Here is a 55,539-nt window from a genome sequence, read left to right as displayed (position 1 = left end):
AGGGCGAAGCGGACGCAGCAAGCAGGGGTCCCCAGGGGTCTGCCGGCAGCGGCCGGCATCAACGGGGCGTGATTGTAATGAGAGCCGTTAGCTGTTGCAAATGAGAATGATTGCCAAAATGTCGCAGGCCGGCCCGGCAAGGCTCAGACTTCGCTCCAGCGCCGCAAAAGGTTGTGGTACACGCCGGTCAGCTGCAGGATCGCCTCGGCGTCGCCGCCGGTCTGCCGCAGGCGCTCGATCGAGCCGTCCATTTCCCACAGCAGGCGGCGCTGCACGTCGTCGCGGACCATGCTCTGCACCCAGAAGAACGACGCCACGCGCGCGCCGCGGGTGACGGGGCGCACTTGATGCAGGCTGCTGGACGGGTAGACGACCAGGTCGCCGGCCGGCAGCTTCACTTCGTGCTCGCCGTAGGTGTCGCTGATGATCAGCTCGCCGCCTTCGTACTCCTCGGGCGTGGACAGGAACAGGGTGCAGGAGATGTCCGAGCGCAGCTGCTCGCCATTGGCCAGGTTCATCACCGCACCATCGACGTGGTAGCCATAGGCGCCGCCACCGCTGTAGCGGTTGAAGCGCGGCGGCAGGTACTTCAGCGGCAGCGCGGCGCTGAAGAACAGCGGGTGCCGGGCCAGCGCGACGAGGATGATCTCGCCCAGTTCGCGGCGCAGCGGGGAAGCCTCGGGCAGCTGCTGGTTGTGCTTGGCCTGTGCGCCCAGATGGCCGACGGTCTCGCGGCCATCGGTCCAGTCGGCGGCATCCAGTCGGCGGCGGAAGTCGGCCACCTGGTCGGCGCTGAGAATGTCGGGGATGTGCAGCAGCATGCGGGGCTCCTCAGAGGGACGGCGGTGCGACCAGGGCGCGCACCTGGGGATGCGGCGACGCGGCCAGTTCCGGCACGATGTGCGCCATGAACGCCGGGCTGCCGTGCGCCAGGGCGAGCCGCAGCCAGTGCACGGCCTGCTCGACCTGGCCGGCCTGCAGCAGGATCGAGGCGTAGTTGGCCTGGCCGCGGAAATCACCGGCCTCGGCCGCGCGCTGGTACCAGGCGAGCGCCGCCTGCGGATCAGCCGCGGTATCCAGCCCGTCTTCGAGATGGCGGGCCAGCAGGTTCATCGATTTGGCATGGCCCAGGTGCGCGGCACGGGTGTACAGGGCCAGTGCCTGCGCGCGGTCCTGGGGCACGCCGCGGCCGGTGGCCAGCAGGTTGGCCAGGTTGTACAGGCCCCAGTCCAGCCCGGTGTCGGCCGCGCGCCGGTACCACACCGCGGCCAGCGTGGGGTCGGGCGTGGTGCCCTGGCCCAGCTCATGGCAGCGGCCGAGCATGTTCATCGCCATCGGCGCGCCGTTGTTGGCGGCGGTTTCGTACCAGAGCAGCGCAGCCGAGGCGTCCTGCGCGGTGCCTTTACCTTCCATGTGCATCTGCGCGAGCAGCAGTTGTGCATCGACCTGCCCGGCCTGTGCGGCGTCGCGCACGCGTGCGAACGCAGCCTGTGGATCGTGCTGGAGCAGCTCGGCCAGGGCGTCGCTGTCGATGGGGGTACGGGGTGCCATGATGGGGTGAGTATCGCCGGAAACAAAAGCGGCGGCAGGAGCCCCTGCCGCCGTGGTGGAGCGCCGTTACATCAGAACTTGACGTTCAGTGCCAGGGTGGCCGAGCGACCCGGGGCGATGCTCGCGTAGTGCGAGGCATAGGCCTTGGTGAAGTAGGTCTTGTCGGTCAGGTTCTGCACGTTGAGCTGCAGGCTGATGTTGTCCTGGATCGCGTAGCTGGCCATCGCGTCGAAGCGGGTGTAGCTCGGGATCCACTTGGTGTTGGCGACATCACCGTACTGCTTGTCCGAGTAGAACGCGCCGGCGCCGAGGGTCAGGCCGATCGGGAAGCGGTAGGTGGTCCACAGGTTGGCGCTGTGCTTGGCAGTGTTCGGGAACACGTTGCCGTTGTATGGCGACGGCACGTACACGTTGGACGGGCAGGTGCGGCCCACCGGTGCGCCACAGACGAAACCGTTGTCCTTCAGTTCCGAGTCCAGGTAGGTGTAGCCGCCGTACAGGCTCCAGGCGTCGGTCAGCTGGCCGGTGAAGCCCAGTTCGAAGCCGTTGATCTCCTTCTTGCCGGCGTTCTGGCTGGTGCCGTTGTCGACCGTCACGCGTGCGTTGTTCATCACGGTGTGGAAGATCGCTGCGGTCAGGTTCAGGCGCTGGTCGAACAGGTCCCACTTGGTGCCCAGTTCGAGGTTCCTGGTGTCCTGCGGCTTGAGGTCGGCCACGGCGGCGCTCAGGCCGTCCGAACCGTCACCACCGTCCATGCCCGGCGGGGTCGAGGAGGTGCCCCACGACAGGTAGATGCTGCCGTTGGCGGCCGGCTTGAACACCACACCGGCCTGGTAGTTCAGGAAGTCGTTGCTGTTGCGCACGCGGGTCGGTGCCTTGCCGGCCACCGGGGTGGTCAGGGTGGTGCGGAAGTCGTCGTAGCGCAGGCCGAGGTTGATCATCCACTGCTCATTGAGCTCGATGGTGTCGAACACGTAGGCCGAGGTGGTCCTGGTGCGCTGCTCGACGTCCAGTGCCTTGTCGCTGCGGTACACCGAATGGGTGGCTGCCCACGGATCGCGCGGATCCGGATTGGCGAAATCGGTGCAGTTGTAGCCAGTGGCCGCGCCGGTGGTCGGGCACTTGCTGTTGCCGGTGAGCGGGTTGCTGGTGCCCGGTGTCATCAGGTAGCTGCCGCGGGTCATCTTCTCGTCGCTGTACTCCACGCCTGCGCTGTAGCTGTGCTTGAGCGCACCGGTCTGGAAGGCACCGGTCAGGCCCAGCTGGTCGGCGAAACTCTTGACGTCGACGGCGCGGGCGTTGGTACGGCGCCACAGGGTACCGTAGTTGTTCGGGTTGCCCTGGCTGTCGTCCGGCTGGGTCCACAGGTAGTCGTTGCTGGTGTTGCCCAGGCGCGCGATGTTGCGCAGCTTGTGGCCGCCGAAATCGTAGCTGGCATCCAGCGTGCTGATGTCGGCGCGGGTGCGCTGGAAGTCACGGTCGACCAGGCCGTAGTAGTTGTTGCGGTCCGGCACCATCGGGCGGCCGTCGACCCACTTCGAGGCCGGCGCCCCGTTCGGGTTGCCATACGGGAAGCCACCCGCGTCCGGCAGGTCATCGCTCTGCATGTGGTAGTGGCTGGCGATCAGCTGCGCCGGGCCGTTCAGGCCGAACGCGATCGACGGTGCGATGCCCCAGCGGCTGACATTGGCGGCGTCGCGGCCAGCGATGTCCGATTCGTGCTTCATCAGGTTCAGGCGCGCGGCGATGCCGTCGCCCAGAACGTAGTTGGCGTCCACGGTGCCGCGTGCGTAGCTGTCGGTACCGATGCCCATGCTGGCGCTGGTCTCGTTCTTCAGCTTCGGCGTTTTGCTCACCAGGTTCAGGCTGCCACCACCGGAATCACGGCCACCGTAGGCCGAGCTCGGGCCCTTGACCACTTCCACCTGCTCCAGGTCGAAGATCTCGCGGGTCTGCGAGCCGACGTCGCGCAGGCCGTCGACGAAGACGTTGCTCTGCGAATCGAAGCCACGGATGAAGGGGCGGTCGCCGGTCGGGTTGCCGCCTTCGCCGGCACCGAAGGTGATGCCCGGCACCATGCGCAGCGCATCCTGCAGGTTGGTCGCACCGGTTTCGGCGATCAGCTTCTCCGACACGATCGACACTGACTTGGGGGTGTCCAGCAGTTCGGCGGTGAACTTCGGCGAGGACGGATTGAACCAGCTGCCGCGCACCTGCACCTTGTCCAGGTCGGTGGCCTTGCTGGATGCGGCATCAGCGCTGTCGGCAGCCTGCGCGGCCAGCGGCGCGAAGCCTGCGGCCAGGGTGGCGGTGGCGAGCAGGGAAACGCGCGGGGCGTGCTTGCGGGACGTGATGTGGGTCATGGCTTTGGGTAGTGGCGTGGATCGGGAAAACGGCGAAGGCCGAAGCGCAGACAGCGCGACGACACGTAGAGAGCTTTTTCTGTAGAACCGAGCCGATGCCCGGCGATGCGGCGAACGACTTCAGGCGCACGGCAACCGCCGCAGGGCGCCTCAGCTGGCGTGCGGTGCGGGCGGTGCGTGGCCGGGGTTCAATCGCAGTGCGGGATCGTGCAGTTGCCGGCGCAGGGCGTCGGAGCGCCATAGCGGGATATGTGCGACCAGGGGCGCGCGCAGGGGTGCCAGTCCGGCGCAGGGCGTGTTGCCCTCACCCTCAAGCGGCGGCTCCGGTGCAGGTCCAGCATGGTGCGGGCATTCGTCTGCCGACGGCGCCGGCAATGGCATGACCTGGCGCAACCCTTCGGCATGTGCCTGCCACCCTTGGGTAGTCGGGACGTTGCTGCGTCCTTCGTGCAGCGCCGACCAGCCCAGCAGCAGCGTCAGCAGCACGGCCACGGCCAGCGGCCACCCCTGGCGGGCGAGCTGGTACAACGTGGCAGTGAGCGTGGGCGAAGCCATGGCGCGAGGGCGGAGTCGTTACGAAGATGTTACGTAGAATAACATCAACGATAATGATTCGCATGTACGGCAGGCTGCGGGACGCTGGGGCGGCCGGGGAACGCCCTGGAGGGCCCTTGCGGGCCTCCTGCAGATCCAGCCCACGGGCGGATACCCCGAAGTCGGGGCGCGGCCTCAATCGCGGTCGTCGCGCGTCCAGACGGCGTCGTGTTCGCGCTTCACCGGGAACTTGGGTACCGGCGTATAGGCCGGGGCGCACAGGGCGCGGCCATCGCGCACGTCGAAGCGCGCACCGTGCAGTACGCACTCCACGCTGCCTTCGGCGGTGTTGAATTCGCCAGAGGACAGCTCGAATTCCTCGTGCGTGCACTGGTCTTCCAGCGCGTACAGCTCGCCGTCGAGGTTGAACACCACGATCGGGGTGCCGGTCACCTCGTCGAACACGCTCTTCATTTCACCGGGCAGCAGCTCGTTGCTGGCGCACACGAAGGTCCAGGTATCGCTCACGCGGCCGCTCCGGCCAGCGGTTTTTCCAGGATCTCGAAGCGCAGGTCGTCGCGCTTGGGGATGCCGAAGCGTTCGTCGCCATACGGGAAGGGTTTCTTGATGCCGGTCCGCTGGTAGCCACGACGCTCGTAGAAGGCGATCAGTTCGTCGCGTACGTCGATCACTGTCATCTGCATCACCGGCACGTTCCATTCGCGTGCAGCGTGGGCTTCGGCGGCGACCATCAGCTGCTTGCCGACGCCGCCGCCCTGCTGTGCGGGGTCGACCGAGAACATGCCGAAGTAGCCCTTGCCGTCAACGTCGGCAACGTGGGCGCAGGCGACAAGAAGGCCATCGCGCTCGGCCAGCAGGATGGTGGAGCGCGGGCGGTCCAGGTCGGACTGGATGCCTTCGGCGTCGATGCGGGCGCCATCCAGCAGGTCGGCTTCGGTGGTCCAGCCCACGCGGCTGGCGTCGCCACGGTAGGCCGAGGTGACAAGGGCGATCAGGGCGGGGATGTCGGCCGGCGTGGCGGCGCGGAAGGTCAGGGTGCTCATGGGGGCATTTTAGGTGGGCAGTGGGCGGGCGCAAATGGGGGAGTGGGGTCAGATCCCTTTCGCAACGCGAAAGGGATCTGACCCCGGTATCTACTGACTCAACGGCAGGCCATGGACCGACTGGCGCGGGCCCGGAATCGGCAGATGCTCGGGGTCAGATCCCTTTGCGCAGCGAAGGGCTCTGACCCCTGTTCCCAGGAGAAGCCCATGCCAAGGCCACCACGCATCGATGCGCCCGGTCACCCGCAACATGTCGTTCAACGTGGCAACAATCGCCAGCCCGTGTTTTTCACCGATGGCGACCGTGTGGCCTACCTGCGCCTGCTGTGCCAGCACGCGGACCAGCAGCACTGCCGGGTCCACGCGTACGTGCTGATGGACAATCACGTTCATCTGCTGGTGACGCCTGATGTCTCCGGCGGGCTGTCACGGATGATGCAGGCCGTGAGCCGGACCTACGTGCGGCGGGTGAATGATCGGCAGGTCCGCACGGGAACCCTGTGGGAGGGGCGTTTCTACTCGACGCTGGTCGATACGGATCGCTATCTGCTGGCCTGCCAGCGCTACATCGAGCTCAACCCTGTCCGTGCGGGAAGGGTGGCGCGCCCAGGGGACTATCGCTGGTCGAGCTATCGGGCGAATGCGTACGGCAGGCCGAATGCGCTGCTCAAGCCGCATTCGGCATTCGAACTGATTGCCCTGGATCTGGATGAACGGCGCAGGCGCTATGCGGCGTTCATCGAGGAGGGAATTCCTGCCGCGGATGTGGCGGCGATCCGGCGAGCATTGCGGTCGCAGCGACGGTTGGCCGGTTCGCTAGCGGGGTCAGATCCCTTTCGCGATGCGAAAGGGATCTGACCCCGTCTGCTGGGGTTACCCCAGCAGCTTGCGTACCTTGGTCAGCGCGGTCATGAACCGCTCGATCTCGGCGTGCGTGTTGTAGAACGCCAGCGAGGCGCGGCAGGTGGCGGCGACGCCGAAGTACTGCAGCAGCGGGTGTGCGCAGTGCTGGCCCGAGCGCACGGCCACGCCCTCCAGGTCGAGCAGGGTGGCCAGGTCGTGCGCATGCGCACCATCGATCAGGAACGAGACTACGGCCGCCTTCTCCGGTGCCTGGCCGATGATGCGCAGGCCATCGACGCGGCGCAGCTCTTCGGTGAAGTGCGCCAGCAGTTCGGCTTCGCGCGCTTCCACGTTGTCCTGGCCAAGCTGCTGCAGGTAGTCGGCGGCCACGCCCAGGCCGATGAAACCGGCGATGTTCGGGGTGCCGGCTTCGAACTTGTGCGGGGCGTCGTTGAACACGGTGCCGTCGAAGCTGACTTCCTTGATCATCTCGCCGCCGCCGAGGAACGGTGGCATCGCGTCCAGGTGCTCGCGACGGGCCCACAGCGCGCCGGTACCGGTTGGACCGCACATCTTGTGGCCGGTGATGGCGTAGAAATCGCAGCCGATCGCGGCGACGTCGACCTTGCGGTGCGGCACGGCCTGCGAGCCATCGACCACGGTGATGATGCCGCGCTTGCGCGCTTCGCGGCAGATCTCGCGCACCGGGTTGACCGTGCCCAGCACGTTGGAGACATGGGTGACCGCCAGCAGCTTGACCTCCGGGGTCATCGCCGCGCGCAGCGCATCCAGGTCCAGCGCGCCGTCAGGCGTGATCTCGGCCACGCGGATGGTGGCACCGGTACGCTGCGCGACCAGCTGCCACGGCACGATGTTGGCATGGTGCTCCATGCGCGACACCAGGATCACGTCGCCGGCCTTCAGCCGCGGCAACGCCCACGAATACGCCACCAGGTTGATGGCGAAGGTGGTGCCGCTGCACAGCACCAGCTCGCTGGGGCGCACGTTGAGGAAGCGCGCCAGCGTGTTGCGCGCACCTTCGTAGGCATCGGTGGCTTCGCTGCCCAGTGAATGCACCGCGCGGCTGACGTTGGCGTTGTAACGGCGGTAGAACTCGTCCACCGCGCCGATCACCTGCACCGGCTTCTGGCCGGTGTTGGCGTTGTCGAAATAGACCAGCGGCTTGCCGTGCACTTCGCGCATCAGCAGCGGGAAGTCGAGGCGGACGCGGTCCCAGTCGGGGGCGCCGGTGCGTTCTTCGATCGGGCGCGGCGTGGACAGGTTCATGCCACACCTGCCTCGGCCAGGGCCTTGTCCAAACGGCGTGCCAGCTGCTCGCGCAGGGCTTCCGGCAGGATCTTCAGCGGCTCATGGCAGAACGCAGCGCTCAGCAGCGCCTGCGCCTGGGCCTGCGGCAGGCCGCGCGAGCGCAGGTAGAACAGCGCATTGGCATCGAGCTGGCCAACGGTCGCGCCGTGCGCGGCCTTCACTTCATCGGCGTCGATCACCAGCGTCGGCTGGGTGTCGATCTCGGCGTCCGCCGACAGCAGCAGGTTCTTGTTGGACAGGTTCGCGTCGGTGCCGTCGGCGCCTTCGCGGATCTGGATGCCGCCATGGAACACCACGCGGCTGCGGTTGGCGGCAACGCCGCGCCACAGCAGTTCGCAGGCGGTATCGCGCGCGATGTGGTCGATGCCCAGGCGGGTTTCGACGTGGCGGCGGCCATTGCCGAGCAGCACGCCGTTGGCGGTCAGCTGGGCGTTGTCGCCTTCCAGTCGCACGTTCAGTTCATGGCGGCTGAGCGCGGCGCCCAGTTCCAGGTCGACGCGGTGGTACTGCGCGTCGCGGGCCAACACCGCGTCGGTGCGCAGGAAGCTGGTCTGGCGCGCGCTGCCGGCCTGCACGCGGGCGTGCTTGAGCACGGCGTCGCGCGCGACGTGGGCATGCAGCACGGTGTTGTCCAGGTGGGCGGAGTCACCCACGCTGAAGCGGTGCTCGACCACGCCGAGGCTGGCGCCGGCACGCAGTTCGATCAGGTGGCGGTGATGCCAGGCCAGGTCGGTCTCGCCGGCCACACTGGCGAACACCAGCTGCAGCGGCGCTTCGACCTGCACGCCTTCATTCACGCGCAGCACCACGCCTTCATCGGCCAGCGCGGCATTGAGGCGGGCGAAGATCTCCTCGCTGCGCTCGTAGCGGCGGCCAAGGAAACGCACGGCGTCTTCGCCGCAGGCCAGTGCGGCCGACAGCGGCTGCAGCTGCACGCCGGCCGGCAGGGCCTGCACGTCGCTCAGCGTGGCATCGAGGCGGCCGTTGACGAACACCAGGCGCGGTGCCGGGATGTCGTCCAGCAGCGCGGCGTCCAGCGCCGGGCCCTGCAGCGGTGCCGCAGCAAACGCACGGCGTTCCAGCTGGCGCAGCGAGGTGTACTTCCAGGCTTCATTGCGGGCGGCCGGCAGGCCATCGCGCAGGGCCGCATCCAGCACTTCGCGGCGCGCATCGCTGCCGCAGAAGGCCTGGGCCATCGAGTCGAGCAGGGCGCTCATCAGACCGCCGCCTCGGGCACGACCCGGTCCTTCAGGAAATCATAGCCGTGCGCTTCCAGTTCCAGCGCCAGCTCGGGGCCGCCGCTCTTGACGATGCGGCCATCGGCCAGCACGTGCACCACGTCCGGCTTGATGTAGTCCAGCAGGCGCTGGTAATGGGTGATGACCAGGAACGAACGGTCGGCGGCGCGCAGCGCATTGACGCCGTCGGCCACGCTCTTCAGCGCGTCGATGTCCAGGCCCGAGTCGGTCTCGTCGAGGATGGCCAGCTTCGGTTCCAGCACGGCCAGCTGGAAGATCTCGTTGCGCTTCTTTTCGCCGCCGGAGAAGCCTTCGTTGACGCCACGATGCAGCAGCTCGTCCTTCAGGTGCAGCACGGCCAGCTTCTGGCGCACCAGCTTGAGGAACTGCATGGAGTCGAGTTCGTCCTCGCCGCGTGCCTTGCGCTGGGCGTTCAGTGCCGCGCGCAGGAAGTAGGTGTTGTTCACGCCCGGGATCTCCACCGGGTACTGGAACGCCAGGAACAGGCCGGCAGCGGCACGCGCTTCCGGGTCCTGCTCCAGCAGGTCGACACCGTCGAACTGCACGCTGCCTTCGGTCACTTCGTAGCCGTCGCGGCCGGCCAGGACATTGCCCAGGGTGGACTTGCCGGCGCCGTTCGGGCCCATGATGGCGTGCACCTGGCCGGGCTTCACATCCAGCGACAGGCCCTTGAGGATTTCCTTGTCGCCGATGCGGGCGTGGAGGTTTTCGATCTTCAGCATGGTGGGGGTTTCCGTGGGGCGGGCCAGGGCCCGCCGGTAAAGAGAATGCGTTTGCGAAGGGCAGGGGCGGTCAGCCCACCGAACCTTCCAGCGAGACTTCCAGCAGCTTCTTGGCTTCCACTGCGAACTCCATCGGCAGTTCGCGGAACACCTGCTTGCAGAAGCCGTCGACGATCATCGACACCGCGTCTTCCTGGCTGATGCCACGGGCGCGGCAGTAGAACAGCTGGTCGTCGGAAATCTTGGAGGTGGTGGCCTCGTGCTCGACGGTGGCGCCCGGGTTCTTCACCTCGATGTAGGGGAAGGTGTGGGCACCGCACTGCTTGCCGATCAGCAGCGAATCGCACTGAGTGTAGTTGCGCGCGCCATCAGCATTGCGGTCGACCTTGACCAGGCCGCGGTAGGTGTTCTGGCCGCGGCCGGCGCTGATGCCCTTGCTGACGATCTTGCTCTTGGTGCGCTTGCCGACGTGGATCATCTTGGTGCCGGTGTCGGCCTGCTGCCGGTGATGGGTCAGCGCGACCGAGTGGAACTCACCGACCGAATCGTCGCCCAGCAGCACGCACGAGGGGTACTTCCAGGTGATCGCCGAGCCGGTCTCGACCTGGGTCCAGGTGACCTTGCTGCGCGCGCCACGGCATTCGGCACGCTTGGTGACGAAGTTGTAGATGCCGCCGACGCCGTTCTCGTCGCCCGGGTACCAGTTCTGCACGGTGGAGTACTTGATCTCCGCATCTTCCAGCGCGACCAGCTCGACCACTGCGGCGTGCAGCTGGTTCTCGTCGCGCATCGGCGCGGTGCAGCCTTCCAGGTAGGACACGTAGGCCTTGTCCTCGCACACGATCAGGGTGCGCTCGAACTGGCCGGTGTGACCGGCGTTGATGCGGAAGTAGGTGCTCAGTTCCATCGGGCAGCGCACGCCCTTGGGAATGAACACGAAGCTGCCATCGGAGAACACCGCCGAGTTGAGCGCGGCGAAGTAGTTGTCACCCACCGGCACCACGGTGCCCAGGTACTGGCGCACCAGCTCCGGGTGTTCCTTGATAGCCTCGGACATCGAGCAGAAGATGATGCCCTTCTCGGCCAGTTCCTTGCGGAAGGTGGTACCGACCGACACCGAGTCGAACACCGCATCCACCGCCACGCCGGCCAGCTTGGCGCGCTCGTGCAGTGGCACGCCCAGCTTATCGTAGGTGTCCAGAAGCTCCTTGGGCACGTCATCCAGCGAGGCGTACTTCGGGCCCTTCGGCGCGGAGTAGTAGCTGAGCGCCTGCAGGTCGATCGGGGCGATCTCCAGCTTGGCCCAGTCCGGCATCGGCATGGTCAGGAAGTGGCGGTAGGCGTCCAGGCGCCACTGCGTCATCCACTCCGGCTCGTCCTTCTTGGCCGACAGGGCACGGATGGTGTCCTCGTCCAGGCCCGGCGGCAGGGAGTCCGACTCGATCTCGGTGATGAAGCCGGCCGAATACTTGCGGCCGAGCTGCTCGTGGATCTCGCGGTTGGGGGTGTCGTCGTGGGCGACGTTTTCGATGGTTTCGGTGGCCATGGGGGGGGCTGCCTGTGGATCAGGAGACGACGTCGACAGCGATGGTGCGGCGCTGTTCGTCATCGGCAAGGGGAAGGGGGGGCAGGATCTGCGCAAGACTGACGTCGCGCAGGGCCTCGGAGACCACGTCGTTGATCAACCGCCAGCTGCTGCGCGCGCCGCACTTGGGTGCCATGCCGCACTGGTGGTGGTCGTGGCTGCATTCGGTCAGGGCAAGCGGCCCTTCCATCGCTTCGACCACTTCGAACAGCGAGATCTCGATGGCCGGGCGGGTCAGCCGGTAGCCGCCACGGACGCCGCGCAGGCCTTCGACCAGACCGGCCTGGGCCAGCGGCTTGAGTACCTTGCTGACGGTGGGCGGCTCCAGGCCGGTGAATTCGGCCAGTTCGGTGGCACTGAGCACCTCGCCCGGACGGGCGGCGAGCACGGTCAGCACGACGGTGGCGTAATCGGTGAGCTTGGTGACGCGCAACATGGGGATGCGAGTGGTTCTTAAAGCGGACTGAAATTGTACGCTTTTATTCGCCACCATCCAACCCGGGCATTCAGCCGGCGCTGGGGCCGGGCCGGGAGGCTTTGCCAGCGGGCGCTGCCGGGGGCGCCATGCTGCGCCAACCGGGTGATTTTCGCAATCACCCGGAATGGGCGAGAATCCCTGTTCCATCCGCTGCAAACAGCCCGTGCCGATGCCGAAGAAGATCCAAGCCCGCAAGTCCGCCATCCATGGCAACGGCGTGTTCGCCGTCGCCCCGATCAAGCAGGGCGAGCGCGTGATCCAGTACAAGGGCCTGCTGCGCAGCCATGGCGACGTTGATGCCGATGACAGCGGCGACGTCGAAAGCGGCCATACCTTCCTGTTCACCCTCAATGACGACTGGGTGATCGATGCCAACTACAAGGGCAACGATGCGCGCTGGATCAACCACAGCTGCGACCCGAACTGCGAGGCGGTGATCGAGGAGGATGAGGACGGCGACAGCCGTGGCGACAAGGTGTTCATCGAGGCGCTGCGCGATATCAAGGCTGGCGAAGAGCTGACCTACAACTACGGCATCACGCTGGCCGAGCGCCACACCGCCAAGCTGAAGAAGATCTGGGAATGCCGCTGCGGCTCGCCCAAGTGCACCGGCACCATGCTGCAGCCCAAGCGTTGATCCTTCCGGTAGTGCCGGCCGCTGGCCGGCACGGGTCCTCTCCACCTGCCGTGCACAGCAGGGTCACCGCCGTGCAAGGGCCGTTCGTCCACGCTGTGCACTCCCCCAACTGGAGTACACCCATGGCAGAGCGATTGAAGGGCAAACAGATCGCAATCCTCGCGACCCACGGCTTTGAACAGTCCGAATTGACCGAGCCCAAACGGCTGCTGGAAGCGGAAGGTGCGCGGGTCAGCGTGGTGTCGCCCGCAAAGGAGGCGACCATCAAGGGCTGGAAAGAGAAGAACTGGGGCGACGCCGTCGCGGTCGACATTCCGCTGGACGAGGCGGATCCGGCGGGCTTTGATGCCCTGGTGCTGCCAGGGGGCGTCATCAATCCGGACACACTGCGCACCGACGACGCGGTGCTCAGCTTCATCCGCTCAGTGGATGAAGCCGGCAAGCCCGTCGCGGCGATCTGCCATGGTCCGTGGCTGCTGATCAACAGCGGGCTGGCAGATGGCCGCGAGCTGACCTCCTGGCCCTCCCTTCAGCAGGACCTGGCCAACGCGGGCGCGAACTGGCGCGATGCCGAGGTCGTGGTCGACGGCAACGTGATCACCAGCCGCAAGCCGGATGACATTCCTGCTTTCAGCGAGGCGGTGGTCAAGGCACTCGCCGCGTGATGCCTTGCCGGTAGTGCCGGCCGCCGGCCGGCACTACCTTATTTGCCCAGCAGGCCTGCCGGCACCAGGTTGCCCAGGTTCTGGTTGAAGGTGACCACCAGCTTGCCGTTCTTGACCTGTGCCGCCTGCACCTGCAGCGCGCCGAGCACCCCGGCCACGGCCGGGTCCAGCTTGTAGATCGGTTCGCGCTGGGCGTAGTCGCTCAGCCAGGCATTGAGCAGGCCGCGGGTGCGTGAGTCGAGGCGGCCGCCCTGGTTGGCCGGGGTGAAGTCATCCACGCTGGGCTGCTGCAGGTGGAAGCCCTGGGTCTGCGCGTCGTAGCGCAGGCCGCTGCTGAGCTTCACCGTACCCAGTTTGGCCGGGTTGCCGCCGGCGGTGGCCAGTGCCACGTCCATGCCAAGGTTCAAGCGCTCGCCGGCCGGAAGGCTCAGGTGAGGATGGCTCATGGTCAGGGAGATCAGGCCGCCAAGGGCGTCCTGGGTGCGCGGGAAGCTGCCATCGAGGTACTGCTGCACGTCGCTGGCACCCACCGACAGTTCGCGGCCGGAAATGGAGGGAGCCGCCTGCGCGCCGATCGCAGCGGCGATCAGTACGGTGGAGGCAGCGAGGCGGGTCATCAGGGAACGCAGGCGCATGGCGGTGACCGATGGCAGGGAATGGATGGATCAAAGAGTAGCCGTGCAGGCTGAATCGCGCGTGCATGCGGCTGTAACGGTTCAGTCCAGCATCGGACGCAGTTGCGCCGACTGGATCTGCCAGGCGCTGCCATCGCTGCTGGGTTGCACGCGGTACCAGCCACCGAAGCGGAACGTACCGTTGGCGGTGACCGCGCGGATCTGCACCGGCACTTCAAGCAGCTGCGGTGGCTGCCGATCGTCGCGGGCGAGCGGGGGATCGCTGTGCAGGCGCAGGGTGCGCAGGTCCTGCAGCTGCCGCAGCGCGGCGTCGTCCGCATGCCGCGGGTCGCTGGGCGGGATCGTCCAGGCGGCATCGCTGGCGGCGCGGTCGCGGTTGAGCAACGCCGCTACGTAGCGGTTGAGCATCGTCGATGGCGGCTCGGCACCGTCGGCGACAGCAGACAGCACCGGCATTTCACTTGCCTGCACTGCTGCGGGATCGGGGCCGGTGCGAGTGTCCGCGGCTGCGGTGGCAGCGACGGGAGCGGACGCTGCCGCGATGTCGCCGGTCGTCTGTGCTGCCGGGCGTGAACAGCCCAGCAGCACCAAGGGTGCGATCAGCAACAGGTTCCTGCGCATGTCTGCCTCCTCCGCGAGGCAACCTGGAGGGCGGCAGTGTAGCGATTGCGCCGGGATCAGCGGGAGGAGGGCAGCTGATCCAGAGCGTCCAGCGCTGGCAGGACCTGGCCGGCGATGGCCGCCAGTGCGTGGCCGCCCGTCTCGGCATGGCGCTGCACGATATCGCGCAGCAGCTGGGTGGCGATCACCAGGGTCGCACGCTCGTCGCCGCTGATACCGGCGGTACGCGGGGCCGCCTCCAGCAGGCGCATCAGGTCGCGGCTGGCGCGATGCTCCAGTTCGATGGTGCAGCGCCCTGTGCACTGCAGCCCGTCCTTTTCGATGGGGGTCACCGAGATCCGGTAGCGGGTGGAGGGGCTGGCCATGAGGGTGTGCTCGCCGTAGCTGTGGAGGATGTGCCCACCATAGGCAAGGCCACGGCCTGAGGCGACGGCCGGCGCTGCACGCAGTGTTCCACCCGGTACGTTCCAGCACCTGCCCAAGCCGCGCTCGGCCAGTGGCGACGGGCCTGTACGGGCATTGCCGGGGAGGCGGCAACGCTGTGTTGCGGATTGCCGCAGCGCGACGCATCCACGCATGGCGTGGATCTACCGCCGGGCACGCAAAAAAAACGGGACGACCAGAGCCGTCCCGTCGGAATCCACGTTGGGGCGCGCGCTTACAGCGCGGCGTCCTTCAGCTTCTTCAGCGGACGCACCTTCAGCTTGGTGGTGGCCGGCTTGGCGGCGAACCACTGCTCTTCCTTGGTGAACGGGTTGATGCCCTTGCGCTTCGGCTTGGCCGGCACATTGACGGTGGTGATCTTCAGCAGGCCCGGCAGGGTGAAGGAGCCAGCGCCCTTCTTGTGCACCGAGGAGGCGACGGCGCTTTCCAGCGAGGCCAGCACAGCGCGGACGTCCTTGGCGATGACGCCGGAGGCTTCAGCGATGTGTGCAACCAGGCCGGACTTGGTCAGCACTTCCTTGATCGGCTTCGGAGCGGCCGGCTTGGCGGCTGCCTTCGTCGCGACTTTCTTCGCTGCCTTCTTCGGGGCAGCCTTCTTAGCGGTCTTTGCCATGGTTTCCTGTTCCGTGAACGGTTGGTTGTTTGGTCGGCGCCGAACCCCGTCGGCAAGCGCAATGTAGGGCAACTCTTGGGCGCCGCCAATAGCCCGAAGCGCGGAAAGTGCATGTTTTTTCATATCCAGGCCGATTCAGTACATGGTCGGCGGTGGGGGATGGGGGCACGCCAGCGTGTTCGATCGCCGGCGCCCGCCGATCGGTGGGGTGCGCGAAACCACTGAAAACAAGAGGAAAATGCGTTCCGGGCTGGCGAGGAAGTGTCCACGCGCCGGGCTCGGGGACGACGTCCGGCGTGCGGCGGAGCGACGCAGGGCTAACGCGTGGCGTGCGAGGGTAGCCGTTCATCACCGCCACGCAGGAGCAGCACAATGGGAATCTCGCGACACGCCACCGCGCACTGGGAAGGCGATCTGAAGACGGGCAAGGGCCAGTTGAGCACGCCGCAGAGTGGGCTGCTGGAGAAGACCCGCTACGGTTTCAACAGCCGCTTCGGCGACGAAAAGGGCACCAATCCGGAAGAGCTGATCGCCGCCGCGCACGCGGGTTGTTTCACCATGGCGCTGTCGGCCAAGCTCGGCGAAGCAGGCTTCACCCCGACCTCGCTGGACACCGAAGCCAAGGTCGACCTGTCGCTGGAAGGTGGTCCGCAGCTGTCGCAGATCCGCCTGAAGGTCAGGGCGGTGGTGCCCGGCATCGATGCGACGCAGTTCCGTGCCATTGCCGATGACGCCAAGCAGAACTGCCCGGTATCCAAGGCGCTGAGCGCGGTGCCGATCAGCCTGGAAGCCGAACTGGGCTGAGCCGGCGCATCTGTAGAGCCGAGCCCATGCTCGGCTTCTGCAGGTCCCGTGATCTGGCCGAGGAGCGGCCGAGCGTGGGCTCGGCTCTACAGTATCCCTTTACCAATCAAGGGTGCCGGTGATCACCGTCTGCACCTGGCCGCCCGACCAGACCTCGCCGTCCTCGTCGACCCGCAGGGTCAGGCGCGCATCGTGGCCGACTTCGCGGCCCTGGCTGACTTCGAACGGCGCACGGCCACGTGGCAGCGCGTCGCGCAGGTCCAGCCACGCGGCCAGCACTGCATTGGCGGCCCCCGAGGCGGCGTCCTCGAAGCGCCGACCATTGCCGACGAAAGCGCGCACGGCCAGATCGAATCCCTCACTGCCATCGCTGAAGGCATAGGCGAACACGCCCATGCTGTCGGTGGACTCGGCCAGCGCAGCCACCGCGTCCCAGTCAGGGCGCAGCGCGCGTAGTGCTGCTTCATCGGCCACCTGCACCACCCACCAGCTGCGTCCGCCCTGCATGCGCGCCGGCGGCAGCGAGCCCAGTGGCCAGTCCTTCAGTGCTGCCCGCAGGCGCGGATCGGTGGCTTCAGCGGTCTCCGCCAACTGCGCGCGCGGGGTGCGGATGGCGATGCGCTGCTGCGCGCCCTCACCGCTGACGCGCAGCGGCAGGGCGCCGGCAATGCCGTCCTGCACCAGCACGCCATCGATCGGTGTGGCCAGGCCTGCCTGCAGCACCGCATGCGCCGTGCCGACGCTGGGGTGGCCGGCGAACGGCACTTCCTTCTGCGGGCTGAACATGCGCAGCCGGTAGCTGGCACCGGCGGCCTGGGGCGGGAACACGAAGGTGGTCTCGGGCAGGCGCGTCCAGCGTGCGATGGCCTGCATGCTGGCGTCGTCCAGGCCTTCGGCATCGAGTACCACGGCCAGCGGGTTGCCAGCGCCGGCGCGCGGGGAGAACACATCCAGCTGCAGGAAACGGCGGGTGGTCATCGGGGCGAAACTCCAGGATCGGGTGGCGCGCAGCTTAACGCGCGGTTGTAGAGCCGAGCCCATGCTCGGCTGTGTCGGGGTGTGAGAAGAAGCAGCCGAGCGTGGGCTCGGCTCTACAGCCAACGGATCTGGCCGTCGATGACCGGCTGCACCTGGCCGCCGATCCACACCGTGCCCTGCGCATCGACCTGTACCTGCACGCGACCATCGCGACCGACTTCGCGGCCCTGGCTGGCCACGTAGCGGCCCTCGCGGCCGGGCAGGGCATTGCGCTGCCGCAGCCAGGCGCCGATCAGTGCATTGGCACTGCCGGTCACGGGATCCTCGGGCACGGCGGGCGCATCAGCGGGGCAGAAGGCACGCACCACGCGGGTGTGGCCGGTGCCGGCTTCATCGGCGAAGACGGCCAGGCCTGTAGCGTCGGTGGCGAGGCTCCAGTCGGCCAGCGCGGCCATGTCCGGCAGCAGGCTGCGCACGGCGTTGGCATCGCGCAGTGGCAGCAGCCACCAGCGTGCGCCGTTGTCCCAGAGTTCGGGCACCTGCCCGTCGGCAGCGAGCGCCAACAGCGCGGCGGGCGCTCCGCCTGCCTCCGTGTCCAGTTGCCGTGCCGGCGGGCTGGCCAGCTGGATCTCCAGTGCCTCGGCCGGGCCGCTCACCCGTACTGGCAGCACCCCTGCCGCGCATTGCTGCAGCAGGGCGCCGTCGCGCGGTTGGGCCAGGCCGCAGGTCACCGCCGCCCAGGCGGCGCCGACGCTGGGGTGGCCGGCGAAGGCCAGCTCACGGGTCGTGGTGAAGATGCGGATGTGGTAATCGGCGCCGGGCGCGGTGGGGCGCAGGAAGAACACCGTCTCGGACAGATTCAGCCAGGCAGCCAGGGCCTGCATCTGGCTGCTGGAGAGCGCGTCGGCGTCCAGGATGACGCCCAGTGGATTGCCGGTTCCGGGGCGGGGGGCGAAGACATCGAGCTGCAGGTAACGGAGGACGGCCATCTACGGGGACATTGCGCTTAGAATCAAAGGTTCCGCCCCCCGAGGGCGGCTTCCCCACATTCTACATAGCCAATCCATGTCAGCTTCCCCCCTTGTCGATCGTTGGATCGTACTGAAGTTCGGCGGCACCTCGGTGTCGCGTCGTCACCGCTGGGACACGATCGGGAAGCTGGCGAAAAAACGCGCGGAAGAGACCGGATCGCGCGTGCTGGTGGTGGTATCGGCGCTGTCCGGGGTCACCAACGAACTGACCGCGATCGCTGATGGCGCGCCGGACAGCGGTGATCGCGTGGCAGCGCTTGTCGAGCGCCATGAGGGCTTCCTGGCCGAACTCGGCCTGGGCCGCGAGGTGCTGGCTGAACGGCTGGCGGCGCTGCAGGGCCTGCTCGACGATGCGCGGGCGGCCACCCGTCCGCTGGATTGGCAGGCCGAAGTGCTGGGCCAGGGCGAGCTGCTGTCCTCCACCCTGGGCGCGGCCTATCTGCGCGCCTCGGGCCTGGACATGGGCTGGATGGACGCCCGCCAGTGGCTGGACGCGATGCCGCCGCAGCCGAACCAGAGCGACTGGTCGCAGCGCCTGTCGGTGAACTGCCAGTGGCGCGCCGACGCGGAGTGGATGCAGCGCTTCCGCGCGCAGCCGACCCGCCTGCTGATCACCCAGGGCTTCATTTCGCGGCATGCCGATGGCGGTACCGCCATCCTTGGCCGTGGTGGCTCGGATACCTCGGCGGCGTACTTCGGTGCGCTGCTCGGCGCCAGCCGGGTGGAGATCTGGACCGATGTGCCGGGCATGTTCAGCGCCAATCCGAAGGACGTGCCGGACGCGCGCCTGCTGACCCGCCTGGACTATTACGAGGCGCAGGAAATCGCCACCACCGGCGCCAAGGTGCTGCACCCGCGCTCGATCAAGCCGTGCCGCGATGCCGGCGTGCCGATGGCCATCCTCGATACCGAGCGCCCGGAACTGCCGGGCACCAGCATCGATGGCAGCGCCGCACCGGTGCCGGGGGTGAAGGCGATCAGCCGCCGCAATGGCATCGTGCTGGTGTCGATGGAAGGCATCGGCATGTGGCAGCAGGTCGGCTTCCTGGCCGATGTGTTCAACCTGTTCAAGAAGCACGGCCTGTCGGTGGACCTGATCGGTTCGGCCGAGACCAACGTCACCGTGTCGCTGGACCCGTCCGAGAACCTGGTCAACACCGATGTGCTGGCCGCGCTGTCGGCCGACCTGTCGCAGATCTGCAAGGTGAAGGTGATCGTGCCGTGCGCGGCGATCACCCTGGTGGGCCGCGGCATGCGGTCGCTGCTGCACAAGCTGTCGGACGTGTGGGCGACCTTCGGCCGCGAGCGCGTACACATGATCTCGCAGTCGTCCAACGACCTGAACCTGACCTTCGTCATCGACGAGGCCGATGCCGATGGCCTGCTGCCGATCCTGCACGCAGAGCTGATCGACAGCGGCGCGATGCCGGTGGAGGAGACCGAAGTGTTCGGCCCGCGCTGGCGCGAGATTGCCGGCACCGTGCGCCCGCGCGGCACGCCGTGGTGGCGCGGCCAGCGTGCGCACCTGCTGCAGCTGGCCGATGCCGGTACGCCGCGCTACGTCTACCACCTGCCGACGGTGCGCGCCCGCGCCCGTGCACTGGCCGCAATCAAGCCGATCGACCAGCGTTACTACGCGATCAAGGCCAACAGCCACCCGGCCATCCTGCAGCTGCTGGAAGCCGAAGGCTTCGGCCTGGAGTGCGTGTCGCATGGCGAGCTGAAGCATGTGTTCCAGCACCTGCCGGAACTGTCGCCCAAGCGCGTGCTGTTCACCCCCAGCTTCTGCCCGCGCAGCGAGTACGAGGCGGCGTTTGCGCTGGGCGTGACCGTGACCGTCGACAACGTGGAAGCGCTGCAGCGCTGGCCGGACCTGTTCCGCAACCGCGAGCTGTGGCTGCGCGTCGATCTGGGCCGGGGCGAGGGCCACCACGCCAAGGTCCGTACCGGTGGCAAGGAGTCCAAGTTCGGCCTGCCGATCGCCCGCGTCGACGAGTTCGTGCGCGCGGCCACCGACCTGGGCAGCCGCGTGGTGGGCCTGCATGCGCACCTGGGCAGCGGCGTGGAAACCGCGCAGCACTGGCGGCTGATGTGCGATGAGCTGGCCGGTTTCGCCCGCCGCATCGGCAGCGTACAGACCATCGACATCGGTGGCGGCCTGCCGATTCCGTACAGCGACGAAGACGAACCCTTCGACCTGGACGCCTGGGCCGAGGGCCTGGCCGAGGTCAAGGCGCTGCACCCGGCATTCCGCCTGGCGATCGAGCCGGGTCGCTACCTGGTGGCCGAATCGGGCGTGCTGCTGACCCATGCCACCCAGGTGGTGGAGAAGGACGGCGTGCGCCGTGTCGGCCTGGACGCCGGCATGAACGCACTGATGCGCCCGGCGCTGTACGACGCCTGGCATGACATCGAGAATCTCAGCCGCCAGGGCGGTTATGCCGAAGCGGCGTTCGATGTGGTCGGGCCGATCTGTGAATCCAGCGATGTGTTCGGCAAGCGCCGCAAGCTGCCGGTGTCCACTGCGCCGGACGACGTGATGCTGATCGCCGATGCCGGTGCCTACGGCTATGTGATGGCCAACACCTACAACCAGCGGAAGCTGCCGCGCGAAGACGTGATCGAATGACCACCGCGCGCGCCCTGCACCCGCCCACCGACACGCCCCGCGCCCTCGCGCGGGCCCGTGCCTGACCGGATACACCATGACTGCTTTCGACAAACACCAGGTTTCCCGCTTCCGCTTCGTCCACTGCGACTTCGCAGCGGATACCGGCGTGGCCCGGCTGGTCTATGCCTTCGACGACGGCCCGGAGATGGTGGAGACCATCACTGTGCCGGGTGCCCCGTTCGTGCTGGACGAGGCGCGCGCCGCTGCCGTGCAGCGTGCGCTGCAGCTGCTGCACCTGATTGCCGGCGTCAGCTACTACAAGGCCGGCGTACCGGATACGGTCAGCATCGACAGTTACAGCATCGATGCCGATACCGCCGCACTGGTGGAGACCATTTACCTCAATGGCCTGGGCGAATTCGCCTACCGTAACGGCCTGGACCTGCGCGGCCGCTTCCGGTTGCCGGTGCAGGGCGAGGCCGTGCAGGCGCCGGCGCTGGGCCTGCAGCCGCACGCACTGGTGGCCATCGGCGGCGGCAAGGATTCGCTGGTCAGCATCGAAGCGCTGCGCCGTGCCGGCGTCGACGAGACCGTGACCTGGATCGGTGGCTCGCAGCTGATCCGTGCGTGCGCCGAGCGCACCGGCCTGCCGACATTGAACCTGGGCCGCACGCTGGCACCGGAACTGTTCGAGTTGAACCGCCAGGGTGCCTGGAACGGCCATATCCCGGTGACGGTGGTGAACTCGGCAATCATGGTGCTGGCCGCCCTGCTGCACGGCGTGGACCAGGTCGTGTTCTCCAACGAGCGTTCGGCCAGCTACGGCAGCCAGATTCCGGGCACCGGCGAAGTGAACCACCAGTGGTCCAAGGGCTGGGCCTGCGAGCAGGCGTTCGGCAGCCATGTGCGGAAGTACGTGGCGGCGGATCTGCAGTACTACTCGCTGCTGCGACCGATGTCCGAGCTGGCGGTGGCCCGCCAGTTCGCCAAGACTGATTTCTACGACGCGCACTTCTCCAGCTGCAACCGCAATTTCCACATCCTCGGCGAGCGCCCGGTGAACCGCTGGTGTGGCGTCTGCCCGAAGTGCCATTTCGTGTTCCTGGCGCTGGCCCCGTTCATGCCCAAGACGCGCCTGGTGCGCATCTTCGGCCGCAACCTGCTGGACGATGCCGAGCAGGCCGGTGGCTTCGATGCGCTGCTGGAATTCCAGGACCACAAGCCGTTCGAGTGCGTGGGTGAAGGCCGCGAATCGCGTGCGGCGATGGCGACGCTGGCGCAGCGCCCGGAGTGGAAGGAAGACGTGCTGGTGAAGCGCTTCTGCAACGAGATCCAGCCGCAGCTGGATGCCGCCGAACTGGAACTGGCACCGCTGCTGCAACTGCAGGGCGAGCACCGCGTTCCGGCTGCGCTGTGGGAACGGGTGCGTGAAGATTTCGAAGCTTGAAGGAAAGCGCGTCGCGCTGTGGGGCTGGGGCCGCGAGGGCCGCGCCGCGTTTGCGGTGCTGCGTGAGCGCCTGCCCACGCTGCCGCTGAGCCTGTTCTGCCCGGCGGCCGAAGTCGGGGCCGCACGCGTGGAAACACAGGGCGCGCTGGACGTGCGTGGCGAGCCTTCTGCCGAAGCGCTGGCCGCGTTCGACGTGGTGATCAAATCGCCCGGGATCAGTCCCTATCAGCCGATCGCGCTGGCGGCGGCAGCACAGGGCACCACCTTCATCGGCGGCACCGCGCTGTGGTTCGCCGAACACGCGGCCGACGATGGCATCGTGCACGACACCGTGTGCGTGACCGGCACCAAGGGCAAGAGCACCACCACCGCGCTGGTCGCGCACCTGTTGCGCGCGGCCGGCCACCGCACCGGACTGGTCGGCAACATCGGCCTGCCGCTGCTGGAGGTGCTGGACCCGCAGCCGGCGCCCGAGTACTGGGCCGTCGAGCTGTCCAGCTACCAGACCGGTGAAGTGGCGCGCAGTGGCGCCCACCCGCAGGTGGCAGTGGTGCTGAACCTGTTCCCGGAACACCTGGATTGGCACGGCAGCGAACAACGTTACATCGAGGACAAGCTGCGGCTGGTGACGGAAGCCGCGCCGCGCATTGCCGTGCTCAATGCCGCCGATCCGCACTTGGCGGCACTGTCGCTGCCCGATAGTGAGGTGGTCTGGTTCAACCAGCCGCAAGGCTGGCATATGCGGAGCGACATCGTGCATCGCGGCGAACAGGCGGTGTTCGATACTCGCAACACGCCGCTGCCGGGCCGCCACAACCGCGGCAACCTGTGCGCGGTGCTGGCCGCGCTGGAGGCACTGGGCCTGGACGCGGTGGCGCTGGCACCGGCGGTGCAGGATTTCCGCCCGCTGCCGAACCGCCTGCAGCGCATCGGCGTGGCCGATGGCCTGACCTACGTCAACGATTCGATCAGCACCACGCCGCACGCCAGCCTGGCCGCGCTGGAGTGCTTCGCCGGGCAGCGCATCGCGCTGCTGGTGGGCGGGCACGACCGTGGCCTGGACTGGACCGACTTCGTGCAGCACATGGCGCACGACGTGCCGCCGGTGGAGATCGTGACCATGGGCAGCAACGGCCCGCGCATCCACGCGATGCTGCAGCCGCTGGCCGATGCCGGCCGCTTTGGCCTGCACGCTGCGGGCGATCTCGCCGAGGCGATGGCGTTGGCGCGCACGGCGCTGGGCGCACAGGGCGGGGTGGTGCTGCTGTCGCCGGGTGCGCCGAGCTTCGGGGCCTACCGCGATTACGTGGCGCGCGGACGCCATTTCGCCGAACTGGCTGGGTTCGATCCGGACAGCATCAGCGCGATTCCGGGGTTGGGCATCGCCTGACCGGCGGGATCGGGGTCGGATCCCTTTCCTCAGGAAAGGGCTCTGACCCCGGCGAGTTACCATGGGGCGCATCCCCGGACGGACCCGGATAGCCGCATGTGCACCTTCATTACCCTGTTCCTGCCCGCATCCTTATCGCACGTTGAAGCCGCCGCGATCATGCAGCGCAGTGGCCGGCGCCTGTTTGCGCAGGATTCGCCCAGCCTGCAGTCAGCGGTGGGCCCGGATTGGCAGCCGTGGCTGAGTGCCGCGCACTGCGATTGCGGCACGTCGCTGGCCTCGGCGCAGGCGGTTCGTGAGTGGAACGGCGATGATGCCGAACGCTGGCGCAGGAAGGGCTGGAGCGAAGCGAAGATCGCGCGCGCGTTGGCGGCGCAGTTGGCGCGGCATGAACAGGATCAGCAGGCACGCCGCGATGAAGCCCTGGACGATGCCGGCCAGTGGTTGCAGCGTATCGACGCGCTGTTGCAGGCTGGGGCCGCGCGCATCGGCCTGCTGGTGCGCGACTATGACGGTTCGGTGGGTGCCCGGCAGCCGAAGCCGCCGGAACGGCGCTGGTCGCGCGCGCATCTGGCGGCGTCGGATCTGCTGGCATTCGAGCCGGGCACGTTGCACTGGATCGAGCGTGGGTAGTGCCGGCCGCTGGCCGGCAACCTGCGGGGAAATTCATCCACGCATGGCGTGGCTCTACTGTAGCGCCGAGCCCACGCTCGGCGGCCTTCATTCGTCTTCGTCGATGAACGCGTAACCGCCGTCAATGAGCTGCTGCAGGTACGCATCGAAGCTCGGCGCAATGACTGCATAGCTGTCCGGATCGTGCAGGTAGCGCACCACCTGGCCGACGGTGCCACCCGGTGCCGGATCGAAATCCAGGTACAGCATCGAGGTGCCGCCGTTGTTCATGCAGTGCGAGAAGCACAGGCGCCTGCTCATCGGCAGATCACCGTCGATGCCTTTACCCAGGATCTCCGGCTCGTCATCCAGCCACTCTTCGTAGATGGAACGGATGCTGTCGTCCCACTGCTGCTGGTCCTCGAAGATCTGCGCGACCGAGCGCAGGTAGTACGGGTAGCCACCGTCCTCCACGTCCGAGCCCAGCATCAGTACGCAGACCTTGCCGCCGGGGTACTCCCGGTAGTGGGTGCCATCCACGCGCGATAGGAGTTCCACCAGGCTGCCCGGCACCTGCGGCCACTGCACACGCAGGCGCTGCAGGTCCTCGGCGCTGGCGCCCTGGACATGTGCCCACTGCGGGGCATCCTCGGCAGGCAAACGCGGGATCAGGCCAGACAGAAAGCGATCAACAAGATTCATGCGAAAAAAGGGGACGGAGGGGATTAAGTCGTATCCAACCACACTTGCGTCACGCCGCCAATGCAGAATGCGACGCGGGAGGGGCGAATACGGCTTAATCCCCTCCGTCCCCTTTTTCTTGCGGAGCAGGCGCATGAATCGTTGGCGATGCGGTGTGGCGATGATGCTGGGGCTGGCGGCGATGCCGGCGTGGGCGGCGATGAAGACGCAGCCGGTGGAGTGGAGGCACCAGGGCACGACCTTCAGTGGCGTGCTGGTCTATGACGATGGTGGGCACGACAAGCGCCCGGGCCTGGTGATGGTGCCGAACTGGAAGGGTGTGAACGAGTCGGCCATCGAGAAGGCCAAGCAGCTGGCCGGTGATGACTACGTGGTGCTGGTGGCCGATGTCTATGGCAAGGACGTGCGGCCGAAGAGTGATGCGGAGGCGGGGCCGGTGGCCAGCAAGCTGCGCAATGACCGGCCGCTGCTTCGTGCGCGTGCACTGGAAGCGGTGAACGTGCTCAAGGCGCAGGCCGGCAAGGTGCCGCTGGATGCCAGCCGGATCGGTGCGGTCGGTTTCTGTTTCGGTGGCACCACGGTGCTGGAGCTGGCCCGCGCCGGTGCGCCGCTGGCCGGTGTGGTCAGCCTGCACGGTGGGTTGGGTTCGCCCTTGCCGGCGCAGGCCGGTGGCACCCATCCGTCCGTGCTGGTGCTCAATGGGGCCGATGACAAGAGCGTGACCGCCGAGGACATCGCCGCTTTCCAGAAGGAAATGGACGCGGCGAAGGTCGATTGGGAGTTCACCAACTACAGCGGTGCGGTGCACTGCTTCGCCGAGCGCGACGCCAACAGCCCGCCGGGCTGCCAGTACAACGAGCGGGCGGCAAAGCGCGCGTGGAAGGCGCTGGATGAGTTTTTCGAGGAACGCTTCCGGTAATAAACGGCGTGCCGACCAACGGTCGGCACCCACCGGAATGCCGGTTTGGTGGGTGCCGACCGTTGGTCGGCACGCCTCCATCAATGCGAGCGCTGCACCGCGTAGCGGGCCAGGCCGCGCAGGGCAGCCACGGCGTCATTGTCGCCCAGGCCGTCGAGCGCACGCTCGGCGGCTTCGGCGTATTCTTCGGCACGGCGGCGGCTGTACTCCAGGCCGCCGGTGGCGCTGATCGCAGCCAGCACCTCCGGCATTGCCGAGGCATCACCGTCCTGCACGATGGTGCGCAGGCGCTCGCGGGTGGCGTCGTCGGAGTGGGCCATCGCGTGGATCAGCGGCAACGTGGCCTTGCCCTCGGCGAGGTCGTCGCCCAGGTTCTTGCCCAGCTCCTCGGCGTTGGCCGAGTAGTCCAGCACGTCGTCGGCGATCTGGAATGCGTAGCCCAGGTGCATGCCGTAGTCGAACAGGGCCTGCTGGGTCGCCTCATCCACGCCGCTGGCCAGCGCGCCCAGGCGGGTGCCGGCGGCGAACAGCACCGCGGTCTTGCGCTCGATCACGCGCAGGTAGGCGGCTTCGTCGGTATCCGGGTTGTGCACGTGCAGCAGCTGCAGCACTTCACCCTCGGCGATGCGGTTGGTGGCATCGGCCAGGATCTGCATCACCGGCATGCGCTCCAGCTCGACCATCAGCTGGAAGCTGCGCGAGTACAGGAAGTCGCCCACCAGCACGCTGGGCGCGTTGCCCCACAGCGCGTTGGCGGTGCTGCGGCCACGCCGCAGGCTGGACTCGTCCACCACGTCGTCGTGCAGCAGGGTAGAGGTGTGGATGAACTCGATGATCGCCGCCAGCTGGTGGTGCTCCGGGCCGGCCTGGCCGACCGCGTGGCCGGCCAGCATCACCAGCATCGGGCGCAGGCGCTTGCCGCCGGCGGAAATGATGTGGTCGGCGATCTGGTTGATCAGCACGACGTCCGAGGACAGCCGGCGCCGGATCAGGGCGTCGACGGCGGCCATGTCGGCCGCGGCAAGCGACTGGATCTGGGGCAGGCCCAGGGCGGGACGGGTGTCTTCGGTGATGGTCATGCGATCAGGCTTTCAGGCTCACCATCGATTATAGGCGCTGGCCGTGAATTCGGGCGCAAACCGGCCCGAGCGGCAATTCCAGCCCGGCCTGCGCGGCCCTTCGCGTGAATACGTATGCAGGTTGCGCCATGCCCGCGAGGCCACCGCTAAGCTTGCCGGATCAGGATTTCGGCCCGCTGCCGGCGGGTCCCGCATGCCCGGAGGGGGGCTGTCGATGTCGCACTATCCATGGTGGCGCGGAGCCGTCATCTACCAGATCTACCCGCGCAGTTTCCTCGATGCCAACGGCGATGGGGTGGGCGACCTGCCGGGCATCATCGAGCGCCTGGACCACATTGCCGCGCTGGGCGTGGATGCGATCTGGATCTCGCCGTTCTTCAAGTCCCCCATGGCCGACTTCGGCTACGACATCGCCGACTACCGCGACGTCGACCCGCTGTTCGGCAGCCTGGACGACTTCGACCGCCTGCTGGCCAAGGCCCACGGCCTGGGCCTGAAGGTGATGATCGACCAGGTGCTGAGCCATACCTCGATCGAGCATGCCTGGTTCCGCGAGAGCCGCCAGGACCGCAGCAATCCGAAGGCGGACTGGTACGTCTGGGCCGACCCGCGCGAGGACGGCACCCCGCCCAACAACTGGCTGTCACTGTTCGGCGGCTGTGCCTGGCAATGGGAGCCGCGCCGCGAGCAGTACTACCTGCACAACTTCCTGGTCGACCAGCCGGACCTGAACTTCCACCACCCGGACGTGCAGCAGGCCACCCTGGACAATGTACGTTTCTGGCTCGATCGCGGCGTGGATGGCTTCCGCCTGGATGCGATCAACTTCTGCTTCCACGACGCGCAGCTGCGTGACAACCCGCCCAAGCCGGCGGAGAAGCGGGTGGGGCGCGGCTTCAGCCCGGACAACCCGTACGCCTACCAGTACCACTACTACAACAACACCCAGCCGGAGAACCTGCCGTTCCTGGAGCGCCTGCGCGCGCTGCTGGATCAGTATCCGGGCGCGGTCAGCCTGGGCGAGATCTCCTCGGAGGACTCGCTGGCGACCACCGCCGAGTACACCCGCGAAGGCCGCCTGCACATGGGCTACAGCTTCGAGCTGCTGGTGGATGACTACAGCGCGGCCTACATCCGCGACACGGTCTCGCGGCTGGAAGCGGCGATGACCGAAGGCTGGCCGTGCTGGGCGGTGTCCAATCACGACGTGGAGCGGGCGGTCAGCCGCTGGGGCGGCCACCCGGCTGACCCGCGCCTGGCGCGGATGCTGGTGGCGATGCTGTGCTCGCTGCGCGGTTCGGTCTGCCTGTACCAGGGCGAGGAGCTCGGCCTGGCCGAGGCCGAGGTGCCATTCGAGGCCCTGCAGGACCCCTACGGCATCACCTTCTGGCCGAACTTCAAGGGCCGTGATGGCTGCCGCACCCCGCTGCCGTGGACCGATGCACCGCTGGCCGGCTTCACCAGCGGCCAGCCCTGGCTGCCGATTCCGGCCGAGCACCGGGCGGCGGCGGTGGCCGTGCAGGAGCGCGATCCGCTCTCGGTCCTGGCCGCATTCCGGGTCTTCCTGGCCTGGCGGCATACCCAGCCGGCCCTATTGCATGGCAGCATCCGATTCATCGAGAGCGCCGAGCCAGTGCTGCTGTTCGAGCGTATGCTTGCAGATGAAACCCTCCTGCTGGCCTTCAACCTGTCGGCCGAGGCGGTGACCCATCCGCTGCCGCCGGGCAACTGGCAGCAGGTGGCGGTACCGGGCCCGGATGCGGGCACGGTGCAGGGCAACGAACTCCAGCTGCCGCCGCGCGCGGTGTATTGCGCCCGACGCAGCTGACCGTTTTCTCCGGTGGCGGTACTTGCGGGGACGGGGCCGAAGCGCCCCGTCCCTTTTTTGTGGGTGGAGTTCCAGAGAACGGCATCCACGCATGGCGTGGATCTACCGACCCGTTGACATCGTGCCGTGCGAAGGTCGCCTCGCTCGTTCAGTAGATCCACGCCATGCGTGGATGGTCCTTGCCGACCAACGGCCGGCATCCGCGCAAAAGAAAGCCCGCTACCTGCGCAGCGGGCATTCCATGGGGTGCCAGCCAGCGGCCGGCACGACCCGGCCGTGATCAGAACTTGTAGTTCACGCCCAGCATATAGGTGCGGCCCCACTCGATGTACTCCAGCGGGCGGTCCTTGCTGCCGGCGTAGGTGCGGTACGGCTCGTTGGTCAGGTTGCTGCCCTGCAGAAGCAGGGTCAGGCCACGCAGGGCACTGCTGTCGCTGAAGGTGTAGCTGACCTGCGCATCGGTCACGTTCTCGCCGACAACGTAGCGCAGGCTGCGGTTGCCGTTGAAGTTGCCGATCTCGCCGATGAAGTCCGAACGCCGGCGCTGGCTGACGCGTGCTTCGAAGCCGCTGCGCTCGTAGTAGGCGGTGAAGTTGTACACGCGCTTGGACAGGCCCGGCAGGCTGATCGGATCACTGCCCACGCTGGAGGCGCTCTCCGGGTCCAGGATGGTGATGTCGCTCTTGTTGAAGGTCGCGCTGGCCTGCACACCGAAGCCACGCAGGCTGTCGGTCAGCATCTCCAGCGGGAACGATGCGGTCAGTTCCAGGCCCTTCAGCGTGCCGCCCTTGCCGTTCTGCGGGGCGGAGAAGGTGCCGGTGTACTGAACCGGCGCCGCACCTTGCTGAGGAACGTAGTTGCGAAGCAGTTCGGTGAAGTCGTAGTTGTCGACCGACTGGGTGTAGACGTAGCTCTTCAGGTCCTTGTAGAAGATCGCGGCAGCCACGTAGGCCTTCTCGCCGAAGTACTTCTCGTAGGACAGGTCCAGCGCGGTGGCACGCCACGGGTCCAGCAGCGGATTGCCGCCGCTGCCGCCGGGGCGGCCGGTGCCGGTGTCCACGCCGAACTCCAGGCCGGCGCGCATCTGGTCCACGCGCGGGCGTGCGACCTGCTTTGCAGCGGCGAAGCGCAGCGTCTGCTGGTGAGGGAACAGGAAGGCCAGGTTCAGGCTCGGCAGCCAATCGTTGTAGGTGCGGCCGTTCGAGTACGGCTGCACGTTGTTGCCGGCCGACTGCGAGCTGTCCCAGTAGCGCGAATCCGAACTCTGGTCGGTGTGCTGCATCTGCACGCCGATGTTGCCGCGTACGCCGACGTCACCGATGTCGGCGTTGATGTTCAGGCGCGCCCAGGCGGTGGTGATCTTCTCCCGTACCGTCCACGACTTGGGAATCAGGTAGTCCAGGTTGTCGACCGGGTTGAAGGTCATGTAGCGGCCCACCGCAGCGGGCACGTTCCAGGCCGGGATGGTGCCGAGGCCGGCGAAGCCCAGGTTGACCGGGCGGTACTGCAGGTCCGAGGCGATGTTGGCGTCGCCCTGCGCACCCAGCAGGATGTTGCCTTCGGACTGGGTCTTCACCTTGCGGCGGTCGGCGTAGTTCACGCCGATGTCGATGTCCGGCGCCCACGATGCGACGGCATCGGGCAGGGCAATGGTGGCGGCCAGCTTGCCACCCTTCAGGCGGTCTTCCACCTTCGGCACCTTGCCGTAGCCGGAACCGTAGATGGTGTTGGTCAGGAACAGGGCGTCGGGGTTGGAATAGTTCAGCCCCGGGCTGATCTGCGAGAAGCCGTCCTGGCGGATCGACACGCCGACCGTATCCAGCTGCGGCATCGGGGTCAGCTGCAGGTTGTTTTCCAGGTTCAGCTCGTCGCGCGTGGCCTTGGAGTAGTTCAGGTCGGCGACCAGCTTGACGCCACTGAAATTGAACTCGTTGTTCCAGCCGAACGCGTCGATCTTGTCCTTGCGCTTGTTGTACATGCCGCGTACCAGCGGGTACACGCCGCTGGCGGTGCCACCGGTGAACGAACCATTGGCGTTGACCTGCGGGTTGCTGACCAGCAGGCCCGGGGTGTAGTTGCCGTTGTAGTTGCTGAGGTTCAGCTCGAACTGGTTGGCGGTGTCGATCTGCTCGGCTTCGGTGTGGAATGCATCGAAGGTGCTGGTCCAGCTGTTGTTCGGCCGGAACTGGATCGTGGCCATCACGCCGTCGCGCTTGTTGTTGCCGGTGCGGCGCAGCGCCTTGATGCCATCGGAGAAGTAGGTGCCGGCACCCACGCCCGGACGGTCGCCCTTGTCGGTGTGCTCGGTGGTCCACGGTTCGTACAGGCCGACCTGATTCTCCTGGATCGGCATGTCGCTGTGCGCATAGCCGATGGCGATGCCCAGGGTCTTGTCCAGGAACTGGTCGATGTAGCTGGCGCTGAAGCGGTTGCCGTACGGATCGGTGTTGGCGGCGCGGCCCAGCGAGCTCTTCTGGTAGCGGCCACTGACCGCGATCACGCGCTCGCCGAAGCTGAGCGGGCGCGCGGTCTGCATGTCGATGGTGCCCGACAGGCCCTGTCCGACCAGCGCCGCGTCCGGGGTCTTGTACACGGTCACGCCGTTGACCAGTTCGGACGGATACTGGTCGAACTCGACGCCACGGTTGTCGCCGGTGCTGACCACTTCGCGGCCATTGAGCAGGGTGGTGGCGAAGTCCGGCGACAGGCCGCGCACGCTGATCACCTGCGCACGGCCCGCCACGCGCTGTGCGGCAAGGCCGGGCAGGCGCGAGATGGACTCGGCGATGCTGACGTCGGGCAGCTTGCCGATGTCTTCGGCGGAGATCGCTTCGACCACCGAGGTGGCGTCCTGCTTGACCGCGATCGCGCTCTCGATGCCGCGGCGGATGCCGGTGACCTGCACCGTATCGAGGTTGGTGGCGGCGTTGCCGGCCGGCGTGGTGGTGCTCTGCGTGGACTGTGCCGACGCCAGCGTCGGCGCCAGGACAACGGCCAGCGCGATGCTGAGCGCGCTGCGCTTGTGGTTCAACATTTTCCCCTCCCAGGCAATGTTGCAGATCGATTTGTGAGCGTTCCGGCGGCGCCGTGAACGTGCGACGCGGTGGCCGCTGTCGTCGCCGCTATGGTAGGCAGCGCATTCTTCGCGGGAATCACCCTGCATACGTATTCAATGGCGTCTGCAGGGGTGTAATCGCTTTCATGCAGCGCTTCCGGTAGTGCCGGCCGCTGGCAGGCAATCGCGTTCGCCGGGTTGCCGGCCAGCGGCCGGCACTACCCGGGCATTCACAGCGGCGTGAAGCGAATGGCCTGGCCACCGCCTGGTGCCAGCACCAGCGTCAGTGCATCGGCGCTGGTCACTTCGCGGGTTTCGCGAACGAACGCGAACGGGCTGCTGCGGAAATCCGCGCCTTCACCATCACGGTAGATCTCGGCGCGGTAGCGCACGCCAGGTTCCAGGAAGCCCAGCGATACCGGCAGCACGCGGCCGTGCTCGTCGGTGATGCTGCCGAGGAACCAGTCGCGGCTGTTGCGGTCGCGGCGCACGATCGTCACGTAGTCACCCACTTCGCCATCGAGCACGCGGCTCTGCTCCCAGTCCACCGCCACGTCCTCGATGAAACGGAACGCCTCGCGATGCTGCAGGTAGTGTTCGGGCAGGTCGGCGGCCATCTGGATCGGGCTGTACAGCACCACGTACAGCGCCAGTTGGCGGGCCAACGTACTGGGGATGGCCTGGCCGTGGCGGCCCTTCAGGCTGAGGATGCCGGGGGTGTAATCCATCGGCCCGGCCAGCATGCGGGTGAACACCAGGTTGACCTCGTGCTCAGGCGGGTTCGGTGGCTGGCCCCAGGCGTTGTACTCCATGCCGCGAGCGCCTTCGCGCGAGATCCAGTTGGGATAGGTGCGGCGCAGGCCGGTATCCTTGATCGGCTCATGCGGGTTCACCGACAGGTGCCGGCGCGCGGCTTCCTGCACCACCTTCAGATGGTGGCGGGCCATGAACTGCCCGTCATGCCACTCGCGCCACAGTGGGCCCCCCGTGGGATTGCGGCGGTCGACCTGGCCGTCGTCGCAGACGTAGCCGGTCTTGAACTGGTCCACGCCCAGTCGTGCATAGAGGTCCAGCGCGGCGCCCAGCTGGGCCTCGTAATGTTCGATGGCGCAGCCGGTTTCGTGGTGACCGATCAGGTGCACGCCCTTGTTCAGGCCATACGCCGACAGCGCTTCGATGTCGAAATCGAGCGTGGCACGGGTGAAATCGAAGTCGTAGCCATTGCCGACCCAGTTACCGTCCCAGCCCGGATTCCAGCCTTCCACCAGCACGCCGCGGAAGCCGTGTGCAGCGGCGAAATCGATCACCTTCTTCGTCTTGGCGGTGGTGGCCGCGTGCTTCAGCCCGGTCGCCCAGCTCTCGTTGTCCAGGTGCATCGACCACCACACGCCCAGGTACTTGGCTGGCTTCACCCAGCTCACATCGCCCAGCGCGTTGGGTTCGTTGAGGTTGAGGATCAGGTCCGATTCGACCAGGCCGCCGGCACGGTCGGCGATCTGCAGCGTGCGCCAGGGCGTGGCGAAGGGCAGGGCGCGGCGTGCCTTCCAGCCTTCGGCCGAGGGCGACAGCTGCGCGCGCAGGCGTTGTCCCTCGGTCCGGCGCAGCCACATGCCGGCATAGTCCACCAGCGCCGCTTCGTGGATCGCCACGTGCAGGCCATCGCGGCTGCGCAGGGTCATCGGCGTATGCACCAGCGGTACTTCGTGCAGCGGGGTGCGCTGGTACAGGTACTCGTAGTGGATCGGCTCGCCGGCCGGGATCCACCAGGCGGTGGAATCCTGCGCGATGGCGAACTCGGTCAGTTCGTCATCGATGATCGCCTCGTGCAGGTTCGGTTGTTCGGGGAACACGTAGCGGAAGCCGATGCCATCGTCGTAGACGCGGAACACCACATCCAGCCGGCGCTTGCTGCCGGTGGTTTCGGCCAGCTGCACGGTCAGCTCGTTGTAGTGGTTGCGGGTGAGCCGGCGTTCGCCCCACGGCTGTTCCCAAGTGTCATCCACGCTGTGCCGCTGCTGGCCCAACAGGGTGAAATCGCGGTCCAGGCGACCGTCGCGCAGGTCGAAGCCGAGCTTCGAATCCTCCACCACAGTGTCGCCCAGGCGCTCGACCCGGTAGCGGGCCGTGCCGCCGTCCAGCACCAGGCTGACCTTCAACACCTTGCCCGGCGATTCGACGCTGGCCACCTGGGGCGCGGCCTGTACCAGCGTGGCCCAGCCAATCAGGGCCAGGCCCAGCATGTGCGCGAACACCGCGCGTACAGCAGTGGGTGACATCGGCAATTCCCCTCCCAAGGCGCCGTTGGCAGACCCGGACCATAAGCCAGCGCGGCGGGTGCGCTACCGCGCGATGCCATGAATACGTATGCAACTGGACGCAGCCGACAGCCCCGCGTCTACCATGGGGCCAGGGCACCTTGAGGGAGGGGCCGCGCCCGCCCGCCGGCAACGACGGTGCGGACCTACAACGCGTGCAGAGAGGGAGGGAGGCCGACGGGCGCGAGCCGGTCCGCCGCTTCGATGCTGAAGATCATTTGCCTGACCGCTGCCCTGGGGGCAGCGCTGGGGACGACCGCGCAGGCGGCCGACCTGCAATTCGACGGCCGCCATGCGCGCGCCGAAGCCGCTGCCAAGGGCAGCTTCGTGCTGCATGCGCCGAAGCGCGAGGTGCGCATCGCGCCGATGCCGATGCGCAGCCAGACCGGCAGCGTGATGTTCGATGCCCTGTTCGCACTGGCCCAGCAGGAGATGGACCAGGACCGCGTGGATGCGATCCGTGATCCCGCCTTCGACGAAGGCCGGCCGGTGCCCTGCGAGTGCTTCCAGACCGGCGCGCGCTGGCCCTATGTGTGGACGCGCGATGTCAGCTTTGCCGCCGATCTGGCGCTCGCACGCCTGGACCCGAAGCGCACCCGGCAGTCGCTGCAGTTCAAACTGTCGGCGGCGCGCGACGGGCACACGCCCGGCCTGTTTGTGGCGCAGGACACCGGTTCCGGTGGCAGCTGGCCGATCAGCAGCGACCGCGTGGTGTGGTTCCTGGCGGCTCGTCAGCTGCTGGAGGATCGCGCATTTGCCGACCAGGTCTGGCAGGCGCTGCAGGGCACGCTGGCGCAGGACCGCGCGATGGTGTTCGACGCGCAGATGGGCCTGTACCGTGGCGAGACTTCGTTCCTGGACTGGCGCGAGCAGACCTATCCGGACTGGACCCGCGAGGACGTGCGCTTCATCGGTGATTCCTATGCACTGTCCACCAACGTGCTGCACTACCAGGCACTGCGCCTGGCCGAACGCCTGGCCGGGCAGCACGGCGATGCCCGCGCGGCCGATTACAAGGCCTGGGCCGACGCATTGGCGCAGCAGATCGATGCGCGCTTCTGGCGCGAGGATATCGGCCAGTACATGAGCTACATCGGCGAAGCGGCGCACCCGGTGCCGTACGCCAAGGTCGATCTGCTCGGCCTCTCGCTGGGCATCCTTGCCGAGGTGCTGCCGCCCGAGCGCGCGCGGCGTGCGCTGGCGGCGTATCCGATGGGGCCAGCCGGCAGCCCGGTGGTCTGGCCGCAGGAAGCACAACAGCCGATCTATCACAACCGGGCGATCTGGCCGTTCGTCAGTGCCTACTCGCTGCGTGCGGCGCGGCAGCTGGACGATGCGCCGCGCATCGCCGCCGAGATCCGCTCGCTGATGCAGGGTGCCGCGCTGGCCGGTTCCAACATGGAGAATTACGAGCTGGTCAGCCAGGCCGTGCATGTCGATGAAGGCGCGCTCAGCGGGCCGGTGGTCAATTCGGAGCGCCAGCTGTGGTCGGTGGCCGGGTATCTGTCGATGGTGCTCGAAGGCGTATTCGGCGTACAGGCTGACGGCCGCGTGCAGCCCAAGGTGCCAGCCGCGCTGGTCCCCGAACTGTTCGGCAAGCAGCGCCGCATCTCCCTGGAGGCCGATGGCAAGCGCTATGTGCTGGAGCGGCCGAAGCAGGTGGGTGATGGCCTGCTGGTGGCGGGCCAGGTAAAGACGCGTGGTGCCACCACCACCGTGCAGCTGGTGGCCACCGCAGCGGCACCGAGCAGCGTGGCGACGACGGCCGACGCCAATGCGCGCGCACCGGCCACGCCGGCCGCACCGCAGGCGCGACGCAAGGGCAGGGGCTGGAACATCGAGGTCGCTGCCGGCCAGGTGCTGTGGCAGGACGGCCGGGCGCTCACCGCCAGCAATGGCCTGGCACGCATCGGTGACGATGGCCTGCAGCATTGTCTGAGCCTGACCCGGCGCGACGGCGCATTGGAATCGCTGCACAGTCCGATGGTCTGCGTCGGTCCGCAGCAGCGATTGAAGGGTGCCGAGCGCTGGCAGTTCACCTCGGCCAAGGCGGGGCAGGTGCGCCTGCGCCTGCAGTACAGCAACGCGAATGGGCCGATCAACACGGGCGTGACCGCCGCGGTGAAGCAGCTGGTGCTGCAGTGCCCGGGCCAGCCGTTGCAGCGGCACACCGTCACCCTGCCGCACAGCGTGGCCGTGCAGGACTCGACCTCGGCGACGTTCCCGGTGCCGAAGGGCCGATGCACGGTCACGCTTGAAGAGGGCTTCAACATGAGCACACTGCAGCATTTCGCGCACTACACCGGGGGCAAGGGCGGGCGCGACGGCGTGCTCAACCAGGCGCAGGTGCAGGCGCTGACGGTGGCGCCCGTGGCTGTAGAGGGCGCACGATGAATCGCCCCGCCAAACCCCAGCTGTCGTTCTGGCAGATCTGGAACATGTGTTTCGGTTTTCTCGGCATCCAGTTCGGCTTCGCCCTGCAGAATGCCAACGCCAGCCGCATTTTCGAGACGCTGGGCGCGGACATCGACGCGGTACCGGGGCTGTGGATCGCCGCGCCGCTGACCGGCCTGCTGGTGCAGCCGGTGATCGGTTACCTGTCCGATCGCACCTGGACGCGCTGGGGGCGGCGCCGTCCGTTCTTCATGATCGGTGCGGTGCTGACCACGCTGGCCCTGCTGGTGATGCCGAATTCACCGACGCTGTGGATCGCGGCCGGCACGCTGTGGGTGCTCGATGCCTCGATCAACGTATCGATGGAGCCGTTCCGAGCCTTCGTCGGCGACCAGCTGGCGCCACGCCAGCGTCCGGCCGGCTATGCGATGCAGAGCTTCTTCATCGGTGTGGGCGCCATCGTCGCCAGCTTCCTGCCGTTCATCCTGGCCCACTTCGGGGTCGCCAATACGGCCGCCGCCGGTGAGGTGCCGGACACCGTGCGCTATGCGTTCTACTTCGGCGCGGTGGTGCTGCTGGCGGCGATCACCTGGACGGTGGTCAGTACCCGCGAATATTCACCAGCAGAACTGGCTGCCTTCGATGATGCCGAGCCACCGGAACATCACGCGGCGGCCGCGATCAACGGCCCGGCTCCATGGACGCGGGTCACCCTGTGGCTAGGGCTGGGTGTGCTGTTGGCGCTGCTGATCACCTGGCGGCAAGGCGACAGGATGCTGTACGTGCTGGCAGGCCTGTGCGCCGGCTACGGCCTGCTGCTGGCGGCCGCGCGCGCGTTGCCGGCCACGCATATGCTGGCCGCCATCGTCGGCGACCTGCGCGCGATGCCGGTGACCATGCGCCGCCTGGCGTGGGTGCAGTTCTTCTCATGGTTCGCGCTTTTCGCCATGTGGATCTACACCACTGCTGCGGTGGCCGGTACCCACTTCGGTTCGACCGATCCACAGTCGGCGGCCTACAACGAAGGTGCCAACTGGGTGGGCGTGCTGTTTGGCGCCTACAACGGCTTCGCCGCGCTGGCCGCAGTGCTGATTCCGCCGATGGTGCGTGCGATCGGCCTGCGTTGGAGCCACCTGGTCAACCTGTGGCTGGGCGCTGCAGGCCTGGTCTCGCTGATGTTCATCCGCGACCCGCACTGGCTGCTGCTGTCGATGGTGGGTGTGGGTTTTGCCTGGGCATCGATCCTGTCGTTGCCGTATGCACTGCTGTCCGACAGCGTGCCGGCGTCGAAGATGGGCGTGTACATGGGCATCTTCAATTTCTTCATCGTGATCCCGCAGCTGGTCGCGGCCAGTGCGCTCGGCTTTGCCCTGCGCGCATGGCTGGGTGGCCAGCCGATGCATGTGCTGGTGTTGGGCGGCTGCAGCCTGTTCATCGCCGGCCTGTGCGTGCTGCGGGTTCCGTCCCGTCCGGAGGTGGTGTGATGCGTGGTGTCCTGGCTGTTGCCGTTTCCCTTACCCTGTTCGCCGGCCAGGCCGTGGCCACGCCGCGCCCGGACTACGTCGGCACCACCGAACCGTTCGCCAGCGATGCGGTGTATTTCGTGGTCACCGACCGCTTCGTCAACGGTGATCCATCCAATGACCATCGCGACCAGGGTGGCGCGCACCGCACCTTCGACATCCCGGTGCCATGCCCGGACAAGGTGGACGGCAACATCGGCTACCTCGGCGGCGACTTCCGTGGCGTGCTCGACAATGCGCAGTACATCCGCAACCTGGGTTTCGGCGCGGTGTGGATCACGCCGATCGTCGACAACCCTGACCAAGCTTTCACCGGCAGCAAGCCGATCAGCTGCACCAGCACGCTGACCGACCGCGGCAAGACCGGCTACCACGGCTACTGGGGCATCAACTTCTACAGACTCGATGAGCACCTGCCCAGCAGGGACCTGGACTTCGCCGGACTGACCAAGGGCCTGCACGGTGCCGGCTTGAAGGTGGTGCTGGACATCGTCGGCAACCACGGTTCGCCGGCCTGGACCATGCCGATACGGCAACCGCAGTTCGGCCAGATCTTCGACAAGGACGGAACGCTGATTGCCGACCACCAGAACCTGCCACCGCAGAAGCTGGACCCGAAGCACAACCCGCTGCACGCGTTCTACAACAACATCGGCCCGGTCGACAGCAAGGACGGCTCGATCTTCGACGGCAACCTCGCCGAACTGTCCGACTTCAACCAGGACAATCCGGCGGTGATGGACTATCTGGTCGGCGCTTACCTGCAGTGGACCGCGCAGGGCGTGGACGCGCTGCGCATCGATACCATCGGCTGGCTGCCGCACCCGTGGTGGCATGAATTCGTCAAGCGCATCCGCGCCGAGCACCCGGGCATGTTCATGTTCGGCGAAGCCTTCGACTACAACGCGGCGACCATTGCCGAGCACACCTGGCCGGCCAACGCCAATGTCAGCGTGCTCGACTTCCCGTTGCGCGGTGCTCTGGAGCAGACCTTCGGCACCGCCGGCAAGGGCTTTGAGACCCTGGCCGAGCCGCTGCACCTGAGCGGTGGCCCGTATGCCAATCCGTACGAGCTGATGAGCTTCTACGACAACCACGACATGCCGCGCCTGCAGGCCAGCGACAATGGCTTCATCGACGCGCACAACTGGCTGTTCACCGCGCGCGGCATTCCGGTGGTCTATTACGGCTCGGAGACCGGCTTCATGCGTGGCCGCGCCGAGCACGCAGGCAACCGTGCCTACTTCGGCCAGCCGCGTGTGGACGCTGCGCCGCAGAGCCCGATCTTCGCGCCGCTGCAGCGTATCGCCAAACTGCGTGAAGCGACCCCGGCACTGCAGCGTGGCTTGCAGGTGAACGAGCGGCTGCAGGGCGATGAGGCCGTGTTCTTCCGCGTGCTGCAGCACGGTGACGTGACGCAGACCGCGCTGGTGCTGCTGAACAAGGGTGATGCGGCGCGCACCTTCGAGGTGGACCGCTACCTGCAGGCTGGCAAGTGGCGTGATGCGCTGGATGGCGGCACGGTGAAGGTCGAGCAGCAGCTGAAGACTGACGTGCCGGCGCATGGGGTAAAGGTCTATGTGCTGGACGCCACCGTGCAGCAGCCGGCACTGCAGGCCGAACTGGACAAGGCGATGGCCGACCAGAAGGCGCGGGACCAGCGCCTGGGGCGGTAGTGCCGGTCGCTGGCCGGCAACTCATGAATCCATGGTCCCTTCAGGTGCCGGCCAGCGGCCGGCACTACCGGGGGGACCACATCCGGCACAATAGGCACCCCTCACGCCCTGCCGTACCGCCATGACCGACCTCGTCCCGCAGACCCCGATCGAAACCCTGCTGAAGGCGGCGATGGACGGGGCGGTGCCGATCCGCGCCTTCATGGAAGCCTTCGTCGCCTCCGAGGTGGTGCTGCAGACCGGCAGCCTGGTGACCCCCGATGGCAGCGGTTTCGACCCGCTGCTGTTCGACAAGCAGGGCACGCTGCACGTGGCCGTGTTCACCGATCCATCGCGGGTGGGCATCTACAGCCAGCAGGCCGAACACCAGATCCGCTGGCTGATGCTGGACGTGCTGCGCCGCGTGCCCGGCGGCTACGGCGTGGTGATCAACCCGGGCACCGCGCTGGGCTTCGAGATCTCGCCCAGCGGCATCGGCGAGATCCTGAAGGACTTCGCCCAGGGTTGATTGTCATGTAGAGCCGAGCCCATGCTCGGCTGCCGTTCGCGCAATGCCCGCTCAGTCGTGCAAGGCTCGACGCTACAGAAGGCTTCCCTTCGAACGCCGTCCGTGATCCCCTTGGGCGACATCGGGATCGAGGCCTGGTCATGGAGTTCAGGGTATTGCCTGCCGACGCAGCGGAACGACAGCAATTGGCGCAGTGGTACCACGCGCAATGGGGCCGGGACGCCGGCCTGACGCTGGAACAGGAACTGCAACGGCTCGACCCGCCGCAGGATGCTGAAGGTTTCCCGCACCTGATCGCCGCTTTCGAAGATGGGCAGGTGGTCGGTGCAGTCCAGCTCAAGCGCCGCGAGATGCAGGCCTTTCCACAGTACGAGTACTGGTTGGGCAGCGTATTCGTGGCCGACAGCCATCGCGGCCGCGGATTGGCCAGTGGTCTGGTCGAACAGGCTGCGGCACAGGCCGCGCGGATGGGCGTTTCCGACCTGTACCTGCAGACCGAGGCCCTGGATGGGCTGGTGATGGTGCGCAGGTTGGCCGCATGAGCGCATCCACGGTACGCCATTCCCGCTCGGCCCTGATCTTCCTGATCGTGGCCATCGTTGCGGCCCTAGTGGCCATGCCCCTGCTGCGCGCGGTAGGCATGGTGCAGTGGCCGGTGTTTGTCATCGCCTGGCTGATCAACCTGGGCGCGGCTTGGCATCTGGCCCAGTGGGCGCGCCAGCAGGGGCGCTCGGGCTGGGCGTTCGGGGTACCGGCAGCACTAGGTACGGTCGCCTCGATCGTGGTCTATGTGCTGTTGGCATTGCTGGGCCCGAAGTCCCCGGTGCGCTGAACCTTCGCCGGCTGTCCTGGACAATGTGCCGAGCAGGGCTCGGCACCACAGCAAGGCCGAGCCAAGCCCGCACGCGTTGCGTGGAGCGCCGGCGCACAGGCCGGCGCCCCCTCCCTCACATCGTCACCTTGCTCCGGTTGTCATCGCTCACCCGGTCGATCAGCTTGTTGTAGGGATCGAAGCCCGCTTCATCCGGCTTCCCGTCCACCGTCACCGTGATCTTCGGCTCGGCGCTGGTGATGTGGTGGCGCTGCAGGTACAGCACCTTCTGGTCGCGCTCCTTGCCCGACGGGCCGTTGGCGAACACGCCGATCTCGACCCAGTCATCCATCTTCGCGTCGCTCTCCTTGCCCTTGCCATCGGCGTACTGCTTGGCGGCGTGCAGGTCCAGGGTCACGTCGTAGCGCCCGTCATCGCGCTTGCGGGCGCTGGCGGCCATCACCCGGTTGTCGTAGAAGCTGATCTTCTCGAACAGATCGGTGACCAGCTGCTGGCGGTCAGCCGGGGTCTCGGCGCGGATGTAGCCCAGCAGCTCGCGTGAGGTGGTGTACGGCGGCTGCTGGTAGCCCTTGTCCTGCAGGAAGCGCTTCAACGCCCGGTTCAGGGCCTGCTCGCCGATTTCCTCGCGCAGCCGATAGAACACCAGCGAACCCTTCTGGTAGTGGATGTACTGCTGGTTCTCCACGCGCTCCAGCGGCTGTTCCTCGATGGCCTCGCCGCCGCGGCCGGACAGGTAACCGTCCAGCTCGCGCTTGAGGAACTGGCGCATATGCTGGCGGCCGTACTCCTGCTCCATCACCATCAGCGCCGAGTACTGCGACAACGATTCGGACAGCACCGTTGCGCCCTGCACGTTGGCACCAATCACCTGGTGCGCCCACCACTGGTGTGCGATCTCGTGCGCGGTCACGTAGAACACGTAGTCCACCTTGTCCGGGTCACGCAGGTCAGCGATGAAACCGATGGCCTCGGAGTAGGGGATGGTGTTGGCGAACGACTGCGCGAAGCGGGCATAGCCCGGGAACTCGATGATGCGTACCTGGCGGTGCTGGTACGGCGTGAAGTTCGCCTCGTAGTAGGCCAGTGATTTCTGCACCGCCTCGATCATCCGGTCCACGTTGTAGCCGTGCGCCGGTTCGAAGTAGACCTCGATCGGGATGTCCTTGTACTTCGCCTTGCGCACCTCCCAGCGTGCCGACAGATACGCGTAGAAGTTCAGCATGGGCCGGTCCATGGCATAGCTGAAGCAGCGCCGGCCATTCACCGTGGTCTCGTGCCGCAGGTAGCCCGGCGCCAGCGCGACCTGGTCCGGCGCGGTGCACACCGTGGTGCGGAAATCGAGCCAGTCGGCATCATTGGAGATATAGGTGTTGGCCCGCGCTGCCTCGTCTTCCAGCCTGGGCATGCGCCGCGGTTCACCGAGATCGCGCTTGCGGCGTTCGTTGCGGTCGCTGATCTCGGCGCCCTCGTTATAGCCGAAGGACGGCAGTACGCGGCTGTTGAAGAACGTGCCGTTGTCCACGATGTTGCTCGGGGCCTGGCCGGCGGTGATGCCGTTGGGCTTCTGCACCACCCGGAAATGCACGCTGCGGGTTTCGCCCGGTTGCAGCGGCCTGTCCAGCCGGTAGATGCGGTAGCCGAGATCCTTGTCGTGGAAGGTCAACTTCTGCCCGCCGAGGTCGGCGGCCAGCAGCTGCTTGTCGTCGCCCATTGAGACATGCAGGTCCTGGATGGGCTGCGCGTGCAGGTTGCGGATGGTCCAGTTCGCGTCGATCACCATCGACTGCGATTCCGGGAACAGGTCCACGCGGTTGTCCACGGCGACAATGCGTGGCTGCGGCAGGTTGCGGTACTTCGACAGCTCGCGCTCGTAGCGGGCCTGCAGGTCCAGCTGCTGGTCGGGCGGGATGAACTCGTTGCGGATGTTGGTGCTCCAGTACAGCCAGCCGCCCACGCCGACGAACGCCACTGCTGCCAGCGCCGCAAAGGCGCCGGTAGGGCCGCGCAGGCGACGGCCAGCCAGCGCCAGGCGCTGGCGCAGCCCCTGGCTGACACCGCGTACCCAGAAGGCTGACGCCAGACACATCAGCGTCAGCAGGAACAGCGCCCAGTAACCCTGGAAGGCCAGCTGCCCCGGCAGGAAGTGGCCGTAGCCGTTCATGTCCGAATAGGGCGCGTTGGGCCAGCTGCCGAAGTTGTACAGGTGCTGCGTGTAGTCGAGCAGGCCGAGCACGCCCTGGCCGATCATCACCACGATCAGCAGCGCGTAACCGACGAACTTGTTGTTGGTGAGTACCTGCAGCACCAGCGCCAGGCCCCCCATCAGGATGTAGACCACCGAATCCAGCGCCAGGCTGCGCAGGTACAGCAGCGGCTCCAGATGGGTGTAGCCCTTGGCCAGCTGCACGCCCATCGCGGCCAGCGCACCGGCGGCCTGGAAGCAGACGATCACCGCCAGCAGCGCAGTGAACTTGGCCAGCAGTGGCACCCAGTTCGGCACCGGCATGGCATCGGTCACTTCGTTGATACGCGCGCTGCGTTCCTTCCAGACCAGTTCACCGGCGAAGAACAGCACGATGATCACCAGCAGCCAGCTGAAGGCGCCCTGCAGGGCCATGATCATCTGCGAGGTGACCGGCCAGATCGAGGTGCCGTACAGGGTCTGCCGGAACAGCGCGCTGGGCAGGAAGTTGGCCAGGCCCAGCACCAGCAGCACGATGAACGGTACGCTGCGCAGCACGCCGCGTGCATCGAAGCGCACCTGGCGCAGGAACTGCCGCCACGCCGTGGTGGCGGTGAACGCCGGCACCACGCGCGGCAGTGCTGCGCGGGTGGGGCGGACACTGGCGGCATCGGCAACCGGTTGCGCCTGCCTGCGGCCCCAGCGCCGACGACCACTGCCGCTGCGTTCGGTACGGAACAGCGCGAAGGTGGCGGCGAACAGCGCGGCAGCCACACCCAACCACAGAGCACGGTTGGCCAGCAGGTAACCGGCCAGCTCGGGAATCCCGTTGTTGCGTTCGGCGGTGGACCAGTAGCGGATCGTGCGGCCGAGGGCGCGCATGCCCAGCGGTTCGCTCAGCACCGCGATCCACGTATTGTCGATGTCACGCAGCAGGGCCGCGCTGGCACCGTACAGCACCAGGTAGGCCACCAGGCCGATGTAGACCCACAGGATCGAGCGGGTCAGTGCCGCCAGCAGCGACAGCAGTGCGGTGGTGAACAACAGGTTCGGAATGACGATGACCGCGAACGTCCACGCATAGCCCTGCCAGCTGATCGGGCCCATGCGCTCGGGATCGACCCACGGCATGAACGGTGCCAGCCACAGCCCGAACGCGATCACCACGTAAACCAGCAGCCCGGCGGCGAGGGCAGCGGCGATGCGCCCCGCCAGGTGGTCGCGGCGTTTCACCGGGCTGGCGAAGATCAGTTCGGCGGTGCCCAGTTCGAAGTCACGCAGCAGCGCATTGCTGACGAACAGTGCAGTGACCAGCATGCCGAGCAGGGTGAAGATGCCCAGCATCTGCGCGATCACGGTGGGCGCGTTGCTGTGCACGTTGCCGCTACCGCCACCGATCTGCACCGCATCGCTGGAGGCGGCGGCGAAGGCGAGCAGGGCGAACAGCCCGGCCAGCAGCCACAGCAGCGGGGAGCGCAGCTGCTCGCGCAGCTCGAAACGGAAGAAATCGAGGATCATGGTGTGCTCCGCTCAGGCTGCCGCGCGGGCACGGGCCTGCAGGCGCAGGCGCTGGAAGTACACGTCCTCAAGGTCGGGAGCCACGGCCGCGAAGCCATCGCCGGGGTCGTTGGCGCTGTGCACGTGGATCACTGGGCGGCCCCCGACCAGGCGGGTCGAGAGCACCACGTAGCGTGCTTCATGGTCGGCCAGTTCCGAAGGATCGACCTGCTTGCGCCAGACCTGCTGCTGCAGGGCATCGATGGCATCGGCCGGTCGCCCGGTCAGCAGCACCTGGCCCTTGTTCATGATCGCCATCGTCGGGCACAGGTCGGTCACGTCCTCGACGATGTGGGTGGACAGGATCACCGCCACGTTCTCGCCAATCGCCGCCAGCAGGTTGAGGAAGCGGTTGCGTTCCTCCGGATCGAGGCCGGCGGTGGGTTCGTCGACGATTACCAAGCGTGGGTCACCCAACAGCGCCTGAGCGATGCCGAAGCGCTGGCGCATGCCGCCGGAGTAGGTGCCCAGCTTGCGCTTGCGCGCGTCCCAGAGGTTCACCTGCTGCAGCAGTCCATCGACCACCTCGCGACGCTGGGCGCGCTGGGTCAGGCCCTTGAGCACCGCGAAATGTTCCAGCAGGTCCAGCGCGCTGACTTTCGGGTACACGCCGAAATCCTGCGGCAGGTAGCCCAGCCGGCGGCGCACCGCATCCTTGTCGCGCAGTACGTCGATCGGCGCCTCGCCCGGAATGCTGAGCGTCGCCGTGCCGCTGTCGGCCTCCTGCAGGGTGGACAGCGTGCGCATCAGCGACGACTTGCCAGCGCCGTTCGGGCCGAGCAGGCCGAACATGCCGCGCGGGATGTCCAGGGTGACGTTGTTGAGGGCATGCACGCCGTTGGCGTACGTCTTGGACAGCGAATCGATCTTCAGCATGCGACGTACACCTTTCCATGGGCAATGTCTGCGCGTTATCCGCGCAACCGCGTCCGTGCGCATCCGCCGTTGGTCATGGGGGGAGAACCCCGCCATCGTGCGTTGGCCGGAGCGCCGGCCCAGCGGCGCCTACCCGCGCAGGGATGATTCGCGCACGACCAGCTTCACCGGGATGCTCTGGCTGTCCACCGGCTGCCGCCCGATCAGCGCCAGCAGGCGTTCCACCAGCAGCTGCCCGGCCTGCTTGGTGTCCTGCTGCACGGTGGTCAGCGCCGGGGATACCGAAGCGGCCAGCGGGATGTCGTCGAAGCCGGTCACCGCCACGTCCTGCGGTACCCGCAGCCCGGCCTCGCGCAGGGCGCGCATCGCACCGATGGCGATCAGGTCGCTGGCCGCGCAGATCGCATCGATCGGCTCGCCGCGCGCCAGCAGGGCCTGGCAGGCCTCCTGGCCGGAGGCCTCGGTGGTGATCGCATCGTGCTGCAGCGCCGGTTCGGCGGCCAGGCCGTGGTCCTGCAGCGCCGCGACATGGCCGCGGTAGCGCTCCTGGAATTCGGGGTAATGGCTGGAGGCATGGCCGAGGAAGGCGATGCGGCGGCAGCCCTGCTGCAGCAGATGGGTGGTGATGTCATGCCCGCCCTGGAAGTTGTCGCTGCCGATCGAGACACCGGGCTGGCCGGGCAGGGCGGCGCCCCAGCGAACGAAGTGCGTGCCCTGTTCAACCAGCCGCTGCAGGCGGTCGCGCGATTCGTGGTAGTCGCCATAACCGAGCAGGATGATGCCATCGGCCTTGTTGCTGTCTTCGTAATCCGCCTGCCAGTCGGTGGACAGCTGCTGGAACGACACCAGCAGGTCCTGCCCGTGCAGGGCGCAGGCGCGGGTGATCGAGCCCAGCATCGAATGGAAGAACGGGTTGATCAGCGAATCGTCGTTGGTCGGATCCTCGAAGAACAGCAGGGCCAGCGTGCCGGCATTGCGCAGGCGCAGACTGGAGGCGTTCTTGTCGACCTTGTAATTCAGCTCGCGGGCGATGCGCAGGATGCGCTCGCGGGTCTCGGCGTTGACCATCGGGCTGCCACGCAGGGCCCGCGACACGGTCGGCTGGGAGACCCCGGCCAGGTGGGCGATGTCGAGGGAGGTGGCTTTGCCTTTGATCGTCATGTGCGGGCGGAGCGGGCAGGTGGAAGGTGCCCGGGCATGATGCCATGCGCAGACGCGAATGCCCCTCTGAACGTCGGTCGGGGCGCAGGTAAGTCATTGCCGGACAAGGAAATCAGCCTGATCCTTCGGTGCGGTCGGGGTCTCCTGACCGGGCGGATGGCGGCGGCAATGGTAAGATGCGTCGTTCTCGCATTCCCCCAAATTTCACCAGGGGCGGCCCAGCGTACTGCACCCCGCCCGGGGCTGTGCTATCACTGGCGGTCTGCCCCTGGACAACGGACGAAGGTACCTATGGCGCGCGGCATCAACAAAGTCATCCTGGTCGGCAATCTTGGCAACGACCCGGACGTGAAGTACACCCAGGGCGGCATGGCGATCACCCGCATCAGCCTGGCCACCACCAGCGTCCGCAAGGACAAGGATGGCAACCAGCAGGAGCGCACCGAATGGCACCGCGTGGTGTTCTTCGGCAAGCTCGGCGAGATCGCCGGCGAGTACCTGCGCAAGGGCAGCTCGGTCTACGTCGAAGGCAGCCTGCGTTACGACAAGTACACCGGCCAGGACGGCGTGGAGAAGTACTCCACCGATATCATCGCCGATGAAATGCAGATGCTGGGCGGCCGCGGTGAAGGCGGCGGCGGCGGTGGCGGCAACTACGGCGGCGATCGTCCGCAGCGCCAGCAGGCGCCGCGCCAGGAGTACGGCGGCGGTGGCGGCGGCCAGCGTGGTGGCCAGGGCGGTGGCTATGGCAACCAGGGCGGCAACCAAGGTGGCGGCTACGGCAACCAGGGCGGCAACCAGCGTCCGCAGCCGCAGCAGGCGCCGCCGATGGACGACTTCGCTGACGACGATATTCCGTTCTGATCGACCGCTTGCGCGCAGCAGAAAAGAAAGCCCCGCTCATGCGGGGCTTTTCTTTGTCCGCGATTCCTGCGGAGTTGTGCCCCGCAGCATTGAATTTTCGTGCACCGCAACTTGCAAGCATGCAATTTCCTCCCCTATGGTGCAATCGATTGCATTGCTGTGAATCGTTGCGTTTGATACCGGTTGGGAGGCCGGCAGATGGATGTCCATCCATTCGATCAGACCGGCCCCGGCGACGGGGCTCACGCGGCGCGATGCGCTGCGCCTCGCAGTTGCCGGCAGCATTGGCCTGGGGGCCGTGACGACCGCGGGGGCGTTGCCCGCATTCGCCGCCACTGCACCGCTGAAGGGCAACCTGAAGCACGCCGTGGCCCGCTGGACCTTCCCGCAGCTGTCGGTCGCCCAGCTCTGCACGACGGTGAAGGACATCGGTTTCGCCGCCATCGACCTGGTCGGCCCGGATGACTGGCCCACGCTGAAAGCCCACGGCGTCTACAGCTCGATGTGCAACGGCGCGGAACTGGGCCTGACCAAGGGTTTCGCCGGCCGCGAGTTCCACGATCAACTGGTGGAGCGCTACACGCGGCACATCGATCTGGTGGCCGATGCCGGTTACCGGAATCTCATCTGCTTCTCCGGCAACCGCAACGGTATGGACCCGCATGACGGCATGGCCAATGCCGAGGCTGGCCTCAAGCGCATCCTCGGGCATGCCGAGAAGCGCGGCGTGGTGCTGGTGATGGAGTTGCTCAATTCCAGGGTCGATCATCACGACTACCTGTGCGACCACTCCGCATGGGGTGTGGAGCTGTGCCAGCGGCTCGGCTCGGACAACTTCGGCCTGCTCTACGACATCTACCACATGCAGATCATGGAAGGCGACATCATCGCCACCATCGGGAAACACCACGCCTGCTTCAAGCATTACCACACGGCAGGGGTGCCCGGCCGGAACGAGATCGGGGACCGGCAGGAGCTGAACTATCCGGCCATCTGTCGCGCGATCCGCGACACCGGTTTCAAGGGGTATCTGGCGCAGGAGTTCATGCCTGCCGCGCCCGATCCCGTTGCCTCATTGCGCGAGGCGATCCGCCTCTGCGACGTCTGAAACGATATCCACCCAGGTGAGAAACCCATGGCAGATAATCACTACGACGCCATTGTTGTTGGCTCGGGAATCAGTGGCGGTTGGGCAGCGAAGGAGCTGACCGAGAAGGGCCTGAAGGTCCTGATGCTGGAACGCGGACGCAACATCGAGCACGTCAAGGACTACGTCAATGCGATGAAGGAAGCGTGGGACTTCCCGCATCGCAACCGGCCAACGCAGGCGATGAAGGCCGACTTCCCGGTGCTGATGCGCGACTATGGCCTGGCCGAAAACCTGGAAGGAATGTGGGCCAACGAGCAGGACTCGCCCTACATCGAGACCAAGCGCTTCGACTGGTTCCGCGGCTACCACGTCGGTGGCCGTTCGCTGTTGTGGGGCCGTCAGAGCTACCGCTTCTCCGACCTGGATTTCGAGGCGAACCTCAAGGAGGGCATCGCCACCGATTGGCCGATCCGCTATGCCGACATCGCGCCGTGGTACGACCATGTGGAAAAGTTCGCCGGCATCGCCGGCACGCGCGAGGGACTGGACGTGCTGCCGGATGGTGAGTTCCTGCCGCCGATCCCGTTGAACATCGTCGAGAAGGACGTGGCCGCGCGGATCAAGAAGGCCTTCGGCGGCACCCGGCACATGATCCACTCGCGCACTGCCAACATCACCCAGCCGATGCCCGAGCAGGGGCGCGTGAACTGCCAGTATCGCAACAAGTGCATTCTGGGCTGTCCCTTTGGTGCCTACTTCTCCACCCAGTCGGCGACGCTGCCGGCGGCGATGAAGACCGGCAACCTGACCCTGCGGCCGTTCTCGATCGTCAAGGAAGTGCTCTACGACAAGGATCGCAAGCGCGCGCGTGGCGTGGAGGTGATCGACGCCGAGACCGGGCAGACCTATCAGTACACGGCCAAGGTCATCTTCCTCAACGCATCGTCCTTCAACTCGACCTGGCTGCTGATGAACTCGGCCACCGATGTCTGGGAGGGGGGGCTGGGTTCTTCGTCGGGCGAGCTGGGGCACAATGTGATGGACCATCATTTCGGTGCGGGCGCCTCGGGCCGGGTCGAGGGCTACGAAGACAAGTACTACTTCGGCCGCCGTCCGTGCGGCTTCTACATTCCGCGGTTCCGCAATGTCGCCGCCGACAAGCGTGGCTACCTGCGCGGATTCGGCTACCAGGGCGGTGCCAGCCGCACCGGCTGGTCGCGCGAGATCGCCGAGCTGAACATCGGTGCCGACCTGAAGGAGGCGCTGACCGTGCCGGGTGACTGGCGCATCGGCATGACCGGGTTCGGTGAGATGCTGCCGCACCACGACAACACGATCCACCTGGACCGCGACCGTAAGGACAAGTGGGGGCTGCCGGTGCTGGCGATGGATGTGTCCATGCGCGCCAACGAACTGGCGATGCGCAAGGACATGGCCGCTGACGCTGCCGAGATGCTGGAGGCGGCCGGGGTCAAGGACGTGAAGATGCACGACAACGACTACGCCCCGGGCAAGGGCATCCATGAGATGGGGACTGCGCGTATGGGACGTGACCGGAAGAGCTCGGTGTTGAACGCGCACAACCAGGTGTGGGATGCGCCCAATGTGTACGTCACCGACGGTGCCTGCATGACCTCCAGCGCCTGCGTGAATCCGTCGCTGACCTACATGGCGCTGACCGCGCGCGCGGCCGACCACGCGGTACGCGAACTGAAAGCGGGGAACCTGTGATGGATCGCCGCGAACTGCTGAAGATGATCGTCGCCGCCACCGGTGCGGCGATGGTTGGCCTGCCAGCGCTGGTGCATGGCAAAGCACCAGCGGCTGGGATGATGGCCGCGTTCTCCGATGCCGAAATCGGCACGCTGGACGAGATTGCCGAAACCATCCTGCCGCGGACCCGGACACCCGGGGCGAAGGACGCGGGCGCCGGTGCGTTCATGGCGACGTTCGTCAGCGACTGCTACACCGCCAGGCAGCAGGCGGTGTTCCGCGCCGGGCTGGCGGACATCGACAAGCGCGCCGGTGGCCGCTTCGTGTCGCTCACGCCGGAGGCGCGCACCGGTTTGCTGCGTACACTGGATGCCGAAGCCAAGGCGCGCAATGCAGACGTGACCGAGACCGGAACGCCCGAAGAGGGCGAAGCCATGCCGCATTACTTCACGATGATCAAGCAGCTGGCCATCTTCGGCTTCTTCACCTCCAAGGTCGGTGCGACCGGGGTGCTGCAGTACGTCGCCGTGCCGGGGCGCTACGACGGTGACCTCGCCTATGTCCCCGGCACACCTGCCTGGGGGACCAGCTGATGGACACCAACCTGATGATCCGCCCTGCGTTGATCACCGCCGGCCTGCTGGCCGCTGCATCTGCGTTCGCACAGGACAATGCCGACGCTGTGCGTGACCCGAAGAAGACCGAAGTGTGGAGTCCTGTGCCCGCGACCGTGGCAACGCCACCTGGCAAGGCACCGTCCGATGCGATCGTGCTGTTCGATGGCAAGGATGTCTCCGCGTGGGAGGCGGAGCAGGGTGGCAGCGTGCCCTGGGAGGTGGCCGATGGCGCCATGACTGTCGTTCCGGGCAGCAAGGGCATCCGCACCCGGCAACGCTTCTGCGATGTCCAGCTGCATGTCGAGTGGCGCACGCCCACCGAAACCAAGGGCTTCGACGGCCAGAACCGGGGCAACAGCGGGATCTTCCTGCAGGAACTGTATGAACTGCAGGTGCTCGACAGTTACCACAACCCGACCTATGCCAATGGCCAGGCGGGTTCCATCTACAAGCAGGCCATGCCACGGGTGAACGCCTCGCGCGCACCGGGCCAGTGGCAGGTCTACGACATCATCTGGAAGGCCCCGCGCTTCTCGCCGGGCGGCGGCCTGACGTCGCCCGCACGGATCACCGTGCTGCACAACGGCGTGCTGGTACAGGACCACACCGTGCTGGCGGGCAGGACCGAGTACATCGGCGCACCGTCGTACGCGCCGCATGGGTGCGCGCCGCTGTATCTGCAGGAACATGACTCCAAGGTCAGCTACCGCAACATCTGGGTGCGCGAGCTGTAGCGCTCACCGGCTACTTCGCCAGGTAGCTGGCGATGTCATCGATCTCCTGCTGTGACAGCTGCGGGAAGGGTGGCATCAGGCCGCCGCCCTTCCTGATCCTGTCCTTGACCTGGGCGGGCTGCAGCCGCTTGCCGACATCGGTGAGCGCCGGGAACGTCGGTGGTACACCGGTGCGTTCAGCACCGTGGCAGGCAGTGCAGTGCTGGGCGTAGAGTTTCGCACCCGCGGCCGGGTCGTCCTTGGCCCACGCTGCCGTCGCAACGTTCATGCCGCCCAGGGCCACGGCCACTGCCAGGATCATTTTCATGTGGGGCTCCTTGATGCGTCAGCGGTGGGCACGGGTGGGCGGGTTGGTAGTCAGGTGTTCACGCAGGTAGTCAGCGCCGGCCTGGATGACCTTGGCGGGGTCGCGTGGCTGGTCGTGCTCCACGATGTACCACTGCACGCCAGCGTTGGCGGCGGCTGGCAGGATCGCGTTCCAGTCCAGCACGCCCTGGCCGACCGCAGCGAATCCACCTTCGTCTTCGGCCTGGCCCTTGGGCGCATTGTCCTTGGCGTGTACCGCAAATACGTGGCCGCGGAACTTGCCAAGCATCACGACCGGGTCCAGGCCCGCGCGCGCGACCCAGGCCAGGTCCAGTTCGGTCTGCAGCTCGGGGCCGGCGGCGTCGAACAGCAGCTCCAGTCCGGTTCTGCCATTGAAGTCGACCAGCTCGAAGTCGTGGTTGTGGTAGGCCAGCTGCATCCCCCTGCCGCGCACCTGCCTGGCAATCCGGCCCAGCTCCCGTCCCAATGCGGTCCAGCCGGCGGCATCGCGCGGGCGGTCCTTCTGGTCCAGGTAGGGCACCACCAGCGTGCTGTTGCCAATCGAGCGGTTGAAGGCCACCACGGCATCCAGGTTGTCGCGCAGCTCGGCCAGCTGAACGTGCGAGGAAACCGCTTTGATCGAGTAACGGTCCAGCAATTGTTTCAGTTCCGCAGCGCTTGCATTCTGCGTACCGACGGTCTCCACCGCACGCACGCCCGCGTCGTGGACGATCTTCAGCTGCTGGTCGAGCGGCCCGGCATTGCGCAGCGTGTACATCTGCACGGCGATGGGCTTCTGCGCACCGGCTGTGTTTCCTGCGAAGGCGGGCAGGACTGCGAGCAGCAGCAGGACGAGGGTTGCAGTTCTACGGACAGGGATGTTCATCAACAGATCCTCCCGGGATTCAACCGATGGCGGTCCAGGTGCGTGACCTGGCCGATGCAATGACACGATCAACGATCCGCGCCGAGCGCAGGCCGTCTTCGAAGGTGGGCAGGCCCTGCGGCCGCTCGCCTTCAATGGCGCGATAGGTGTCGGCCACGAACGCTTCGAAGCACTGCCCGTAGCCCTGCGCGTGCCCCGCTGGCAGCGGCGACAACCGGCGTTGTTCGGCGCTGCCGGCGCCCGGGCCGCGCACGAAGATTTCCTCGCGCTGTTCGGGCAGGCCGATCCACAGCCGCTCGGCATCCTCCTGGTTGAACGCCACGCTGGCGTTGGCGCCGTCGATCTCGAACCAGAGCCGGTTGTGGCGTCCGGCCGAGACCTGGCTGACCGTCAATGACGCCAGCGTGCCCGCGCCGGTCCTGAACATTGCTGCGGCCACGTCCTCGCTCTCGACCGCTTGCTTTGCGCCGTCTGTCGCCGGCGTGCTGAAGCTCTGGGAGGTGGTTGCGCTGCGTTCGGCGATCACCGTGGCAAACGCCGCGTTCACTTCGGCGAAGCACTCGCCGCTGACCCATTCAACCAGGTCGCACCAATGCGACCCGATGTCAGCGAACACGCGCGATGTACCACCCAGTGCCGGGTCAACCCGCCAGTTGTTGCTGGCCGGGTCCAGCAGCCAGTCCTGCAGGTAGCTGCCATGGATCAGGTGCAGTGGCCCCAGATCGCCCTGCGTGATGCGTGCACGTGCCTCGCGGACCACCGGGTGGTAGCGGTAGACGAAGGGGACGGTGGCGACCAATCCGGTCGAGGCGGCCAGCGCCGCCAGCGCCTGCGCATCGTCCAGCGTCGTCGCCAACGGTTTCTCGCAGATCACGTGCTTGCCGGCTTCCAGTGCGGCCTGCGCCATCGTGCGGTGCAGATGATTGGGCGTGCAGATGTGCACGACCTGTACCTGGGGATCAGCGACGACGTCCTCGATATCGCGATAGGCGCGCGGGACATTCCACGCGTGCGCCACCTCGCGCGCGCGCTGCGGCGACGAGGCGGCCACGCCGCGCACCTCGGCGCCAGCCAGCAGTGCCGCGCGGCGATGCACCGCACCGATCATGCCGGTACCAATGATGGCGATTCCAAGCGGGGGCATCGGCTGGTCTCCTCAGGGGGGGGACGACGCGGCCGCAGCTACCGGGCGGTCGCGGAACAGCAGCAGGAAGGCGATCAACACCACCAGTGCGACGCCGGCCGGGAACAACCAGATCTGCTGCCAGTCCGGGCCCGCTGCAGTGGTGAAGTGCTCCACTACCGCGCCGGACAGGAAGGTGCCGATCAGCATGCCCACGCCATAGGTGGCCAGGGTGATGAAGCCCTGCGCGCTGCTGCGCGCGGCGGGGCCGGCGTGGGCATCGGTGTAGATCTGGCCGGTGACGAAGAAGAAGTCGTAGCAGATGCCATGCAGTACGATGCCGATCACAAGCAGGGAGAAGCCACTGCCCGCATCGCCGAAGGCGAACAGCGCGTAGCGCACGACCCAGGCCGCCATGCCGACCGCCAGCATGGTCTTCACCCCCAGCCGCACGAACAGGAACGGCATGGCCAGCATCAGCAGCACTTCGGAGACCTGGCCCAGCGACTGCAGTCCGGCGGCGCCGTGCACACCGAGGTCGTTGAGATACGGATTGGTGAAGTTGTAGTAGAACGACAGCGGGATGCAGATGGCGATGGAAGCCAGGAAGAACACCAGGTAGGCGCGCGACTTCAGCAACCGCAGTGAATCCAGCCCCAGGATCTGTCCCAGCCCGGCATCGCGCTGCTGCGCCAGCGGCGGCGTGTGCGGCAGGGTGAACGCATACAGGCCCAGCACCAGCGATGCCAATGCGGCCATGCGGAAGGTCAGTTCAAGCCGGTGCGCCTGTTCCCAGCCCAGCCAGCCGATCAGCACCCCGGCGATGATCCAGCCGATGCTGCCGGCCACGCGTACCAGCGGGAACTGCTTCTCCGGCGATTGCATGTGCCGCATGGCGACGCTGTTGGCCAGTGCCAGCGTCGGCATGAACAGCAGCATGTAGCCCATCACGCAGGCGGAGAACATGCTGAAGCTGGTGGCGGTGGACGCCAGCCACATCAGCACCGCGCCGGCCAGGTGCAGTATCGCCAGGATGCGCTGCGCCGCGAAGTAGCGGTCTGCGATCAGGCCGACCAGGAACGGCGCCACGATGGCGCCGATGGACTGGCTGAGGAACGCCGTTGCCACCTGGCTTGCGCTGGCCTGCAGCGGGCCCTGTACCAGGTAGGTGCCCAGGGTGACGAACCACGCCCCCCAGATGAAGAACTGCAGAAACATCATCGCGCCCAGGCGCGACATGGCGTGCGTCATGGCTTGCCCTCCCGGGGCGGTCTTGGCTCAGATTCCCAGCATGCGGCGCAGTGATCCAGCGTCCGTGGCGCTCCCGGCAAAGTCGTCGAAGGCGCGTTCGGTTACATGGATGATGTGATCGCGGATGAAGGC

Annotated in this window: 50 protein-coding genes (1 of these 50 cut by a window edge); 21 read left to right on the top strand and 29 right to left on the bottom strand. The window is 67.0% G+C overall.

Translation table 11 applies throughout. The features are described from left to right. Nucleotides 1-143: 143 nt before the first annotated feature. From AC5P7S_RS06745 to AC5P7S_RS06720, 6 genes are all read right to left on the bottom strand, one after another. Nucleotides 144-821, bottom strand: coding sequence for a Fe2+-dependent dioxygenase (locus tag AC5P7S_RS06745; protein ID WP_095376990.1), 678 nt, complete (start codon nt 819-821; stop codon nt 144-146). A gap of 10 nt (nt 822-831) precedes the next feature. After that, nucleotides 832-1,551 (bottom strand): tetratricopeptide repeat protein, encoded by a 720-nt coding sequence (locus AC5P7S_RS06740; RefSeq protein ID WP_095376989.1) that lies wholly within the window; start codon nt 1,549-1,551, stop codon nt 832-834. A gap of 71 nt (nt 1,552-1,622) precedes the next feature. After that, nucleotides 1,623-3,914, bottom strand: a complete 2,292-nt coding sequence (locus AC5P7S_RS06735) for a TonB-dependent receptor (protein ID WP_095376988.1) — start codon at nt 3,912-3,914, stop codon at nt 1,623-1,625. Nucleotides 3,915-4,064: 150 nt separating this feature from the next. Further along, the gene (locus AC5P7S_RS06730) at nt 4,065-4,469 is read right to left on the bottom strand and encodes a hypothetical protein (protein WP_095376987.1); all 405 of its coding nucleotides are present in this window, start codon (nt 4,467-4,469) and stop codon (nt 4,065-4,067) included. A 174-nt stretch (nt 4,470-4,643) separates the two neighbouring features. Beyond that, a complete protein-coding gene (locus AC5P7S_RS06725) occupies nt 4,644-4,976 on the bottom strand; it encodes a non-heme iron oxygenase ferredoxin subunit (RefSeq protein ID WP_005415593.1) in 333 nt (110 codons plus the stop codon). Continuing rightward, nucleotides 4,973-5,512, bottom strand: a complete 540-nt coding sequence (locus AC5P7S_RS06720) for a GNAT family N-acetyltransferase (protein WP_095376986.1) — start codon at nt 5,510-5,512, stop codon at nt 4,973-4,975. The genes AC5P7S_RS06725 and AC5P7S_RS06720 overlap by 4 nt, the downstream gene beginning before the upstream one ends. A 207-nt stretch (nt 5,513-5,719) precedes the next feature. Here AC5P7S_RS06720 and AC5P7S_RS06715 point away from each other — a divergent pair, with 207 nt between their 5' ends. Continuing rightward, nucleotides 5,720-6,370, top strand: coding sequence for a transposase (locus tag AC5P7S_RS06715; protein WP_095376985.1), 651 nt, complete (start codon nt 5,720-5,722; stop codon nt 6,368-6,370). A gap of 15 nt (nt 6,371-6,385) precedes the next feature. Here the strand turns inward: AC5P7S_RS06715 and AC5P7S_RS06710 are convergent, their stop codons facing one another. The 5 genes from AC5P7S_RS06710 to AC5P7S_RS06690 form a co-directional block, all read right to left on the bottom strand. After that, a complete protein-coding gene (locus AC5P7S_RS06710; RefSeq protein WP_095376984.1) occupies nt 6,386-7,642 on the bottom strand; it encodes a cysteine desulfurase in 1,257 nt (418 codons plus the stop codon). After that, nucleotides 7,639-8,901, bottom strand: a complete 1,263-nt coding sequence (gene sufD, locus AC5P7S_RS06705; protein ID WP_095376983.1) for a Fe-S cluster assembly protein SufD — start codon at nt 8,899-8,901, stop codon at nt 7,639-7,641. Before sufD ends, AC5P7S_RS06710 begins: the two co-directional genes overlap by 4 nt. Further along, nucleotides 8,901-9,665 (bottom strand): Fe-S cluster assembly ATPase SufC, encoded by a 765-nt coding sequence (gene sufC / locus AC5P7S_RS06700; RefSeq protein WP_005415598.1) that lies wholly within the window; start codon nt 9,663-9,665, stop codon nt 8,901-8,903. Before sufC ends, sufD begins: the two co-directional genes overlap by 1 nt. Nucleotides 9,666-9,735: 70 nt before the next feature. After that, entirely contained in the window at nt 9,736-11,211 is a 1,476-nt protein-coding gene (gene sufB / locus AC5P7S_RS06695) for a Fe-S cluster assembly protein SufB (RefSeq protein ID WP_072168626.1), read from the bottom strand. Between the two features lie 19 nt (nt 11,212-11,230). After that, nucleotides 11,231-11,686: an SUF system Fe-S cluster assembly regulator gene (locus AC5P7S_RS06690; RefSeq protein ID WP_049414161.1), complete on the bottom strand. Its 456-nt coding sequence runs from the start codon at nt 11,684-11,686 to the stop codon at nt 11,231-11,233. 211 nt (nt 11,687-11,897) lie between these two features. Here AC5P7S_RS06690 and AC5P7S_RS06685 point away from each other — a divergent pair, with 211 nt between their 5' ends. Next, nucleotides 11,898-12,365, top strand: coding sequence for an SET domain-containing protein (locus tag AC5P7S_RS06685; RefSeq protein ID WP_012479369.1), 468 nt, complete (start codon nt 11,898-11,900; stop codon nt 12,363-12,365). A 122-nt stretch (nt 12,366-12,487) separates the two neighbouring features. Beyond that, nucleotides 12,488-13,030, top strand: coding sequence for a type 1 glutamine amidotransferase domain-containing protein (locus AC5P7S_RS06680; protein ID WP_005415602.1), 543 nt, complete (start codon nt 12,488-12,490; stop codon nt 13,028-13,030). A gap of 38 nt (nt 13,031-13,068) precedes the next feature. Here the strand turns inward: AC5P7S_RS06680 and AC5P7S_RS06675 are convergent, their stop codons facing one another. From AC5P7S_RS06675 to AC5P7S_RS06660, 4 genes are all read right to left on the bottom strand, one after another. Continuing rightward, the gene (locus tag AC5P7S_RS06675; protein WP_095376982.1) at nt 13,069-13,665 is read right to left on the bottom strand and encodes a YceB family lipoprotein; all 597 of its coding nucleotides are present in this window, start codon (nt 13,663-13,665) and stop codon (nt 13,069-13,071) included. Between the two features lie 81 nt (nt 13,666-13,746). Continuing rightward, a complete protein-coding gene (locus tag AC5P7S_RS06670) occupies nt 13,747-14,286 on the bottom strand; it encodes a hypothetical protein (protein WP_065177922.1) in 540 nt (179 codons plus the stop codon). A 56-nt stretch (nt 14,287-14,342) separates the two neighbouring features. After that, on the bottom strand, nt 14,343-14,651 hold the full coding sequence (locus tag AC5P7S_RS06665; RefSeq protein ID WP_005415605.1) for a DUF3861 family protein: 309 nt from the start codon (nt 14,649-14,651) through the stop codon (nt 14,343-14,345). 293 nt (nt 14,652-14,944) lie between these two features. Beyond that, a complete protein-coding gene (locus tag AC5P7S_RS06660) occupies nt 14,945-15,343 on the bottom strand; it encodes an HU family DNA-binding protein (RefSeq protein ID WP_005415606.1) in 399 nt (132 codons plus the stop codon). Between the two features lie 372 nt (nt 15,344-15,715). Between AC5P7S_RS06660 and AC5P7S_RS06655 the strand changes: the two genes are divergently transcribed. Continuing rightward, nucleotides 15,716-16,147 (top strand): OsmC family protein, encoded by a 432-nt coding sequence (locus AC5P7S_RS06655; RefSeq protein ID WP_005415607.1) that lies wholly within the window; start codon nt 15,716-15,718, stop codon nt 16,145-16,147. Between the two features lie 99 nt (nt 16,148-16,246). On the opposite strand, the gene AC5P7S_RS06650 is transcribed toward AC5P7S_RS06655, so the two are convergent. Together AC5P7S_RS06650 and AC5P7S_RS06645 are read right to left on the bottom strand one after the other, a co-directional pair. Continuing rightward, the gene (locus AC5P7S_RS06650; protein ID WP_053496865.1) at nt 16,247-17,125 is read right to left on the bottom strand and encodes a PhzF family phenazine biosynthesis protein; all 879 of its coding nucleotides are present in this window, start codon (nt 17,123-17,125) and stop codon (nt 16,247-16,249) included. 113 nt (nt 17,126-17,238) lie between these two features. Further along, entirely contained in the window at nt 17,239-18,114 is an 876-nt protein-coding gene (locus AC5P7S_RS06645; RefSeq protein WP_095376981.1) for a PhzF family phenazine biosynthesis protein, read from the bottom strand. A gap of 76 nt (nt 18,115-18,190) precedes the next feature. Here AC5P7S_RS06645 and AC5P7S_RS06640 point away from each other — a divergent pair, with 76 nt between their 5' ends. The 4 genes from AC5P7S_RS06640 to AC5P7S_RS06625 all read left to right on the top strand — a co-directional run bounded on the left by AC5P7S_RS06640 (nt 18,191) and on the right by AC5P7S_RS06625 (nt 24,237). Further along, complete coding sequence (locus tag AC5P7S_RS06640) at nt 18,191-20,785, top strand: bifunctional aspartate kinase/diaminopimelate decarboxylase (protein ID WP_095376980.1); 2,595 nt, start codon at nt 18,191-18,193, stop codon at nt 20,783-20,785. A 76-nt stretch (nt 20,786-20,861) separates the two neighbouring features. After that, the gene (gene murL / locus AC5P7S_RS06635) at nt 20,862-22,214 is read left to right on the top strand and encodes a UDP-N-acetyl-alpha-D-muramoyl-L-alanyl-L-glutamate epimerase (protein WP_095376979.1); all 1,353 of its coding nucleotides are present in this window, start codon (nt 20,862-20,864) and stop codon (nt 22,212-22,214) included. Then, complete coding sequence (gene murD, locus AC5P7S_RS06630) at nt 22,195-23,604, top strand: UDP-N-acetylmuramoyl-L-alanine--D-glutamate ligase (RefSeq protein ID WP_095376978.1); 1,410 nt, start codon at nt 22,195-22,197, stop codon at nt 23,602-23,604. Before murL ends, murD begins: the two co-directional genes overlap by 20 nt. A 96-nt stretch (nt 23,605-23,700) precedes the next feature. Beyond that, nucleotides 23,701-24,237 carry a hypothetical protein gene (locus tag AC5P7S_RS06625; RefSeq protein ID WP_065177914.1) on the top strand — a complete coding sequence of 179 codons (537 nt, stop codon included), beginning with the start codon at nt 23,701-23,703 and terminating at the stop codon, nt 24,235-24,237. Between the two features lie 87 nt (nt 24,238-24,324). Here the strand turns inward: AC5P7S_RS06625 and AC5P7S_RS06620 are convergent, their stop codons facing one another. Further along, complete coding sequence (locus AC5P7S_RS06620) at nt 24,325-24,918, bottom strand: SMI1/KNR4 family protein (RefSeq protein WP_095376977.1); 594 nt, start codon at nt 24,916-24,918, stop codon at nt 24,325-24,327. A gap of 133 nt (nt 24,919-25,051) precedes the next feature. Here AC5P7S_RS06620 and AC5P7S_RS06615 point away from each other — a divergent pair, with 133 nt between their 5' ends. Further along, nucleotides 25,052-25,837 carry a dienelactone hydrolase family protein gene (locus AC5P7S_RS06615; protein WP_095376976.1) on the top strand — a complete coding sequence of 262 codons (786 nt, stop codon included), beginning with the start codon at nt 25,052-25,054 and terminating at the stop codon, nt 25,835-25,837. Between the two features lie 80 nt (nt 25,838-25,917). Here the strand turns inward: AC5P7S_RS06615 and AC5P7S_RS06610 are convergent, their stop codons facing one another. Further along, nucleotides 25,918-26,916 (bottom strand): polyprenyl synthetase family protein, encoded by a 999-nt coding sequence (locus tag AC5P7S_RS06610; RefSeq protein WP_095376975.1) that lies wholly within the window; start codon nt 26,914-26,916, stop codon nt 25,918-25,920. Between the two features lie 214 nt (nt 26,917-27,130). Between AC5P7S_RS06610 and AC5P7S_RS06605 the strand changes: the two genes are divergently transcribed. Further along, nucleotides 27,131-28,744, top strand: coding sequence for an alpha-glucosidase family protein (locus AC5P7S_RS06605; protein ID WP_095376974.1), 1,614 nt, complete (start codon nt 27,131-27,133; stop codon nt 28,742-28,744). 280 nt (nt 28,745-29,024) lie between these two features. Here AC5P7S_RS06605 and AC5P7S_RS06600 read toward each other — a convergent pair whose 3' ends face one another. Both AC5P7S_RS06600 and AC5P7S_RS06595 read right to left on the bottom strand, forming a co-directional pair. Beyond that, a complete protein-coding gene (locus AC5P7S_RS06600) occupies nt 29,025-31,778 on the bottom strand; it encodes a TonB-dependent receptor (RefSeq protein WP_095377072.1) in 2,754 nt (917 codons plus the stop codon). A 251-nt stretch (nt 31,779-32,029) separates the two neighbouring features. Further along, nucleotides 32,030-34,081, bottom strand: coding sequence for a glycoside hydrolase family 97 protein (locus AC5P7S_RS06595; RefSeq protein WP_095376973.1), 2,052 nt, complete (start codon nt 34,079-34,081; stop codon nt 32,030-32,032). A gap of 237 nt (nt 34,082-34,318) precedes the next feature. Between AC5P7S_RS06595 and AC5P7S_RS06590 the strand changes: the two genes are divergently transcribed. From AC5P7S_RS06590 to AC5P7S_RS06565, 6 genes are all read left to right on the top strand, one after another. After that, nucleotides 34,319-36,508, top strand: a complete 2,190-nt coding sequence (locus AC5P7S_RS06590; protein ID WP_095376972.1) for a glucosidase family protein — start codon at nt 34,319-34,321, stop codon at nt 36,506-36,508. Then, nucleotides 36,505-37,992 (top strand): MFS transporter, encoded by a 1,488-nt coding sequence (locus tag AC5P7S_RS06585; RefSeq protein ID WP_005415622.1) that lies wholly within the window; start codon nt 36,505-36,507, stop codon nt 37,990-37,992. Before AC5P7S_RS06590 ends, AC5P7S_RS06585 begins: the two co-directional genes overlap by 4 nt. Next, nucleotides 37,992-39,707 (top strand): alpha-amylase family glycosyl hydrolase, encoded by a 1,716-nt coding sequence (locus AC5P7S_RS06580; RefSeq protein ID WP_095376971.1) that lies wholly within the window; start codon nt 37,992-37,994, stop codon nt 39,705-39,707. Before AC5P7S_RS06585 ends, AC5P7S_RS06580 begins: the two co-directional genes overlap by 1 nt. A 121-nt stretch (nt 39,708-39,828) precedes the next feature. Then, complete coding sequence (locus tag AC5P7S_RS06575; protein ID WP_065196572.1) at nt 39,829-40,215, top strand: SseB family protein; 387 nt, start codon at nt 39,829-39,831, stop codon at nt 40,213-40,215. A 140-nt stretch (nt 40,216-40,355) separates the two neighbouring features. Further along, on the top strand, nt 40,356-40,757 hold the full coding sequence (locus AC5P7S_RS06570; protein ID WP_095376970.1) for a GNAT family N-acetyltransferase: 402 nt from the start codon (nt 40,356-40,358) through the stop codon (nt 40,755-40,757). Then, nucleotides 40,754-41,047, top strand: coding sequence for a hypothetical protein (locus tag AC5P7S_RS06565; protein ID WP_065177907.1), 294 nt, complete (start codon nt 40,754-40,756; stop codon nt 41,045-41,047). Before AC5P7S_RS06570 ends, AC5P7S_RS06565 begins: the two co-directional genes overlap by 4 nt. Nucleotides 41,048-41,162: 115 nt before the next feature. Here AC5P7S_RS06565 and AC5P7S_RS06560 read toward each other — a convergent pair whose 3' ends face one another. The 3 genes from AC5P7S_RS06560 to AC5P7S_RS06550 form a co-directional block, all read right to left on the bottom strand. Continuing rightward, the gene (locus AC5P7S_RS06560) at nt 41,163-44,747 is read right to left on the bottom strand and encodes an ABC transporter permease/M1 family aminopeptidase (protein WP_495213613.1); all 3,585 of its coding nucleotides are present in this window, start codon (nt 44,745-44,747) and stop codon (nt 41,163-41,165) included. A 12-nt stretch (nt 44,748-44,759) separates the two neighbouring features. Next, nucleotides 44,760-45,662 carry an ABC transporter ATP-binding protein gene (locus AC5P7S_RS06555; protein WP_005412555.1) on the bottom strand — a complete coding sequence of 301 codons (903 nt, stop codon included), beginning with the start codon at nt 45,660-45,662 and terminating at the stop codon, nt 44,760-44,762. 129 nt (nt 45,663-45,791) lie between these two features. After that, entirely contained in the window at nt 45,792-46,823 is a 1,032-nt protein-coding gene (locus AC5P7S_RS06550) for a LacI family DNA-binding transcriptional regulator (protein WP_014646297.1), read from the bottom strand. Between the two features lie 291 nt (nt 46,824-47,114). Between AC5P7S_RS06550 and AC5P7S_RS06545 the strand changes: the two genes are divergently transcribed. The 5 genes from AC5P7S_RS06545 to AC5P7S_RS06525 all read left to right on the top strand — a co-directional run bounded on the left by AC5P7S_RS06545 (nt 47,115) and on the right by AC5P7S_RS06525 (nt 51,841). Then, on the top strand, nt 47,115-47,687 hold the full coding sequence (locus tag AC5P7S_RS06545; RefSeq protein WP_043034165.1) for a single-stranded DNA-binding protein: 573 nt from the start codon (nt 47,115-47,117) through the stop codon (nt 47,685-47,687). A gap of 202 nt (nt 47,688-47,889) precedes the next feature. Further along, complete coding sequence (locus tag AC5P7S_RS06540) at nt 47,890-48,795, top strand: hydroxypyruvate isomerase family protein (protein WP_095376968.1); 906 nt, start codon at nt 47,890-47,892, stop codon at nt 48,793-48,795. Between the two features lie 27 nt (nt 48,796-48,822). Then, nucleotides 48,823-50,508 carry a GMC oxidoreductase gene (locus tag AC5P7S_RS06535; protein ID WP_005415637.1) on the top strand — a complete coding sequence of 562 codons (1,686 nt, stop codon included), beginning with the start codon at nt 48,823-48,825 and terminating at the stop codon, nt 50,506-50,508. Then, nucleotides 50,508-51,083: a gluconate 2-dehydrogenase subunit 3 family protein gene (locus AC5P7S_RS06530; RefSeq protein WP_005415638.1), complete on the top strand. Its 576-nt coding sequence runs from the start codon at nt 50,508-50,510 to the stop codon at nt 51,081-51,083. The genes AC5P7S_RS06535 and AC5P7S_RS06530 overlap by 1 nt, the downstream gene beginning before the upstream one ends. Further along, nucleotides 51,083-51,841 carry a 3-keto-disaccharide hydrolase gene (locus AC5P7S_RS06525; protein ID WP_095376967.1) on the top strand — a complete coding sequence of 253 codons (759 nt, stop codon included), beginning with the start codon at nt 51,083-51,085 and terminating at the stop codon, nt 51,839-51,841. Before AC5P7S_RS06530 ends, AC5P7S_RS06525 begins: the two co-directional genes overlap by 1 nt. A gap of 10 nt (nt 51,842-51,851) precedes the next feature. On the opposite strand, the gene AC5P7S_RS06520 is transcribed toward AC5P7S_RS06525, so the two are convergent. The 5 genes in view from AC5P7S_RS06520 to AC5P7S_RS06500 are tightly spaced (at most 27 nt apart) and all read right to left on the bottom strand, a layout consistent with a single transcriptional unit that may run on beyond the window. Beyond that, a complete protein-coding gene (locus tag AC5P7S_RS06520; RefSeq protein ID WP_005415640.1) occupies nt 51,852-52,148 on the bottom strand; it encodes a c-type cytochrome in 297 nt (98 codons plus the stop codon). 18 nt (nt 52,149-52,166) lie between these two features. Continuing rightward, complete coding sequence (locus AC5P7S_RS06515; RefSeq protein ID WP_095376966.1) at nt 52,167-53,033, bottom strand: sugar phosphate isomerase/epimerase family protein; 867 nt, start codon at nt 53,031-53,033, stop codon at nt 52,167-52,169. Nucleotides 53,034-53,052: 19 nt separating this feature from the next. Next, nucleotides 53,053-54,177, bottom strand: a complete 1,125-nt coding sequence (locus AC5P7S_RS06510) for a Gfo/Idh/MocA family protein (RefSeq protein ID WP_095376965.1) — start codon at nt 54,175-54,177, stop codon at nt 53,053-53,055. Nucleotides 54,178-54,189: 12 nt separating this feature from the next. Continuing rightward, nucleotides 54,190-55,407 carry a nucleoside permease gene (locus AC5P7S_RS06505; protein WP_095376964.1) on the bottom strand — a complete coding sequence of 406 codons (1,218 nt, stop codon included), beginning with the start codon at nt 55,405-55,407 and terminating at the stop codon, nt 54,190-54,192. A 27-nt stretch (nt 55,408-55,434) separates the two neighbouring features. Further along, on the bottom strand, nt 55,435-55,539 hold the 3' end of the coding sequence (locus AC5P7S_RS06500; RefSeq protein WP_095376963.1) for a sugar phosphate isomerase/epimerase family protein. 948 nt of this gene lie beyond the right edge of the window; 105 of the gene's 1,053 nt are visible here — the last part of the coding sequence; the start codon falls outside the window, past its right edge; its stop codon occupies nt 55,435-55,437.

The sequence above is a fragment of the Stenotrophomonas sp. YJH_SMC_32 genome, from assembly GCF_059369975.1.
The sequence above is the reverse complement of the archived record's forward strand: the minus strand, read 5'-3'. Positions and strand labels throughout refer to the sequence as shown.

Excerpts from the sequence above, each read along its gene's own strand:
- AC5P7S_RS06745 (WP_095376990.1), bottom strand. The coding sequence starts at position 821 with ATGCTGCTGCACATCCCCGACATTCTCAGCGCCGACCAGGTGGCCGAC.
- AC5P7S_RS06740 (WP_095376989.1), bottom strand. The coding sequence starts at position 1,551 with ATGGCACCCCGTACCCCCATCGACAGCGACGCCCTGGCCGAGCTGCTC.
- AC5P7S_RS06735 (WP_095376988.1), bottom strand. The coding sequence starts at position 3,914 with ATGACCCACATCACGTCCCGCAAGCACGCCCCGCGCGTTTCCCTGCTC.
- AC5P7S_RS06730 (WP_095376987.1), bottom strand. The coding sequence starts at position 4,469 with ATGGCTTCGCCCACGCTCACTGCCACGTTGTACCAGCTCGCCCGCCAG.
- AC5P7S_RS06720 (WP_095376986.1), bottom strand. The coding sequence starts at position 5,512 with ATGAGCACCCTGACCTTCCGCGCCGCCACGCCGGCCGACATCCCCGCC.
- AC5P7S_RS06715 (WP_095376985.1), top strand. The coding sequence starts at position 5,720 with ATGCCAAGGCCACCACGCATCGATGCGCCCGGTCACCCGCAACATGTC.
- AC5P7S_RS06710 (WP_095376984.1), bottom strand. The coding sequence starts at position 7,642 with ATGAACCTGTCCACGCCGCGCCCGATCGAAGAACGCACCGGCGCCCCC.
- sufD (WP_095376983.1), bottom strand. The coding sequence starts at position 8,901 with ATGAGCGCCCTGCTCGACTCGATGGCCCAGGCCTTCTGCGGCAGCGAT.
- sufC (WP_005415598.1), bottom strand. The coding sequence starts at position 9,665 with ATGCTGAAGATCGAAAACCTCCACGCCCGCATCGGCGACAAGGAAATC.
- sufB (WP_072168626.1), bottom strand. The coding sequence starts at position 11,211 with ATGGCCACCGAAACCATCGAAAACGTCGCCCACGACGACACCCCCAAC.
- AC5P7S_RS06690 (WP_049414161.1), bottom strand. The coding sequence starts at position 11,686 with ATGTTGCGCGTCACCAAGCTCACCGATTACGCCACCGTCGTGCTGACC.
- AC5P7S_RS06685 (WP_012479369.1), top strand. The coding sequence starts at position 11,898 with ATGCCGAAGAAGATCCAAGCCCGCAAGTCCGCCATCCATGGCAACGGC.
- AC5P7S_RS06680 (WP_005415602.1), top strand. The coding sequence starts at position 12,488 with ATGGCAGAGCGATTGAAGGGCAAACAGATCGCAATCCTCGCGACCCAC.
- AC5P7S_RS06675 (WP_095376982.1), bottom strand. The coding sequence starts at position 13,665 with ATGCGCCTGCGTTCCCTGATGACCCGCCTCGCTGCCTCCACCGTACTG.
- AC5P7S_RS06670 (WP_065177922.1), bottom strand. The coding sequence starts at position 14,286 with ATGCGCAGGAACCTGTTGCTGATCGCACCCTTGGTGCTGCTGGGCTGT.
- AC5P7S_RS06665 (WP_005415605.1), bottom strand. The coding sequence starts at position 14,651 with ATGGCCAGCCCCTCCACCCGCTACCGGATCTCGGTGACCCCCATCGAA.
- AC5P7S_RS06660 (WP_005415606.1), bottom strand. The coding sequence starts at position 15,343 with ATGGCAAAGACCGCTAAGAAGGCTGCCCCGAAGAAGGCAGCGAAGAAA.
- AC5P7S_RS06655 (WP_005415607.1), top strand. The coding sequence starts at position 15,716 with ATGGGAATCTCGCGACACGCCACCGCGCACTGGGAAGGCGATCTGAAG.
- AC5P7S_RS06650 (WP_053496865.1), bottom strand. The coding sequence starts at position 17,125 with ATGACCACCCGCCGTTTCCTGCAGCTGGATGTGTTCTCCCCGCGCGCC.
- AC5P7S_RS06645 (WP_095376981.1), bottom strand. The coding sequence starts at position 18,114 with ATGGCCGTCCTCCGTTACCTGCAGCTCGATGTCTTCGCCCCCCGCCCC.
- AC5P7S_RS06640 (WP_095376980.1), top strand. The coding sequence starts at position 18,191 with ATGTCAGCTTCCCCCCTTGTCGATCGTTGGATCGTACTGAAGTTCGGC.
- murL (WP_095376979.1), top strand. The coding sequence starts at position 20,862 with ATGACTGCTTTCGACAAACACCAGGTTTCCCGCTTCCGCTTCGTCCAC.
- AC5P7S_RS06625 (WP_065177914.1), top strand. The coding sequence starts at position 23,701 with ATGTGCACCTTCATTACCCTGTTCCTGCCCGCATCCTTATCGCACGTT.
- AC5P7S_RS06620 (WP_095376977.1), bottom strand. The coding sequence starts at position 24,918 with ATGAATCTTGTTGATCGCTTTCTGTCTGGCCTGATCCCGCGTTTGCCT.
- AC5P7S_RS06615 (WP_095376976.1), top strand. The coding sequence starts at position 25,052 with ATGAATCGTTGGCGATGCGGTGTGGCGATGATGCTGGGGCTGGCGGCG.
- AC5P7S_RS06610 (WP_095376975.1), bottom strand. The coding sequence starts at position 26,916 with ATGACCATCACCGAAGACACCCGTCCCGCCCTGGGCCTGCCCCAGATC.
- AC5P7S_RS06605 (WP_095376974.1), top strand. The coding sequence starts at position 27,131 with ATGTCGCACTATCCATGGTGGCGCGGAGCCGTCATCTACCAGATCTAC.
- AC5P7S_RS06600 (WP_095377072.1), bottom strand. The coding sequence starts at position 31,778 with ATGTTGAACCACAAGCGCAGCGCGCTCAGCATCGCGCTGGCCGTTGTC.
- AC5P7S_RS06590 (WP_095376972.1), top strand. The coding sequence starts at position 34,319 with ATGCTGAAGATCATTTGCCTGACCGCTGCCCTGGGGGCAGCGCTGGGG.
- AC5P7S_RS06585 (WP_005415622.1), top strand. The coding sequence starts at position 36,505 with ATGAATCGCCCCGCCAAACCCCAGCTGTCGTTCTGGCAGATCTGGAAC.
- AC5P7S_RS06580 (WP_095376971.1), top strand. The coding sequence starts at position 37,992 with ATGCGTGGTGTCCTGGCTGTTGCCGTTTCCCTTACCCTGTTCGCCGGC.
- AC5P7S_RS06575 (WP_065196572.1), top strand. The coding sequence starts at position 39,829 with ATGACCGACCTCGTCCCGCAGACCCCGATCGAAACCCTGCTGAAGGCG.
- AC5P7S_RS06570 (WP_095376970.1), top strand. The coding sequence starts at position 40,356 with ATGGAGTTCAGGGTATTGCCTGCCGACGCAGCGGAACGACAGCAATTG.
- AC5P7S_RS06565 (WP_065177907.1), top strand. The coding sequence starts at position 40,754 with ATGAGCGCATCCACGGTACGCCATTCCCGCTCGGCCCTGATCTTCCTG.
- AC5P7S_RS06560 (WP_495213613.1), bottom strand. The coding sequence starts at position 44,747 with ATGATCCTCGATTTCTTCCGTTTCGAGCTGCGCGAGCAGCTGCGCTCC.
- AC5P7S_RS06555 (WP_005412555.1), bottom strand. The coding sequence starts at position 45,662 with ATGCTGAAGATCGATTCGCTGTCCAAGACGTACGCCAACGGCGTGCAT.
- AC5P7S_RS06550 (WP_014646297.1), bottom strand. The coding sequence starts at position 46,823 with ATGACGATCAAAGGCAAAGCCACCTCCCTCGACATCGCCCACCTGGCC.
- AC5P7S_RS06545 (WP_043034165.1), top strand. The coding sequence starts at position 47,115 with ATGGCGCGCGGCATCAACAAAGTCATCCTGGTCGGCAATCTTGGCAAC.
- AC5P7S_RS06540 (WP_095376968.1), top strand. The coding sequence starts at position 47,890 with ATGTCCATCCATTCGATCAGACCGGCCCCGGCGACGGGGCTCACGCGG.
- AC5P7S_RS06535 (WP_005415637.1), top strand. The coding sequence starts at position 48,823 with ATGGCAGATAATCACTACGACGCCATTGTTGTTGGCTCGGGAATCAGT.
- AC5P7S_RS06530 (WP_005415638.1), top strand. The coding sequence starts at position 50,508 with ATGGATCGCCGCGAACTGCTGAAGATGATCGTCGCCGCCACCGGTGCG.
- AC5P7S_RS06525 (WP_095376967.1), top strand. The coding sequence starts at position 51,083 with ATGGACACCAACCTGATGATCCGCCCTGCGTTGATCACCGCCGGCCTG.
- AC5P7S_RS06520 (WP_005415640.1), bottom strand. The coding sequence starts at position 52,148 with ATGAAAATGATCCTGGCAGTGGCCGTGGCCCTGGGCGGCATGAACGTT.
- AC5P7S_RS06515 (WP_095376966.1), bottom strand. The coding sequence starts at position 53,033 with ATGAACATCCCTGTCCGTAGAACTGCAACCCTCGTCCTGCTGCTGCTC.
- AC5P7S_RS06510 (WP_095376965.1), bottom strand. The coding sequence starts at position 54,177 with ATGCCCCCGCTTGGAATCGCCATCATTGGTACCGGCATGATCGGTGCG.
- AC5P7S_RS06505 (WP_095376964.1), bottom strand. The coding sequence starts at position 55,407 with ATGACGCACGCCATGTCGCGCCTGGGCGCGATGATGTTTCTGCAGTTC.